General features: G+C 73.5%; 50 protein-coding genes, 3 tRNA genes and 2 pseudogenes (1 of these 55 only partly in view). 27 read left to right on the plus strand and 28 right to left on the minus strand.

From position 1 onward, the window contains the following. Positions 1–100 precede the first annotated feature (100 nt). The 4 genes from AB0O11_RS03310 to AB0O11_RS03325 are packed head-to-tail and all read right to left on the minus strand — an operon-like array spanning position 101 to position 3,250. Positions 101–511, minus strand: a complete 411-nt coding sequence (locus tag AB0O11_RS03310) for a Fur family transcriptional regulator (RefSeq protein ID WP_189918013.1) — start codon at positions 509–511, stop codon at positions 101–103. A 35-nt stretch (positions 512–546) separates the two neighbouring features. Then, entirely contained in the window at positions 547–1,476 is a 930-nt protein-coding gene (locus AB0O11_RS03315; RefSeq protein WP_363381275.1) for a metal ABC transporter permease, read from the minus strand. Continuing rightward, the gene (locus AB0O11_RS03320) at positions 1,473–2,237 is read right to left on the minus strand and encodes a metal ABC transporter ATP-binding protein (protein ID WP_363381277.1); all 765 of its coding nucleotides are present in this window, start codon (positions 2,235–2,237) and stop codon (positions 1,473–1,475) included. Before AB0O11_RS03320 ends, AB0O11_RS03315 begins: the two co-directional genes overlap by 4 nt. Before the next feature lie 14 nt (positions 2,238–2,251). Further along, positions 2,252–3,250, minus strand: coding sequence for a metal ABC transporter substrate-binding protein (locus tag AB0O11_RS03325; protein ID WP_363381977.1), 999 nt, complete (start codon positions 3,248–3,250; stop codon positions 2,252–2,254). Positions 3,251–3,467: 217 nt separating this feature from the next. Here AB0O11_RS03325 and AB0O11_RS03330 point away from each other — a divergent pair, with 217 nt between their 5' ends. Further along, positions 3,468–4,850 (plus strand): glycine--tRNA ligase, encoded by a 1,383-nt coding sequence (locus AB0O11_RS03330; protein WP_224279482.1) that lies wholly within the window; start codon positions 3,468–3,470, stop codon positions 4,848–4,850. A 104-nt stretch (positions 4,851–4,954) separates the two neighbouring features. On the opposite strand, the gene AB0O11_RS03335 is transcribed toward AB0O11_RS03330, so the two are convergent. The 7 genes from AB0O11_RS03335 to AB0O11_RS03365 all read right to left on the minus strand — a co-directional run bounded on the left by AB0O11_RS03335 (position 4,955) and on the right by AB0O11_RS03365 (position 11,260). Next, entirely contained in the window at positions 4,955–6,094 is a 1,140-nt protein-coding gene (locus tag AB0O11_RS03335; RefSeq protein ID WP_363381279.1) for a hypothetical protein, read from the minus strand. 68 nt (positions 6,095–6,162) lie between these two features. Next, positions 6,163–7,278 carry a hypothetical protein gene (locus tag AB0O11_RS03340; protein ID WP_363381281.1) on the minus strand — a complete coding sequence of 372 codons (1,116 nt, stop codon included), beginning with the start codon at positions 7,276–7,278 and terminating at the stop codon, positions 6,163–6,165. Beyond that, positions 7,275–7,844 carry an NADAR family protein gene (locus tag AB0O11_RS03345; protein WP_363381980.1) on the minus strand — a complete coding sequence of 190 codons (570 nt, stop codon included), beginning with the start codon at positions 7,842–7,844 and terminating at the stop codon, positions 7,275–7,277. The genes AB0O11_RS03340 and AB0O11_RS03345 overlap by 4 nt, the downstream gene beginning before the upstream one ends. Before the next feature lie 208 nt (positions 7,845–8,052). After that, complete coding sequence (locus AB0O11_RS03350) at positions 8,053–9,159, minus strand: beta-eliminating lyase-related protein (RefSeq protein ID WP_363381283.1); 1,107 nt, start codon at positions 9,157–9,159, stop codon at positions 8,053–8,055. A gap of 135 nt (positions 9,160–9,294) precedes the next feature. Further along, complete coding sequence (locus AB0O11_RS03355; RefSeq protein ID WP_363381284.1) at positions 9,295–9,624, minus strand: RICIN domain-containing protein; 330 nt, start codon at positions 9,622–9,624, stop codon at positions 9,295–9,297. A 383-nt stretch (positions 9,625–10,007) separates the two neighbouring features. Then, on the minus strand, positions 10,008–10,445 hold the full coding sequence (locus AB0O11_RS03360; RefSeq protein ID WP_363381286.1) for a nucleoside deaminase: 438 nt from the start codon (positions 10,443–10,445) through the stop codon (positions 10,008–10,010). Next, positions 10,442–11,260: an LLM class flavin-dependent oxidoreductase gene (locus tag AB0O11_RS03365; RefSeq protein WP_363381288.1), complete on the minus strand. Its 819-nt coding sequence runs from the start codon at positions 11,258–11,260 to the stop codon at positions 10,442–10,444. Before AB0O11_RS03365 ends, AB0O11_RS03360 begins: the two co-directional genes overlap by 4 nt. Before the next feature lie 93 nt (positions 11,261–11,353). On the opposite strand from AB0O11_RS03365, the gene AB0O11_RS03370 reads away from it, so the two are divergent. From AB0O11_RS03370 to AB0O11_RS03385, 4 genes and pseudogenes are all read left to right on the plus strand, one after another. Further along, positions 11,354–11,800, plus strand: a complete 447-nt coding sequence (locus tag AB0O11_RS03370; RefSeq protein ID WP_363381290.1) for an Lrp/AsnC family transcriptional regulator — start codon at positions 11,354–11,356, stop codon at positions 11,798–11,800. Between the two features lie 140 nt (positions 11,801–11,940). After that, positions 11,941–13,043, plus strand: a pseudogene (locus AB0O11_RS03375) (serine hydrolase domain-containing protein). 324 nt (positions 13,044–13,367) lie between these two features. After that, positions 13,368–14,867, plus strand: a complete 1,500-nt coding sequence (locus tag AB0O11_RS03380; RefSeq protein ID WP_363381292.1) for a histidine kinase — start codon at positions 13,368–13,370, stop codon at positions 14,865–14,867. 61 nt (positions 14,868–14,928) lie between these two features. Continuing rightward, entirely contained in the window at positions 14,929–15,633 is a 705-nt protein-coding gene (locus tag AB0O11_RS03385) for a response regulator transcription factor (protein ID WP_363381293.1), read from the plus strand. A 150-nt stretch (positions 15,634–15,783) separates the two neighbouring features. On the opposite strand, the pseudogene AB0O11_RS03390 reads toward AB0O11_RS03385, so the two are convergent. From AB0O11_RS03390 to AB0O11_RS03405, 4 genes and pseudogenes are all read right to left on the minus strand, one after another. Then, a pseudogene (locus AB0O11_RS03390) lies at positions 15,784–16,428 on the minus strand (phosphatase PAP2 family protein); the annotation flags it as partial. A 407-nt stretch (positions 16,429–16,835) separates the two neighbouring features. Further along, on the minus strand, positions 16,836–17,252 hold the full coding sequence (locus AB0O11_RS03395; RefSeq protein WP_363381295.1) for a type II toxin-antitoxin system VapC family toxin: 417 nt from the start codon (positions 17,250–17,252) through the stop codon (positions 16,836–16,838). Further along, positions 17,249–17,542, minus strand: coding sequence for a type II toxin-antitoxin system prevent-host-death family antitoxin (locus tag AB0O11_RS03400; protein ID WP_363381297.1), 294 nt, complete (start codon positions 17,540–17,542; stop codon positions 17,249–17,251). Before AB0O11_RS03400 ends, AB0O11_RS03395 begins: the two co-directional genes overlap by 4 nt. A gap of 69 nt (positions 17,543–17,611) precedes the next feature. Continuing rightward, the gene (locus AB0O11_RS03405; RefSeq protein ID WP_363381299.1) at positions 17,612–18,817 is read right to left on the minus strand and encodes an MFS transporter; all 1,206 of its coding nucleotides are present in this window, start codon (positions 18,815–18,817) and stop codon (positions 17,612–17,614) included. 78 nt (positions 18,818–18,895) lie between these two features. On the opposite strand from AB0O11_RS03405, the gene AB0O11_RS03410 reads away from it, so the two are divergent. After that, positions 18,896–19,258: a MerR family transcriptional regulator gene (locus tag AB0O11_RS03410; RefSeq protein ID WP_363381300.1), complete on the plus strand. Its 363-nt coding sequence runs from the start codon at positions 18,896–18,898 to the stop codon at positions 19,256–19,258. 61 nt (positions 19,259–19,319) lie between these two features. Then, positions 19,320–20,114 (plus strand): alpha/beta hydrolase, encoded by a 795-nt coding sequence (locus tag AB0O11_RS03415; RefSeq protein WP_363381302.1) that lies wholly within the window; start codon positions 19,320–19,322, stop codon positions 20,112–20,114. 103 nt (positions 20,115–20,217) lie between these two features. Here the strand turns inward: AB0O11_RS03415 and AB0O11_RS03420 are convergent, their stop codons facing one another. Continuing rightward, positions 20,218–21,576: an MFS transporter gene (locus AB0O11_RS03420; protein ID WP_363381982.1), complete on the minus strand. Its 1,359-nt coding sequence runs from the start codon at positions 21,574–21,576 to the stop codon at positions 20,218–20,220. 234 nt (positions 21,577–21,810) lie between these two features. Between AB0O11_RS03420 and AB0O11_RS03425 the strand changes: the two genes are divergently transcribed. Continuing rightward, entirely contained in the window at positions 21,811–22,698 is an 888-nt protein-coding gene (locus AB0O11_RS03425; RefSeq protein WP_363381304.1) for a helix-turn-helix transcriptional regulator, read from the plus strand. 1 nt (position 22,699) lies between these two features. On the opposite strand, the gene AB0O11_RS03430 is transcribed toward AB0O11_RS03425, so the two are convergent. Next, a complete protein-coding gene (locus AB0O11_RS03430) occupies positions 22,700–23,086 on the minus strand; it encodes a hypothetical protein (RefSeq protein WP_363381305.1) in 387 nt (128 codons plus the stop codon). Between the two features lie 100 nt (positions 23,087–23,186). Continuing rightward, positions 23,187–23,690 (minus strand): hypothetical protein, encoded by a 504-nt coding sequence (locus tag AB0O11_RS03435; protein ID WP_363381307.1) that lies wholly within the window; start codon positions 23,688–23,690, stop codon positions 23,187–23,189. Positions 23,691–23,825: 135 nt separating this feature from the next. Here AB0O11_RS03435 and AB0O11_RS03440 point away from each other — a divergent pair, with 135 nt between their 5' ends. The 6 genes from AB0O11_RS03440 (at position 23,826) to AB0O11_RS03465 (ending at position 31,763) form a co-directional block, all read left to right on the plus strand. Continuing rightward, positions 23,826–25,040: a sensor histidine kinase gene (locus AB0O11_RS03440; RefSeq protein WP_363381309.1), complete on the plus strand. Its 1,215-nt coding sequence runs from the start codon at positions 23,826–23,828 to the stop codon at positions 25,038–25,040. Beyond that, complete coding sequence (locus AB0O11_RS03445; protein WP_224282917.1) at positions 25,028–25,672, plus strand: response regulator transcription factor; 645 nt, start codon at positions 25,028–25,030, stop codon at positions 25,670–25,672. Before AB0O11_RS03440 ends, AB0O11_RS03445 begins: the two co-directional genes overlap by 13 nt. Before the next feature lie 2 nt (positions 25,673–25,674). Continuing rightward, positions 25,675–26,505 (plus strand): DUF4097 family beta strand repeat-containing protein, encoded by an 831-nt coding sequence (locus AB0O11_RS03450; RefSeq protein WP_363381311.1) that lies wholly within the window; start codon positions 25,675–25,677, stop codon positions 26,503–26,505. A gap of 87 nt (positions 26,506–26,592) precedes the next feature. Next, complete coding sequence (dusB, locus tag AB0O11_RS03455; RefSeq protein WP_363381313.1) at positions 26,593–27,762, plus strand: tRNA dihydrouridine synthase DusB; 1,170 nt, start codon at positions 26,593–26,595, stop codon at positions 27,760–27,762. Between the two features lie 564 nt (positions 27,763–28,326). Continuing rightward, entirely contained in the window at positions 28,327–31,035 is a 2,709-nt protein-coding gene (ppdK, locus tag AB0O11_RS03460) for a pyruvate, phosphate dikinase (RefSeq protein ID WP_363381315.1), read from the plus strand. Between the two features lie 221 nt (positions 31,036–31,256). After that, positions 31,257–31,763 (plus strand): ribonuclease, encoded by a 507-nt coding sequence (locus AB0O11_RS03465; protein WP_363381317.1) that lies wholly within the window; start codon positions 31,257–31,259, stop codon positions 31,761–31,763. A 46-nt stretch (positions 31,764–31,809) separates the two neighbouring features. Here AB0O11_RS03465 and AB0O11_RS03470 read toward each other — a convergent pair whose 3' ends face one another. Beyond that, positions 31,810–32,805: a hypothetical protein gene (locus tag AB0O11_RS03470; RefSeq protein ID WP_363381318.1), complete on the minus strand. Its 996-nt coding sequence runs from the start codon at positions 32,803–32,805 to the stop codon at positions 31,810–31,812. A gap of 110 nt (positions 32,806–32,915) precedes the next feature. On the opposite strand from AB0O11_RS03470, the gene AB0O11_RS03475 reads away from it, so the two are divergent. Then, positions 32,916–34,187, plus strand: coding sequence for an ADP-ribosylglycohydrolase family protein (locus tag AB0O11_RS03475; protein ID WP_363381320.1), 1,272 nt, complete (start codon positions 32,916–32,918; stop codon positions 34,185–34,187). On the opposite strand, the gene AB0O11_RS03480 is transcribed toward AB0O11_RS03475, so the two are convergent. After that, complete coding sequence (locus AB0O11_RS03480) at positions 34,177–34,911, minus strand: GNAT family protein (protein ID WP_224282135.1); 735 nt, start codon at positions 34,909–34,911, stop codon at positions 34,177–34,179. The two genes, AB0O11_RS03475 and AB0O11_RS03480, sit on opposite strands and share 11 nt — an antisense overlap. A gap of 708 nt (positions 34,912–35,619) precedes the next feature. Between AB0O11_RS03480 and AB0O11_RS03485 the strand changes: the two genes are divergently transcribed. The 5 genes from AB0O11_RS03485 (at position 35,620) to AB0O11_RS03505 (ending at position 42,654) form a co-directional block, all read left to right on the plus strand. Next, positions 35,620–36,564 (plus strand): PAC2 family protein, encoded by a 945-nt coding sequence (locus AB0O11_RS03485; protein WP_363381321.1) that lies wholly within the window; start codon positions 35,620–35,622, stop codon positions 36,562–36,564. 189 nt (positions 36,565–36,753) lie between these two features. Beyond that, on the plus strand, positions 36,754–37,761 hold the full coding sequence (locus AB0O11_RS03490) for an SGNH/GDSL hydrolase family protein (RefSeq protein WP_363381322.1): 1,008 nt from the start codon (positions 36,754–36,756) through the stop codon (positions 37,759–37,761). A gap of 273 nt (positions 37,762–38,034) precedes the next feature. Continuing rightward, a complete protein-coding gene (locus AB0O11_RS03495; RefSeq protein WP_363381324.1) occupies positions 38,035–39,345 on the plus strand; it encodes a deoxyguanosinetriphosphate triphosphohydrolase in 1,311 nt (436 codons plus the stop codon). Positions 39,346–39,446: 101 nt separating this feature from the next. Continuing rightward, positions 39,447–41,354: a DNA primase gene (dnaG, locus tag AB0O11_RS03500; RefSeq protein ID WP_363381326.1), complete on the plus strand. Its 1,908-nt coding sequence runs from the start codon at positions 39,447–39,449 to the stop codon at positions 41,352–41,354. A gap of 151 nt (positions 41,355–41,505) precedes the next feature. Further along, a complete protein-coding gene (locus AB0O11_RS03505) occupies positions 41,506–42,654 on the plus strand; it encodes a sigma-70 family RNA polymerase sigma factor (protein ID WP_363381328.1) in 1,149 nt (382 codons plus the stop codon). A gap of 10 nt (positions 42,655–42,664) precedes the next feature. Here AB0O11_RS03505 and AB0O11_RS03510 read toward each other — a convergent pair whose 3' ends face one another. The 4 genes from AB0O11_RS03510 to AB0O11_RS03525 form a co-directional block, all read right to left on the minus strand. Next, positions 42,665–43,795 (minus strand): DUF2690 domain-containing protein, encoded by a 1,131-nt coding sequence (locus AB0O11_RS03510; RefSeq protein WP_363381330.1) that lies wholly within the window; start codon positions 43,793–43,795, stop codon positions 42,665–42,667. A 400-nt stretch (positions 43,796–44,195) separates the two neighbouring features. After that, positions 44,196–45,599: a glutamate decarboxylase gene (locus tag AB0O11_RS03515; RefSeq protein WP_363381332.1), complete on the minus strand. Its 1,404-nt coding sequence runs from the start codon at positions 45,597–45,599 to the stop codon at positions 44,196–44,198. 85 nt (positions 45,600–45,684) lie between these two features. Next, entirely contained in the window at positions 45,685–47,130 is a 1,446-nt protein-coding gene (locus AB0O11_RS03520) for an FGGY family carbohydrate kinase (RefSeq protein WP_363381334.1), read from the minus strand. A gap of 167 nt (positions 47,131–47,297) precedes the next feature. Further along, positions 47,298–47,603, minus strand: coding sequence for a hypothetical protein (locus tag AB0O11_RS03525; protein ID WP_363381336.1), 306 nt, complete (start codon positions 47,601–47,603; stop codon positions 47,298–47,300). 240 nt (positions 47,604–47,843) lie between these two features. On the opposite strand from AB0O11_RS03525, the gene AB0O11_RS03530 reads away from it, so the two are divergent. Then, a tRNA-Asn gene (locus tag AB0O11_RS03530) sits at positions 47,844–47,916 on the plus strand. A 61-nt stretch (positions 47,917–47,977) separates the two neighbouring features. Next, positions 47,978–48,050: transfer RNA gene (locus AB0O11_RS03535), tRNA-Asn, on the plus strand. Positions 48,051–48,195: 145 nt separating this feature from the next. On the opposite strand, the gene AB0O11_RS03540 is transcribed toward AB0O11_RS03535, so the two are convergent. Together AB0O11_RS03540 and AB0O11_RS03545 are read right to left on the minus strand one after the other, a co-directional pair. Continuing rightward, positions 48,196–48,942, minus strand: a complete 747-nt coding sequence (locus AB0O11_RS03540; protein ID WP_363381338.1) for a trypsin-like peptidase domain-containing protein — start codon at positions 48,940–48,942, stop codon at positions 48,196–48,198. Between the two features lie 118 nt (positions 48,943–49,060). Then, on the minus strand, positions 49,061–49,912 hold the full coding sequence (locus AB0O11_RS03545) for a hypothetical protein (protein WP_363381340.1): 852 nt from the start codon (positions 49,910–49,912) through the stop codon (positions 49,061–49,063). A gap of 189 nt (positions 49,913–50,101) precedes the next feature. On the opposite strand from AB0O11_RS03545, the gene AB0O11_RS03550 reads away from it, so the two are divergent. Continuing rightward, positions 50,102–50,175: transfer RNA gene (locus AB0O11_RS03550), tRNA-Ile, on the plus strand. Between the two features lie 180 nt (positions 50,176–50,355). Here AB0O11_RS03550 and AB0O11_RS03555 read toward each other — a convergent pair. Continuing rightward, on the minus strand, positions 50,356–52,446 hold the full coding sequence (locus AB0O11_RS03555; protein WP_363381341.1) for a hypothetical protein: 2,091 nt from the start codon (positions 52,444–52,446) through the stop codon (positions 50,356–50,358). Positions 52,447–52,639: 193 nt separating this feature from the next. Here AB0O11_RS03555 and AB0O11_RS03560 point away from each other — a divergent pair, with 193 nt between their 5' ends. The 4 genes from AB0O11_RS03560 (at position 52,640) to AB0O11_RS03575 (ending at position 55,584) form a co-directional block, all read left to right on the plus strand. Next, positions 52,640–53,587, plus strand: coding sequence for an SPFH domain-containing protein (locus tag AB0O11_RS03560; RefSeq protein ID WP_363381342.1), 948 nt, complete (start codon positions 52,640–52,642; stop codon positions 53,585–53,587). Positions 53,588–53,597: 10 nt separating this feature from the next. Then, positions 53,598–53,870 carry a hypothetical protein gene (locus AB0O11_RS03565; RefSeq protein WP_363381344.1) on the plus strand — a complete coding sequence of 91 codons (273 nt, stop codon included), beginning with the start codon at positions 53,598–53,600 and terminating at the stop codon, positions 53,868–53,870. 38 nt (positions 53,871–53,908) lie between these two features. Further along, positions 53,909–54,577 carry a GPP34 family phosphoprotein gene (locus AB0O11_RS03570; RefSeq protein WP_363381345.1) on the plus strand — a complete coding sequence of 223 codons (669 nt, stop codon included), beginning with the start codon at positions 53,909–53,911 and terminating at the stop codon, positions 54,575–54,577. Positions 54,578–54,672: 95 nt separating this feature from the next. Then, positions 54,673–55,584, plus strand: coding sequence for a pyridoxal-phosphate dependent enzyme (locus AB0O11_RS03575; protein WP_363381347.1), 912 nt, complete (start codon positions 54,673–54,675; stop codon positions 55,582–55,584). A gap of 45 nt (positions 55,585–55,629) precedes the next feature. Here AB0O11_RS03575 and AB0O11_RS03580 read toward each other — a convergent pair whose 3' ends face one another. After that, positions 55,630–56,112, minus strand: partial view of an LCP family protein gene (locus tag AB0O11_RS03580; protein ID WP_363381349.1) — the final stretch only. Its footprint extends 1,068 nt past the window's final position; only the last 483 of its 1,551 coding nucleotides appear in the window; its start codon lies off the right edge, out of view; its stop codon occupies positions 55,630–55,632.

Consider the following 56,112-nt stretch of genomic DNA (forward strand, 5'->3'; position numbering starts at 1 on the left):
CCGGTCCGCGTGGGCCGCGGGGGCGGCGGCCCCGCTGTTCGGGCCCCTGGCCCCGGCGGCCCTCGGCCCCGTCCCCCCCCCCCCCCCCCCCGCGCCGGACTCAGGCCTTCTTGGCGCACTCCGCGCAGGTCCCGAAGATCTCCAGGGTGTGCGCGATGTCGCTGAAGCCGTGCTCGGCGGCGACCGAGTTGGCCCAGCGCTCCACCGCGGGGCCCTCCACCTCGACGGTCGCGCCGCAGTGCCGGCAGACCAGGTGGTGGTGGTGCCCGCTGCTGCACCGGCGGTAGACCGCCTCGCCGTCGGCCGTGCGCAGCACGTCCACCTCACCGGCGTCCGCGAGCGACTGGAGCGTGCGGTAGACCGTGGTCAGACCGACGGAGTCCCCGCGGTGCTTGAGCAGGTCGTGGAGCTCCTGTGCGCTGCGGAAGTCCGCGATCTCGTCCAGGGCCGCCGAGACGGCGGCACGCTGCCGGGTCGATCGGGCGCGCGGCGACGGGCCTGCGGTGGTCACCGTGGGTCCTCCTGGGGTCGTGGGCGTCTCGCACATCATTGTGCCAGCCCCGCACCTCGCTCAGGGGTGGTCGTGCCGGACGGCTCGGAGGCGGCCTGTTCCGGCAGTTCGACGTCGCACACCTTCGGGCCGTGCTCGCCCGCGCCGCGGTGGCGCCGCCGGGCGAGCGGCGCGGCGAGCAGGCTGAACACCGCGAAGACCGCGATGGCGAGCAGCACGATGGCCGGGCCGGAGGGCACGTCGAGCTGGTAGGAGCCGGTGACGCCGGCCAGCGAGACGACCACGCCGAGCGCGATCGAGGCGGCCTGGGTGGCGGCGAAGGACCGGGTGAGCTGCTGGGCGGCGACCACCGGGACCACCATCAGCGCGCTGACCAGCAACAGCCCGACCACCCGCATGGCGACCGTGACGGTGACCGCGGCCATCACCGCGAGCAGCAGGTTGAGGGTGCGCACCGGCACACCGGTGACCCGGGCGAAGTCCTCGTCCTGGCAGATCGCGAAGAGCTGGCGGCGCAGGCCGACGGTGACCGCGATGACCACCGCGCCGAGCACCGCGATGGTGGCCAGGTCGGCGGGGGCGACGGTGAGGATCGAGCCCCACAGGTAGCTCTCCAGCGAGCCGGCCCCGGCCTGGGCGGACATCGAGACGAGCAGCTTGCCGCACGCCATGCCGCCGTAGAAGAGCATCGCGAGGGCGATGTCGCCGCGCTGGTTGCCGCGCGAGCGGACCAGTTCCATGGTGACGGCGCCGAGCACGCAGACCAGCACGGCCATCCAGACCGGGCTGGTCTGGAAGATGAAGCCGAGGCCGACGCCGGTCATCGCGACGTGGCCCATGCCGTCGCCCATCAGGGCCTGGCGGCGCTGCACCAGGTAGATGCCGACGGCCGGGGCGGTGATCCCGACCAGGACGGCGGCGAGCAGGGCTCGCTGCATGAAGTCGTAGGAGAGCATCTCGGTCATGCGAGCAGCCTCGGCGGGGTGAGGTCGGCGTGCGGGTGGACGTGGTCGTGGCCGGGCAGCGCGTGCAGGCCGGTGTTGGGCACGGGTGGGCCGTCGTGGGCGACGCAGCCGTCCCGCAGCACCACGGCGCGGTCGATCAGCGGCTCCAGCGGCCCGAGTTCGTGCAGCACGAGGAGGACGGAGGCGCCTCGGCCGACCTCGGCGCGCAGGGTGTCGGCGAGCACCTGCTGACTGGCGGCGTCCACGCCGGCCATCGGCTCGTCCATGATCAGCAGGTCGGGGGTGCCGACCAGGGCGCGGGCGATCAGCACCCGCTGCTGCTGGCCGCCGGACAGGTCGGCCACGCCGTCCCCGGCCCGCTCCAGCATGCCGACGGCGGCCAGCGCGCGGTCCACCGCCTCGCGGTCCTTGCGGCGGAAGGGCAGCAGCCGGTGCTGCGGCAGCCGTCCGGTGGAGACCACCTCGCGGACGGTGGCGGGGACGCCGGAGGCGGCGGTGGTGCGCTGCGGGACGTACCCGATCCGGTGCCAGGCACGGAAGGAGCCGTACGGGGTGCCGAACAGCTCCAGGGTGCCCTGCTCCAGCGGGACGGAGCCGATCACGGCCTTGACGGTGGTCGATTTGCCGGAGCCGTTGGCGCCCAGCAGGGCGACGACCTCGCCGGGCCGGACGGTGAGGTCGACGCCGCGCAGCACCGGCCGGCCGCCGCGCGAGGCGACGGCGTCACGGAGGCGGACGGCCGGAGGTATCGGGTCGGTCATGGTGCTCGGTCCCGTCAGCTGGTGGCGGCAGGGGTGGTGGCGTCGGTTCCGGCGGGGGTGGCCGGGGCACCGAGGGCGGCCTGGAGGTTGGCCAGGTTCTGCTTCATGACGGTCAGGTAGTCGTCCTTGGACGGGTCCTTGACGCCCTCCAGCGGGTCCAGGACGGCGGTCTTGAGGCCGAGGTCCTTGGCGACGGTGTCGGCGAGCTTGGGGCTGGCCAGGGTCTCGAAGAAGACCGTGGTGACGCCGTTGTCCTTGGCGGCCTTCTGCACCGCGGCGAGGCGGGCCGGGGTGGGCTCGGACTCCGGGTCGACGCCGTTGATGGCGACCTGGGTGAGGCCGTAGTGGTCGGCGAGGTAGCCGAAGGCGGCGTGGCTGGTGACGAAGGTCCTGGTCGTGGCGTCCTTCAGCCCGGCCCGGAACTCCTGGTCGAGCGCGGTGAGCTTGGTGACCAGCTCGTCGGTGTTCTTCCGGTAGTCCTCGGCGTGGGTCGGGTCGGCCTTGGCGAACTCGTCGCCGACGCTCTTGGCGATCGCCGCGTAGCGGGTCGGGTCGAGCCAGATGTGCGGGTCGCCGGCCGGGTCCTCGTGCTCGTGGCCCTCGGCCCCGTGGCCGTCGCCCTCGGTACCCTCGTCGAGATGGTGGTCGACCAGCGGGCTGGCGGCGGTGGCGTCGATCTTGTGCTTGCTGGACGACTGCGCGACGGCCTGGTCGACGGTGGGCTGGAGGCCCTTGAGGTAGATGATCGCGTCGGCCTTCTGGACGGTTCCGACCTGCTTGGCGGTGAGCTCCAGGTCGTGCGGCTCGACCCCGGCCGCGGTGAGGTCGGTGACCGCGACGTGCTCCTTGCCGATCTGCTGGGCCAGGAACTCCATCGGGTAGAAGGACGCGACGACCTTCAGCCTGCCGTTGCCGCTGTCGGCGCTGCTGCTGCCTCCGCAGGCGGTGAGGGCGAGGGAGGCGGCGAGGGCGGTGGTGCCGAGGGCTATGGAGGTGCGGGTCCGGCGGGACATTCCGAGTCGAGGCAGTCCGATCATCATGACAATCATTCTCATCTCAGATGGAAATGATTGTCAACTCACTTGGATGGGTGAACGGCGGGTGGCGGCGGCTGGGGCAGCCGGACGATACCGATTTGAATCACGTACCCGTATGGCCGGTAACCTGAGGTATTCGGGTACGCGCAACCAGCCGTGCCCTGACCGTGCCGTACGTACTGAAGAGAGCACTGTGGCCGCCGACAAGATCGACACGATCGTCAGCCTGAGCAAGCGCCGTGGCTTCGTCTACCCCTGCAGCGAGATCTACGGTGGCACGCGAGCCGCCTGGGACTACGGGCCGCTGGGTGTCGAGCTCAAGGAGAACATCAAGCGCCAGTGGTGGCGCGCGATGGTCCAGGCCCGTGAGGACGTCGTCGGACTCGACTCGTCGGTGATCCTCGCCCGCGAGGTGTGGGAGGCCTCCGGCCACGTCGCCACCTTCAACGACCCGCTGACCGAGTGCCTCTCCTGCCACAAGCGCCACCGGGCCGACCACCTGGAGGAGAAGTACGAGGCCAAGCACGGCTTCCCGCCGCCGAACGGCCTCAAGGACGTCAACTGCCCCGACTGCGGCACCAAGGGCCAGTTCACCGAGCCCAAGGACTTCTCGGGCATGCTGAAGACCCACCTCGGCGTCACCGAGGAGGCGAGCGGCCTGGCGTTCCTGCGCCCGGAGACCGCCCAGGGCATCTTCACCAACTTCAAGGCCGTCCAGACCACTTCGCGCAAGAAGCCGCCGTTCGGCATCGCCCAGACCGGCAAGAGCTTCCGCAACGAGATCACCCCCGGCAACTTCATCTTCCGCACCCGCGAGTTCGAGCAGATGGAGATGGAGTTCTTCGTCAAGCCGGGCGAGGACGAGCAGTGGCACGAGTACTGGCTCCAGCAGCGCTGGGACTGGTACGTCGGCCTCGGCCTGCGCACCGAGAACATGCGCTTCTTCGAGCACCCGAAGGAGAAGCTCTCCCACTACGCCAAGCGCACCGTGGACATCGAGTACCGCTTCAACTTCGGTGGCAGCGAGTTCTCCGAGCTGGAGGGCGTCGCCAACCGCACCGACTACGACCTGCGGGTGCACAGCGAGGCGTCCGGCCAGGACCTGAAGTACTTCGACCAGGAGTCCGGCGAGCGGTACTTCCCGTACGTCATCGAGCCGGCGGCGGGCCTCAACCGCGCCATGCTGGCCTTCCTGATCGACGCCTACTTCGAGGACGAGGCGCCGAACGCCAAGGGCGTCATGGAGAAGCGCGTCGGCATGCGGCTCGACCCGCGCCTGGCCCCGGTCAAGGTCGCCGTCCTGCCGCTGTCGCGCAACGCCGAGCTGTCCCCGAAGGCCCGCGGCCTGGCCGCCGACCTGCGCACCGCGTGGAACGTCGAGTTCGACGACGCCGGCGCGATCGGCAAGCGCTACCGCCGCCAGGACGAGATCGGCACGCCGTTCTGCGTCACGGTCGACTTCGACACCCTCGAGGACAACGCGGTGACCGTCCGCGACCGCGACACCATGTCGCAGGAGCGCGTCTCGCTGGACCAGGTCAAGGCGTACCTGGGCGCGCGGCTGATCGGCTGCTAGCAGGTTCCCCCGGGAGCCCTCGTCCGCCCTGGTGGGGCGGGCGGGGGCTCCCTGCCGTTCGGGGGCCTCGGGCGGCTCCCCCCGTGCTCCCCGGCGGGAGGCCGCTACCGCCGTCCCCAGCGCGAGCGCGGGGCCGCGGGCGGGCGGGTCGGGAGGCCGGCGGTGCGCAGGGCGGCGAGGGTGGTGCGGTGACGGGCCTCGTCGGCGAGCATCGCGGCCAGCAGCTGGGCGTACAGCCCGGAATTGCCGGCGCCGTCCAGGGCGGTGGCCAGCCGGACCACCTCGACGGGCGGGCGCAGGACGGCCAGTTCGCCCAGCAGGAGGGTGGCGAGCGCGGGCGGCAGGTCGGCCGCGAGAGCGGCGAGGTCGGCGGTGGAGCGACCGGCGGCCTGGCGCAGCAGGGTCCGGACGTCGCCGGCCCGGCCGTGCTGCTGGAGGCAGGCGGCCAGGGAGGTCAGCTCGGGTATCGGCGCCGACCCCCACTCCCAGAGCAGTGTCGCGCTGTCGGCGGTCAGTCCGGCCCGCTCCAGTGCGGAGAGCAGGCCGGGGACGGAGGCGGCCGGGTAGCCCCAGAAGGCGTGGAACACCTCGGCCGCCGCCTCGGCCAGGCCCAGCTCGCGCAACTCGGTGAGCACGGCGACGGAGTGGTCGGGTGCGGACCGGGAGACGCTGCGGGCGAGGTGGAGCGAGGCGCCGGCCGGGCCGTACCTGGCCAGCATGCCGACCAGTAGTGCGGCGTCGGCGGGGGCGAGGCCGGCGGTGGCCGCGTCGATCACCTCGGTGGCCTCGACGAGGGATCCGGCCCGGTGGAGGGCGGTGATCCGCTCGGTGAGGGCACCGAGATCGGGGCGGACGGGCGGCGGCGGGGCCTGCTGCTGCGGGGCCTGCTGCTGCGGTGGCTGCTGGTGGTACTGCTGCTGGTGCTGCGGATTCTGCTGGGGTGGCGGTGGCTGCTGCTGTTGTCTGATTCGACTCTCCAACGCCTCCAGTTGGTCGCTGAGTTGGAGGCAGCGGGCGCCCAGGCCCTCACGGAGGGTGCGCGCCTGGGCGAGCTGTCGCAGCAGCTCACCGTCCGGTCGTTGACGGCCCGGGGTGGCGCGGATCGCCTCGTTCAGGCGTCGTTCGCGTTGACTCGCGTAGCGGTTCGCGCGGAGTAACTCGTCCAGTTCCGCGCGGAGTTCGTCGGCCTGCTGCTCGCCCTCCGGTTGCTGGCCTGCGGATTGTGCCGTCGGCCGCATGCGCATGATCGCCCCACCCTGTCCATCCAGACCCTGACTGTGTGACATCCTGGCGTCAGTATGTGGCGTGGGAGTTAAGAGCGCACGACCAGTCGTGTCCGAGTGGTGTCAAGGAGCGCGCAGACGGCGGTCGTTGCGAGAAGTGCGCCGGTTGCGCTCCGTAGCAGGGTCGCCTCGTAGTACGGACCGGGGGCGAAGGCCGCGACGGCGTACCCGACCGCCGCACCCGGGAGGGCGGGGAGCAGGAGCAGCAGTGCGTCCCGGCGGGCCGCCGCGCCGATCACCAGGATCCCGGCCAGGGCAGCGAGTTCGGGCGTGCCGAAGGTCTCCGCGTAGCGGATCGCCAGGGCGGGGACGAGGAACAGCGCGAGTGCCCGGCCGATCGTCCCGGCGAGTGCGGCGGTGTGCGGGCCGGGCGGGTGCGGTGTGCGGGACGGGACGGCGCGGGTGGCGACGAGCACCGCCAGCGCGGCCGCGGCGGAGGGGAGATGATCGCCGAGCCGGGCGAGGTTGTAGAGCAGTGCGGTGTCGTACATCACCAGCATCAGCTGGCCGTACGCCCACAGGTCGAGCGCGAAGCGGAACGGGTTGCGGGCGGGTTCGGCCTCCGGTGGGGGCTCGTGGCGGGCCAGCCGGGCGATCAGCGGGGGCGTGAGGAGGGCTGCGATCGCGCGCAGGACGAGGTCGTCCACCGTGTACGGGTTCCGCAGGTCCCACTCCACCGCACAGAACGCCACGGTGTACGAGGCGGCGGCGAGCGGGATCAGCGGCGAGCGGGCCAGCCGGACGTACAGCGCACCGTCCAGCCGGCGGACGACAGCGACGAACGCCAGCAGCACCAGCGGCAGTTCGAGGAACGCCTGCACCCGGAGCACCGAGGGGGCCAGCAGCTCCGGGGCCGGGAAGTGTGCGGCGAGGGAGTCCAGGCGCGGGACGTCGAACCAGCCGGGCGGCAGGTAGCGGGTGATGAAGGAGACGTCCCCGTGGTGCACCCGGTTCACGTGGACCGCGACGAGCACCTGGTTGAGGTAGACGAGCGCGACGACGGCCGCCAGCACCGGCTCCGGCCCGAACGAGGCGCCCTTGCGCCCGGCCGGGGCGTTGCGCCGCAGCACCCTCGGCGCCAGGAACAGGGCGGCAGCGGCCGAGGCCACCACCGTCCCGTCCAGCAGCGGGGCGATCCCGCTCATGCGCCCAGCCTCGCCCGCGCCTCCATCAGCGCGAAGCCGAGCAGGTTCAACCCGCGCCACTCGGCGGGCTGTTGGGCCCGGATGTCGTCGGCGGCGAGCCCGATGCCCCAGATCCGGTCCAGCGGGCTGGCCTCGACCAGCACCCGCTCGCCCGTGTCCAGCAGGTAGCTGCGCAGCGCCTCGTCCTGGCTGAACTTCGCGACGTTGCCCGCCACCACCAGCTCGAACCGGCCGGCCACCCACGTCTCGTCGTCGAAGCCCTTCACCAGCCGGCCCAGCTTCTTCGCCTCGGCGGGCGTCCGGGCCGCCAGCACCCGCTGCGCGATCTCCTCGTCACCGAACATCCGGGCCTTGCCGGCCATCATCCAGTGCTCGGCGGAGGCGTACGTGACTCCGTCGACGGTGAACTCGCCGGGCCACCACTGGCTCAGGCACTGCTGCCGAGTCCCGCCGCCCTTGCGCTCGGTGTGCCCCCAGAACATCACCCACTTCGGCCGCACCCCGTCGGCCATCAGCGCGGCCAGCTCCTCGCGGCTGCGGACGGCGGCCAGGCCCCCCACGTGCATCTCGCTCATATCGTCATTCTGACACGAAGGGGTGCGTGCCTGCTAACCGTTTGATTGCGGCGTACTGCGTTCGTGGCGGTGGCCGGGCCTCCGGGATTTCCCGCACGCGGGCGGGACTTCGGGGCAGGCGAACGTGGTCCTGAAATCCCCGAAGCCGCCGACATCATCCGCGCAGCCCTGGCCGAGGTGCCTCGCGGGATCCCCTCGGTCAGCCCGCAGCCGCCAGCTCCAGGAAGCGCAGGCCGACCTCCGCCACCTCGTCCGCCGTCCAGCTCTGCGCCGGCTCGCCGAGGCTGACCTCGGCCATGGCGAGGCCGGGGGCGGCGTCCTCCCAGTGGGAGACGAACCAGATCCCCTCCTGCTCGGCCAGCGCCAGGTGGGCGGCGTTCAGGGCCTTGGCGGAGAACGGCAGCCAGAGCTGGAACTCGTGGGTGGGCGGTATCTCCGGGTGGAGGCGCGCACCGGGGAGTGCGGCCAACGCCGGGGTGAGGGTGGCCGCGTGGTGGACGTAGCCGGGGATGCGGGGCAGGGCCGTGTCCAGGCCGTGGAGGGCGGCGATGGCGGCCGGCCACTGCTGGGCGAGCTGGCCGCCGTAGCGGTGGCGCCAGGTGCGGGCGTAGGCGATGAGAGCCTTGTCGCCGGCGAGGGCGGCCCCGCTGATCCCGCCGAGGTCCTTGTAGTAGGACACGTAGACGCTGTCGGCGAGGGCGGCGATCTCGTCGAGCCGCCTGTCGAAGTGGACCGTGGTGTTCCAGAGCCGGGCGCCGTCGAAGTGCACCCGGGCGCCGGCCTCGCGGGCGGCGGCGACCAGGGCGGCCAGCTCGTCCCAGTCGGGGAGGAGGTAGCCGGGGTCGCGCAGCGGGAGTTCGACCGTCAGGGTGCCGAACGGCTCACCGAGTGCAGCGAGTTCCTCGGGCGTGGGCTGGCGCTGCTCGGTGGTGGGCCAGAGGCCGCGCAGGCCGGTGAGCTGGGTGTACGCGTGGCGCTCGTGCCGCTCGATGTGACTGAGCGGGTGCAGGGCCACAGCCGGGTTGCCGGTGCGCTCGGCGTGGTGGCGCAGGGCGACCTGCTGGGCCATCGTGCCGGTGGGGAAGAAGACCGCGTCTTCCTTTCCGAGCAGCGCGGCGGTCCGTTCCTCCAGCTGCCGCACCGGCCCGTCGCTGCCGTAGAAGTCGTGGGGGATGTCCAGGCCGTCCAGGGTGGCGAGCTGGACGAGGCGCTCGCGGATGCTGAGGACGCGGTCGCCGGAGAGAAAGTGCTTGCAGGTCATGCGGGCCGCACGGCGGCGGTGGACCTCGCTCTGGTCATCGATCATCCGGCGATTGTCGAACTCGTGGCGAGGTCGGACCAACTGCTTTTTCCCGTACGGGGCGTGGCGCTGCGGAAGGCGATCCGAGTCGACGGCACCGCCCGGGCCGGGCGGTGCCGTCGGTGAGCCGGCGCGGTGGTGTCAGACGGCGGTCCAGATCTGGTTGCTCCGGCCGGTGCACTGCCACAGCTCCAGCCGCGTGCCGTTGGGGGCGGGCACCGCGCCGCCGGTGACGTCCAGGCACGGGCCCGACTGGCCGCCGACGAAGGAGCCGTCGGACTGGTGCTCCCACTGCTGGTTGGCCCCGCCGTTGCAGGTGTAGAGGATGACGGGCGTGCCGGGGTAGAGCCACTGCTGGGCCTTGACCCGGGGCACCTTGGCGGCGGCCGTCGCACCGGCGTCGGCCGGTCCGGCGGCGCCGGCCGAGACGGCGAGGACGGACCCGGCCACCAGGGCGATCGCCGTGGCCACGACCGGGACCCTACGGCGGGCGATCGCCGCCAGGATCCCTGGCCCTCCGTGCCTCGCGTGGCCGGCGCGCTTGCTCATCACATCGACTCCGTTCCGAGGGAACGCGGCCGACCGCCGACGCGGCGCCGCACCCGGAACACGGCCCGTGGGCCCCGAGGGTTCAGCCGGTGCGAACGATCCGAGGACGACGAGCCGCACCGGCCACGGACGAGCACAGACGTCCGGCGTAGGAAGCGCGCAGAGACGTCCCGGCCCCGGAACCGGGCGCAGGCCGATCGATGTCCACGCTGGTGGACCGCGACACGGGATGAAGCCCCGGCCCCTGCTGATCCTCGTCCAGGCCCGGGCCGCGTGGGCCGCGTGGGCCGCCCGGGCCGCCCGGGTCAACTGGGCCGGTAGTAGGCCGCGATCGGGGCCCGGGCCTCCTCGGGCAGGGCTGGGCCGTCCGTCGGTACGGTCGGCCAGGCGGCCGAGTCGGGGTCGAGCTCGACGAGTTGTTCCGTGGAGAGTGCGTAGACGACCCGGCCGATGCCGGAGCGGAGGATGCCACCCTCGCACATGCCGCAGGGCTGGCAGCTGGTGTACATCGTGGTGCGCGCGGCCGTGTCCGGGGAGAGCCCACGGGCGGCCCAGCGGGCGAGCTTCAGTTCGGGGTGGGCCGTGATGTCGTCGTCGCGACGCACGGTGTTGTGGGCCTCGGCAAGGATCTCGCCGTCCGGGCCGGACAGCAGGGAGCCGTACGGGGCGTCTCCCAGGGCGGCGGCGTGGGCGGCGATGGCGATGGCCCGGCGCAGCAGGGCTTCGTCGGCTTCGGTGATCATGCGGCTCTCCAGTGGGTGGCCACGGTGGTGAGGGTCTGCCAGGCCTCCTGCGGCCGACGGGTCTCCTCCGGGTCCCCTCGGTAGGGGTCGAACACGACGGTCTCGGCGCCGAGATCGCGCAGCTGGCGGAGGTCGTCGAGGATCTGGTCGAGGGTGCCGACGCCGGCGGGCCGCTCGGGGTCGTCGACCGGCGTGGTGGTCAGCCGCAGGGCGATGCGGGGTGCGAACCCCGGCATCGGATGCTCGGCCAGTACCGACCGCATCCGGGCCAGGGGGAGCCGCAGCGGGTGCCAGGCGTCGCCGAACCGGACCGCCCGCCGGAGCGCCGCTTCGCTGTGGCCGCCGACCCAGACCGGTACCGTTCGGCGGTCGGATTCACCGGCTTCACCCGCCCAGGCGTCCCGCAGCGTGCTCAGGTGGTCGTCGGTCAGTCTGCCGCGCGCGCCGAACGGCACACCGAGGGCGTCGAACTCCTGGCGCGCCCAGCCGACCCCCACTCCGAGGACGAACCGGCCGCCGCTGAGCCGGCCGAGGGTGCCGGCCATCCGTGCCACCAGCAGCGGGTTCCGGTAGGGCAGGACGAGCACGGTCGTGCCCAGCCGCAGTCCGGTGGTGATCCCGGCGAGCCAGGACAGCGTGGTGAACGGCTCGTAGAACGGCTCCGGGTACCGCTCGGCCACGTCCGGGGTCACCGCCACGTGGTCCGACACCATGAGGAGGCCGAAGCCGAGGCCCTCCACGGTCCGGGCCCACTCGCGCAGCATGCCGGGGTCGGTGCCCGGCCCGAAGTTCGGTACGTTGACGCCAAGTTGCATGCTTCGAGGCTATTCCCGTGATCATGGCGGAAGGAACGGCGTCTTCCCGGTCCTGGCCGTTGTCCGCCGTGGTTCTCCCGGTGGATTCGTGGAATGGCCGTGAATCTCGACGACACCGACTGGGCGATCATCGGGCAGCTGCAACGGGAGGCCCGTATCTCCCTCAGCGAGCTGGGGCGGCGGGTGTCCCTCAGCCCGTCGGCGACCACGGAACGGGTGCGGAACCTGGAGTCGCTGGGCGTCATCACCGGCTACCACGCCACGGTGGACCTGGCGAAGGTCGGCTATCCGGTGCTCGCCGTCGTCCGGCTGAAGTACCCGGGCAACCGGCACGAGCCGCTGCGCCGACTGCTCGTCGAACGGCGGGAGATCCTGGAGTGCCTGCGCACCACCGGCGACGACTGCTACACCCTGAAGGTGGCGGCGACGTCCATGGAGCACCTGGAAACCCTCGTGGACGAGCTGGCCGGCTTCGGCAGCACCACCACGAGCGTCGTCTACAGCCGGACGCTGCCGCTTCGCGGGCCCGGCCGGCCCTGACGCCGAGGACGAAGGTGCTCCCTCGATCGGGGGAGGCCGGCCGTCCGCCGCGCGACGAGACTGGCGATCGTGACCAGGGGGTTCCCCGCTCCCCACGATTCCACAGGAGTTGACTCGTGCGCCGTTCGCGGATCCGCCACATGGCACTCGCCCTCTCGCTCTCGGCCCCCGTGGCCGCCGGGGTGCTGGCACCGTCCGGCATGTCCGCCGCGGCCTCGCCCGACGTCCTGTAGCAGGGACTGAACGCGCTGGTGGGGACGGACGGGGTGCCCGCCGCGCTCGCGACCGTCCGGGACGGGCGGGGCCGGACCCGTGACCACACGGCAGGGGTGGGGGACCTGGCCACCGGCGCCGCGGTCCCCGCCGAGGGCAGGTGCGGATCGGCAGCAACACCAAGACCTTCACCGCCGTCGTCGTGCTCCAGCTGGTGGGGGAGGGGAAGATCGACCTCGACGCCTCCGTCGACGCCTACCTCCCCGGCCTGGTCCGCGGCGAGGGCGTCGACGGACGGGGCGTCACCGTCCGGCAACTCCTCCAGCACACCAGCGGTCTGGCCGACTACGAGGGGCCGCCGGACGAAGCCTCCCTCCGGTACCGCTACTTCGAGCCCCGGGAACTGCTGGACATGGCCCTCCGGCAGGAGCCCGTCCTCGCGCCCGGGGCGAGGTTCGGCTACAGCAGCACCAACTACGTGCTGGCCGGCCTGATCGTCCAGCGGGTGACCGGCCGGCCGCTCGCCGAGGAGATCGACCGGCGGATCGTCCGGCGCATCGGGCTACGGCACACCTACTTCCCGGCCGCGGGCGACCGGACCATCCGGGAAGCCCACCCCAAGGGCTACCGCAGGGACTCCGCGGGCGGGCCGCTGACCGACTTCACGGAGCTGGACCCGTCGGCCGGCTGGGCGGCCGGTCAGATGATCTCCACCAACGCCGACCTCGACCGCTTCTTCACCGAGCTGCTGATCCCGGACCGCCTGCTGCCTGCCGCCCAGCTCGCCCAGATGCGGACCACCGTCCCGGTCGGGGACACCGGCGTCGGCTCCGGACTGGGCATCTTCAGCCGGCCGCTCTCCTGCGGCGGGGTCTACTGGGGGCACGGCGGCGACATCCCGGGCTACGAGACCCGGGGCGGCGCCACCGACGACGGCCGCGCCGTGAACATCGCGGTGACCACCGTTCCGGCCGACGACGCCGTCACCCGACACCTCGAAGCCGTCGTGGACACCGCCCTGTGCCACTGAGGCGGTCGTCGGGATGCCGGCGTACGGACGGGCGGTGAGCTCGGCGGTCTCGGTGGTGGTGCGCTCGCGCAGGGCGCGGCCGGCCGCCGTGAGGTGCAGCCGGGACGCCTTCGCCCCGTCCTGCTCCGACAGCTCGGCGGCCGTCAGTTCCTCGGTCACGCCCTGGACGACCGACTCGTCGGTGGCGCGGTGGCGCGGTGGCGCGGTGGCGCGGTGGCGCGGTGGCGCGGTGGTGTGGTGCCGCGGTGGTGCGGTGCCGGGGTGCGCCTCGGGCATGACTTTCGACAGATCCGGTGCGGAGGCGGCCCTCGTAAGGTCGTGGGCATGCGGATGAGTGGGGTGGCGCTGCCCGCGGTGGCGTCGGTGTGTATCGGGTTCGGTGTCACGAGCCTCTGGTGGGCGCTGCCGGCGATCGGATTCTCCTTCCTGGCCGGACTGCGAATGGAGCGGGTGCGGCCGGCGGCGGTGGTGTTCGCGGTCCTGGTCGCGGCCGGGGTGCTGGTGATCGGGTCGGTGCCCTCCTGGATCGTTCTGGGCCTGCGGTTCGTCGCGCTCGCCGTGAGCACCGGGATGGGCCCGTGGCTGCTGGGCCGGTTCTGGCGGCAGTCGCAGGAGCTCGTGCGCGCCGGGTGGGAGCGGGCCGAGCGGCTGGAGCGGGAAAAGCAGCTGGTCGCCGAGCAGGCCCGACTGCGCGAACGGGCCCGGATCGCCCAGGACATGCATGACGCCCTCGGGCACGACCTCAGCCTGATCGCCCTGCGTGCCGGTGCCCTCAAGCTCGCCCCCGACCTGGCCCGGCCCCACCGGGAGGCCGTCCAGGAGATCCGGGCGGGCGCGGCCACCGCCATCGACAGGCTCGGCGAGGTGATCGGCATCCTGCGCGACGGGGACGAGGGCGACGGCGGCACCCCCGCGGCCCACGGACCGGCCGACTCGGACGTTCCGTACCTGGTAGCCGAGGCGGTCGCCGCGGGCCTGGACGTCCGCTCGGAGATCACCGGCGAACCGGACGGGCTCCCGCGTGCCTCCGAGCACGCCGCGTACCGGGTGGTGCAGGAGGCGCTGACCAACGCCGCCAAGCACGCGCCGGGGGCGCCCGTCGCCATGGAGGTGGCGTACTCGGCCGACGGTGCCCGGGTCCGGGTGGCCAACGGCCCTGCGCCCGCACCTGTGTGCGCACCCGCGTCCGCCTCTGCGCCGGTGCCCGCCTCCGCGTCCGCCGTTCCCGGGAGGGGGCCCTTGGTATCCGCGTCAACCCCGCGCAGCGCAACGCCCACCGGCGGTCGCGGCCTGGCCGGGCTGACCGAACGCGTCCGGCTCGCGGGCGGCGCCTTCGCCCACGGGGCCCGTCCGGACGGCGGGTTCGAGGTTGTGGCCCACCTGCCGCGCCGTGCCGCCGGGCCCGTCCCGGCGGTGCCCGCCGCCCCGCCGTCGCCGGTGCGCGAACTGCGCCGGGCCAGGCGTACGGTGGGTCGGACGCTGGCCGCCGTGGTGCTCGTCCCGCTGGCGACAGCCGTGCTGCTGACCGTCGCGCTGCGCGCATGGACGTTCTACGTGGTCAGCCTGTCGGTGCTGGGCCCGGAGGTCTACGCCTCCCTCCAGGTCGGGCAGGACCAGGCCACGGTCGAGCGGCTGCTGCCGGGCCACCGGCTGCCGTACCGTCCGCCGAGCGGGCCGTCGACGCCCGCGCCGCCGTCGGGGGAAGGGGTCTCGTGCGCGTACTACGCCATCACCGCCCAGCTGTTCGTGGACCGGGCCGGCGACGCCTATCGGCTCTGCTTCCGGGACTCCCGGCTGGTCTCGCGCGACGTGCTTGTCTCCTGACCTGCTGACGCACTTCCCTTTCCTCACCACCTCCGTACCGAGCGACCGACAGGAGCCGCCGATGACCACCGCACCGATCCGGGTGCTGCTCGCCGACGACGAGCCGATGATCCGCGCCGGGCTGCGCGCGGTGCTCGCCACCGACCCGGGCATCGAGATCGTCGCCGAGGCCGGGGACGGCCGGGAGGCCGTCGAACTGGTCCGGCGCCACCGGCCGGACGTCGCCGTGCTGGACATCCGGATGCCCGGGGCGGACGGCATCACGGCCGCCGCCGAGATCCGCCGGAGCGGCCTGGCCACCGGAGTGCTCATGCTGACCACCTTCGGTGAGGACGACTACATCCTGCGCGCGCTCAGCGGCGGCGCGAACGGCTTCCTGATCAAGTCCGGTGAGCCCGAGGAGCTGATCGCCGGGGTGCATGCGGTAGCGGGAGGGGCTGCCTACCTCTCACCCAAGGTGGCCGCCCGGGTGGTCGCCCACCTGGCTGCCACCGGGGCCGGCGGCCCCGCCGACCGGCGTGCCGGCGCCCGGGAGCAGGTGGCCGCCCTGACCACCCGGGAACGGGACGTGCTGACGCTGATCGCCGCCGGGCTGTCCAACGGCCAGATCGCCCGTCGGCTGGGGGTGGTGGAAGGCACCGTGAAGGCCCATGTGAGCTCCATCCTGGCGCGGCTGGGCGTGACCAACCGGGCGGCCGCCGCCGTCCTCGCGCACGAGGCCGGGCTGACCCTCGGTGCGACCTGCGCCGGCGGACCCCGGGACTGAGGCCGCCGCGCCGGGTGCCAGGAGCAGCCGCCCGAGGACGGGCACCCCGGCCAGGGCGGCGACGGCGGTGGTGGCCACCGGCAGCAGGGCGACGACCACGGCCGCCGTGACCGTGCCGCCGAGCGCGGCGCCGGCGAGCACGTCGTGCGGGTAGTGGACCCCGGCCGCCACCCGCAGCGCGGCCGTGGCGCCGCCGACGGGTATGACGAGCAGCGCCCAGCGCGGCCGCAGCAGCGCCAGCCCCGTCGCCAGCGCGACGGCGAGCGTGGCGTGGTTGCTGGGGAACGACCAGTCACCCGGCGGCGGGCACTCGGTGACGGCCGAACCCGGCAACCCGGCCAGCGCCCGGCAGGGCCGCTCCTCGTCGAGGACCACCTTCAGCACCTCGCTCGCCCCGTACGCCAGCACGGTGCCGAGACCGACCAGCGCCACCCCGGCGACCTGCCCGGCGGCCCGGCGGCCACGGGCCGTCCACCAGCAGAGCGCCAGCAGCAGCCCGAGCACCACCAGCCCGGCCTCGGTGGCCGGCGCCGCCGCCGAGGCCACCGCGTGTGGAGCGTCACCGACGGCCTCCGCCACCCGTCGGTAGCCGCCGGCCGACCACCCCGTGAGCACCCGCAGCGGCTCCGCACCGCCATTCCGTTCGGGCGCCAGCCATGCCACCACCCCGGCCCCCGCGCAGAGCAGGGCCACGGCCAGTACGGGCCTGGGCTTGACGGCGGCCCTGTTCGCCCGCGCGGTTCTGCGCGTTCCGGCTGCCCCGGAATTCCTGGATTTCCTGTCCGTGTACGTCATGGTCCGGACGGTAGAAGCCAACGAGCCCTTTCCGCCCGACCCGAAAGTCAGGCAACGACCATGACGATGGTCAGGGTTGACAGCTCTTCACGTCCTGACCGTCGACCAGGCCGCCCGCGTCCTCCACCACACCGAAGCCCGGACCCTCCTCGTCGGCGGTTACGCCGACCGGATGTGGGACCGCCAGACCGCCCGACCGCCCGCCCGCGCGACCGGCTACGAGATCCTCGAACTGCCGGCCGCCGACCACGGCCTCGAACTGCCTGACGGCCCGCCGGCTCGATCGACGCCCTGCGTCAGGTCGTCGTCCGACTGGACGGCTTCGGGCGCGGGAAGGCAGCCCGCATCCGGCGGCGGCCCAGGTGGTGCCGGGCGCCCCGGCCGCCCCGGGGCGCCCGGACATCCGCCTATCGGCAACCAGTCGGCTGACCCGGCGTGATCACCGGTAGGTCGCGCTCCTCCGCCGCGTCGGCCAGACGTTTGTCGTAAGTGACGAAGGCGGTGAGCGCGTGCTCCAGGTGCTCGGCGCTGGCGAGGTGAATGGCGTCGAGGGTACGGAGGTGCCGGGTGGGGAACTGGCAGGCGGCTCGGAGGACGGCATCGGAGAGCCGGATGCGGAGCAGCCGGTCGAGCAGGTCGGTCGACGTGTCCAGCAGATCCTGTGGTGCGCCGATCCGGATCAAGGCGCGTGGCACCTCGACCTGAGCCAGTGCGCTGGTCGCATGACCTTCGGAGCCGTGCGAGGAGAGAAATGTGCGCAGAGCGGTGGATTCGTTCTCAGGGACCAGGAGCTTGAGGATCGCGCATGAGTCGAGGTAGATCAATGGTCCTCCTCCTCCCGCATGGCGTGCAGGGCGTCAGCGGCCGACCCGAGTCCGGCGCCGGACTCGGGCAACGTCCAGTCGGCCAGGCCGCGCGCGGTGGCGGCGTTCTCCGGGTCGATGGTGCCGTCGCGGACGAGGTCCTCCAGTACCCGTTGCTCCGGGTCGGGCGGCGCGAGGACGGCGATCAGCCGGCCGTTGCGGGTGATCTCCACGCGCTCGCCGGCCGCGACCCGGTCGATCAACTCGCTGGCGTGCTGCTGGAGCTGTCGGATGGGGACTCTGGCTGTCATACGACTCACGGTAGAGCGGATCGTGCGGCGATTTCGAGGAGCGTGCGTCGATTTCACACGGAAGAGTGCTCACCCCGCTCCCGGGAACCCGTGCCGCCGTGCGCCCAGGGTGGTGGCCAGTGCGGCGGCCAGGAGGACGAGGGCGGACCAGGGCAGGGCGGACGGTCCGGCGTGGTCGAGGGCCAGGCCGCCCGCCAGGCCGCCGATGGCGATGCCGAGGTTCCAGCAGGTGACGAGCAGGGACTGGGCGAGGTCCCCGGCCGGGCCGGCCGCGTCGGCGACGGCGGTCTGCAGGAGGGTGGCGGCGCCGCCGAAGCCGAGGCCCCAGACCGCGGCGGCGACGTAGGCGGGCCAGCCGGTCGAGCCGAGCAGGGCGGCGGCGAGGAGCAGGGCCGCGACGGCGAGGAGGGCGGAGGCGGCGACGGTCAGGGGGCGCAGGTACCGGTCGATCAGGGCGCCGGTGACGAGGATGCTCGCCAGCGAGGACAGCCCGATGACGAGCAGGACGGTGTCCGTCCGGCCGTCGAGCCCCAACGGTGCGAGCAGTGCCGCGACGTACGTGTAGAGGACGTTGTGGGCGAGTACGAAGGTCGCCGTGACGGCCAGGACGGCGGCCACGCCCGGCATCCGCAGCGCCCGCCGGACGGGGGTGCGGGCCTGGCCGTCACGGCCGGGCGGGTCCGGGAGCACGAGCAGCATCCAGCCGACCAGTGCCACGGCGACCACGCTCATCAGCCCGAAGGTGAACCGCCAGCCCACCAGTCCGGCCAGCAGGGTGCCTGCGGGCACGCCCACCGACAGGGCGACCGTCGAGCCGGTCATGGCGACGGCCATCGCCCGTCCGCGCTGCTCCGGTGCGACGATGCCCCGGGCGTACCCGGCCAGCAGCGCCCAGAGCAGCCCCGCGACCAGGCCGGCCGCGAACCGGGCGGCCATGGTGAGCGGGTAGCTCGGCGACACGGCGGTGACGGCGTTGGCCACGGCGAAGCCGCCGACGGAGACGAGCAGCAGGCGCTTGCGCGGCAGGCGTCCGGTGACGGCGGTCAGCGGGATGGCGGCCGCGATGGAGCCGACCGCGTAGAGCGTCACGGACTGCCCGGCGGCGGACTGGCCGACGCCGAGGTCGGCGCTCATCGCGGGCAGCACTCCGGCGGGCAGGGCCTCGGTCATGATCGTGACGAATCCGCCGGTGCTCATGGCCAGCAGCGCCGGCCAGGGCAGCCTCGGCAAGGGGGCCACCGGCCGGTCGGGGGTGCGGAGTTCAGAAGTGGACATGGGCCCGATCGTCTATCGTTGACATCCATGTCAAGGTCCAGCCGGGACGGCACCGGCCCGGGGTGAGGGTGGTCACACATGCGCATCGGCGAACTCGCCCGGCGGACGGAGACCGCTCCGCGCCTGCTGCGCTACTACGAGCAGCAGGGGCTGATCACGCCGAGCCGCGAGGCGAACGGCTACCGCTCGTACGACGAGTACCTCGTGGACCGGGTGCTGCAGATCCGCGGGCTGCTGGACGCGGGGCTGCCGACCCGGATCATCAAGCAGATCCTGCCCTGCCTGGACACCCCGCGGACGATCCACTTCGCCGACGCCACACCGGAGATGCTCGCCACTCTGGAGTCCGAGACGGACCGGATGACCCGCCGGATCCTGTGCCTGACGCGCAACCGGGACGCCATCCGGGAGTACCTGGACGTGGTCAAGAGCCTCTCCTGAACCCCGGCGCCGGGACCGCCGCTTGACCTTGCCGCCGGTGTCATGGTCGCACGCTGCCGTCATGACCGATTCCGCGATCCACCACACCGCCTTCGGCGACGGCACCCCGATCGTCCTGATCCACGGCTGCACCGTCGACCACCGCGTCCTGCTCCCGCTCGAACCCGCCTTCGCCGACCGCCCCGGCTGGCAGCGCCTCTACCTCGACCTGCCCGGCCACGGCACCAGCCCCCGGCTGCCGGGCCCGGTCTCCGCGAGCGCCCTGGCCGAGGCCGTCTCCGGATGGATCGGGGACCGGGTCGGTCGGCGGCCCTTCGCCGTGGTCGGGCAGTCCTTCGGCGGCCAGCTGGCCCGGGCGGTGACCGCGCGGTTCGGCGAGCAGGTGCTGGGCTCGGCGCTGCTGGTGCCGGTGGTGCGCTGGGGTGCCGACCGTGCCCTGCCGGAGGAGTCCGTGGTCGAACGCGACGACGACCTCCTCGCCCGCCTCCCGGCCGCCGACCGCGAGCTGTTCCGGTACGTCATGGCCCGTCACACCGAGGTGAGTCGGGAGCTCTTCGAGCGGTACGTCCGGCCGGGCTGGCAGGCGCACGACCGGGCGGCCGCCGCCGAGCTCGAAGCCGACTTCCTGCTGCCGCACTGGCCCGAGCTCCGGGCACCGCAGCACCGCGGCCACCACCTGCTGGTCACCACCCGGCAGGACGCCCTGGTCGGCTGGCGCGACCAGCTCGCCCTGCTCGACCACTACCCCCGGATGGCCGCCGCCGTCCTCGACGGCGTCGGCCACAACCCCCAGGTCGAGGCCGCCGAAGCCGTCCGCACCCTGTTCGGCCGGTGGCTCGACGCACTCGAACGCTGAGGGCCGGTGCCGGGAACGCCGACGGCCCCGCGACCGGTCGTACCGGTCGCGGGGCCGCTGCGATGACCGTGACCCGGCCGCCGCCGGGGCCCGGAGGCCCGGGTCAGCCGATGGAGCGGGGCAGACGGGTGGTCAGGTAGAGGATGGTGAAGGAGCCGAGGAGCTGGATGCCCAGGCAGAGGGCGAGGGCGCGGTCCATGCCGAGGACGGGGGAGAGGGAGAGGTAGAGGGTGCCGAGGGTGGCGACGCCGAGGGCGAGGCTGGACTGCTGGCCGGTGGCGAGGACGCCGCTGCCGACGCCGGCCCGGGCGGCGGGCACCTTGGAGAGGACGACCCGGAACAGCGGGGTGCCGATCAGACCCTGCCCGATGCCGGCGAGGGCGACGCCCGGCGCCATCCGCAGCGGGGAGAGGTGCGCCCAGTCGGCCAGCACGGTCAGGGCGAGGGCGGCGAGGCCGGTGGCCTGGACGACGGCGCCGGCGCTGAGCACCCGGCTGCCCCAGCGGCCGATCAGCCGCGGGCCGGCGAGCGAGGCGGAGAAGTAGCCGACCGCCATCGGGACGAGCGCCCAGCCGGCCGCGACCGGGCCGAGCCTGAGGCCCTGCTGGAGGGCGACCGCGATGACGAACATGAAGCCGCCGAAGCCCGCGAAGTAGGGGAGCGCGATGCCGAGGCCGCGCCGCATCTCCGGGATGCGCAGCAGGGACGGCGGCACCAGCGGGGTGTCCCCGCGCTGCTCGGCGCGGCGCTCGACGGCACCGAAGGCGACGGCGAGGACGGGGAACAGCGCCAGCAGCACCCAGGACCAGAGCGGCCAGCCGGCGGCGCGCCCCTCCATCAGCGGGATCAGCAGGGAGAGCAGCGTGGCGGTGAGCAGGACGGTGCCGGGGACGTCGACCCGGGCGGCCGTGGTGGCCCTGCTCTCCGGGACGTAGCGGACCGCGAGCACCATGGCGAGCAGCGCGAACGGCACGTTCAGCAGGAACACCGAGCGCCAGCCGGTGCCGAACAGGTCGGCGGCGACCAGCATCCCGCCGAGCACCTGCCCGATCACCACCGAGATCCCGCCGACCGCGCCGTAGACGCTGAGCGCGCGGCCGCGCCGGGCGCCCTCGGTGGCGGCGGTGATGGTGCCGAGCACCTGCGGGATCAGCAGCGCGGCCGAGGCGCCCTGGGCGGCCCGGGCGGCGACCAGGGACCACGCGCCGGGGGCGAGGCCGCAGGCCAGCGAGGTGAGGGCGAAGGCGGCGGCGCCGACGACGAAGAGCCGGCGGCGGCCGTAGCTGTCGCCGAGCCGCCCGCCGAGGACGAGCAGCACGGCGAAGGCGATGCCGTAGCCGGCGGCGACCAGTTCGAGGACGGCGGGCCCGGCGGCCAGGTCGTGGTCGATCGTGGGCAGGGCGACGTTGACGATGAAGAAGTCGAGCATCGGCAGGAAGGCGCCGAGCAGGACGGTGACCAGCCCGGCGGTGCCGAGGCCGGCGGCGGGACCGGCAGGGCCGGCGGGTCCGGGGGCGGAGGTACGGGTGGCCGCGGCGCCGGGGGTGGTGGCGGTGCGGCCCGGGGCGGGGGCGACAGCGAGTCGTTGGGTCACGGGTCATACGATCCGCCGCTCCGCACCCTGGTACCAGAGTGTGGTTATCCAGGTATAAGAAGTACCTGGCAACAGGCTGACGACTGCCGCATGCTGGGGAGCATGAGCCTGACGACCCCCGCCGCGCAAGCCCGTACCACCCCGGTCGGCCCGCACCCGGCCACCCCCGGCGAAGCCCGCCGGCACGAGCTGGCCGCGTTCCTGCGCAGCCGCCGCGAGCGCCTGGCGCCCGAGCAGGTGGGCCTGCCGATGACCGGCCGCCGCCGGACGCCGGGGCTGCGCCGGGAGGAGGTCGCGCAGCTCGCCGCGGTCGGGGTGACCTGGTACACGTGGCTGGAGCAGGGGCGGGACATCCAGGTGTCCACCCAGGTGCTGGACTCGGTGGCCCGGGCGCTGCTGCTGGACCCGAGCGAGCGCGCCCACCTGTTCACCCTGGCCGGCGCGGACGACCCGGTGCCGGTGAAGGAGTGCCCCTCGGTGACCCCGAGCGTGCGGCTGCTGCTGGAGCAGCTGGCGCCGTACCCGGCCATGGTGCTCAACTCCCGCTACGACGTGCTGGCGTGCAACGCCCAGTACACCGGGTTCGTCGGCGACCTCGACCGCATGGCCCCCGAGGACCGGAACCTGATGTGGATGGCGTTCACGCCCTCGTACTTCCGCGAGGTGCTGGTGGACTACCGCACCGAGCGCCTCGGCATCGTGGCCCGGTTCCGCTCGGCGATGGCCGACCACAGCTCGGAGCCGGCCTGGAAGGCGCTGCTGGCCCGGGTGCTCAAGGCCTCGCCGGACTTCGCGGAGCTCTGGCAGCGGCACGACGTGATGCGGCCGGGCAACGGCATCAAGCGCTTCCAGGTGCCCGGCGTCGGGCTGTTGCGCTGTGAGTACACCAACTTCTGGCTCAGCCCGCAGCTGGGGACGCGGATGATCACGTACACCCCGCTGGACGACGAGACCCGCGCGCTGATGGACGAACTGCCCACGGGGAGCTGACTCAGCCCCGCACCGCCGCGTCCCGCCCGAGCCGCAGGCACACCACGGCGAGCGGCAGTTCGATGCAGGAGGCCATGACCAGCGCGGCGAGCACCGCGTGGCCCGGCCCGGCGCAGGCGATGTCGGCCAGCGCGTCCCCGGTGAGCAGCAGGGCCACCGCCGCACCCGCCCACAGCGCGGCGGGGCTGCGCCGGCGCAGCAGCGCGTCCAGCGAGAGCAGGGCGGCGAACTCGGTGAGGTCGAGAACGACCCACGCGGTCTCGTGGCAGACGGCGAGGACCGCCAGCCAGGGCAGCAGCGCGACCGCGGCCATGGCCGGGACCTTGGCGAAGCGTGCGGGCAGGACGTACGAGGAGGCGGGGCGGACGGTGAGGACGGCGGTGCTCATGCGCCCGCCTCGCTACGCTCGGCAGGGGCATTCGCCCATGCGCGCCTTTCGATGAATCTCCCCCAGCCTCCGGCCGGGGGGACCCCCATGCTTCGCTCGCTCATGCCGTACCCCGCACCCGCTCCAGCGGCAGCCGCTCGGCCGTCCCGCCCGCCGGGTGTTCGACCCGCACCGCGTCGAACGGCCCCTGCGCCCAGGCGACCCAGAACCGCCCGGCCACCGTGACCACCTCGGCCGTCGACCGCACCCGGCGCAACGGCCGCCGCCCGGTGAACACCACCGCGGGCGCCGCGCCGTCGGCGGTCAGCCGGCCCCAGGCCAGTACGTGCCGGCTCCGCCCGGCGGACGGGCAGTGCCGGGCCCCGCGCAGCAGGTGCGGGGTGAGCCGGGCGGCGACCACGACGTCGGTCAGCTCCCCGTGCTGGTACAGCTCCATCGCGGCCCGTCCGCGGCCGGACCCGACGCTGCGGACCGACCAGGGCCCGGCCCCGGCCGGCAGCGCCCCCTCCGGCAGCGCCCCCTCCGGCGCCGGCGCTCCGGAAGCGCCCCCGGGGCCGGGCCGTCCGTGCGGCGGAGTGGCGGAGTGCGGTGCAGTGCTCGTCATGCCCTCAAGCCTTCCGCCCGGACCCCCTTCCTGTCGGTGGTGCCCCACACCGAATCGGGGGTGTAGCTAGCTACACCCCCACCGGGAACCCCCCTTCATGGCGGTCCTTGATCACCGGGCCCTACGCTGTCCGGCATGCCTCCCACCACGTTGCGCCGAGCGCTCGTCAGGAGCCTCCGGTGCCCGCCGTGGTCGCCCGAGGTCTGGCGGGACGTCCGCTTCACCGCCGCCGGAATACCCGTGGCGCTGCCGGTCTGGCTGGCCGTCACCGAGTCGAAGCTGCTCTTCCCGGTGCTCGCCGCCGTCCTGCTCTGCGTCCGCCCGCTGACCGCCGTCCAGCGCAGCCGGCTGCGCGCCCTGCGCGGGGTGGAGGTGCCGCCGCCGCGGCCGCCGGAGGGGCTCCGGGTCTGGCTGCTGGGGATGACCTGGCGTCAGGTCCTCTACCACCTGGTGGCCGGCCCGCTGCTGGCGGCGGGCGCGCTGGTGCTGCTGTACGCCTGGGCGGCCGCCGCGGTGCTGGCCACCGTGTACGGCTGGGTCTGGCTGCTGCCCGTCGGCGCCGCGCTGCGCACGGGCCTGGCCGGGGAGGACGTCCTGCTCACCGTCGGCGGGGTGCTGCTGCTGGCGGTGCTGCCGTTGCCGGGGACGCAGCTGGCCTGGCTGGAGGTGTGGGCGGCCCGGCGGCTGCTCGGTCCGGACCGGGCGGAGGCACTGGAGCGGCGGGTCGAGGAGATCGCCGAGAGCCGGGCCGGGCTGGTCGACGCGGTGGACGCCGAGCGCCGCCGGATCGAGCGCGACCTGCACGACGGCGCCCAGCAGCGGCTCACCTCCCTCGCGATGAACCTGGGCCTGGCCCGGCGCACCCTCAAGGACGTGCCGCCGGAGGTGATGCAGGTGATCGTCGACGCGCACGAGGAGGCCCAGGCGGCCATCGACGAGCTGCGCGACCTGGTCCGCGGCCTGCACCCGGCCGTCCTGGAGGACCGCGGCCTGGACGCGGCGCTGTCCGGCGTCGCCGCCCGGGCCCCGCTGCCGGTGCGCCTGGAGGTCGACCTCTCCGAGCAGGTCGCCCCGACCGTCGAGGCGGTCGCCTACTTCACCGTCTCCGAGGCGCTCACCAACGTGGCCAAGCACGCCAAGGCCAACCGGGTCGACCTCTCGGTGCGGACGGCCGGAGGGCGGCTGCGCCTGGTCATCAGCGACGACGGCGTGGGCGGCGCGGACCCCTCGCGCGGGACCGGGCTCACCGGCCTGCGCAAGCGCGCCGCCTCGGTCGACGGCACGCTGTCCGTTCTCAGCCCCCTCGGGGGCCCCACCACCATCACCGTGGAGTTGCCGTGCGCGCTGTGATCGCCGAGGACTCGGTCCTGCTGAGGGTCGGCCTGGTCAAGGTCCTGGAGGCGGTGGGCTTCGAGGTCGTGGCCGCCGTCGGGGACGCCACCGAACTGCTGGCCGCCGTCGAGGAGCACCGTCCGAAGGTGGTGGTGGCCGATGTCCGGATGCCCCCGGGGTACCACGACGAGGGGGTGAAGGCGGCGATGGTGATCCGCCGGCAGTGGCCGGACACCGCCGTCCTGCTGCTCTCCCAGTTCGTGGAGGAGCGCTACGCCGCGGACCTGTTGGCGACCAACACCAGCGGCGTCGGCTACCTGCTCAAGCAGCGGGTGGCCAACGTCGACGACTTCGTGGACGCGCTCCAGCGGGTCGCCGAAGGCGGCACGGCGCTGGACCCGGAGGTGGTCGCCCAGCTGCTGGTGCGCCGCCACCGGGACCCGCTGGAGAAGCTGACCCCGCGCGAGCGCGACGTGCTCGCCCTGATGGCGGAGGGCCGTTCCAACGCCGCGATCGCCGGTTCCCTGGTGGTCAGCGACAGCGCGGTGGCCAAGCACATCAACTCGATCTTCACCAAGCTCGACCTGCCGCAGGCCGAGGACAGCCACCGCCGGGTGATGGCGGTTCTGCGCTTCCTGGAGGTCGGGTAGCGGTGCGGGGGGTGAAGGCCTGGCGGGTCACCGGGACGGTCGTGATCGTCCTGGTCATGATCGTTGCCGGACTGCAGACCTGGTCGATGGCGGTGGAGCAGCGCACCAGCACCACCCAGCCGTACGACGTGGCGATCCACCGGGTCCGACTGGAGACCGGCAACGCCTCGGTCAAGGTGCGGGCCGGGCGGGAGGGCCACGTGGTGGTCCAGCAGCGTCTGGACTGGCTGGTGCGCAAGCCGGTGGTGTCCGCCGTCGTCGTCGACGGGGTGCTCACCGTCGGGATGAGCTGCCGGCTGGTCCTGCCGTTCGTGGACCTCGGCTGCGGCGCCGAGATCGAGCTGGAGGTACCGGCCGCGACCGAGGTGACCGGGTCGGTGGGCTCCGGCTCCGTCCAGGTGGAGGGTCTGAGCGGGGACGTCGGGCTGGAGCTGACCTCCGGCCAGCTGCTGCTGTCCGACACCTCCGGGGACGTGACCGTGCACTCCACCTCCTCCGGGCAGGTGCAGGGCGGCAACCTGAGTTCTCGGCGGGTGACGGCACGGATGGGCTCGGGCACGGTGGTGCTGGACTTCGCGAAGGCCCCGCGCGAGGTGGACGCCACGGCCACCTCCGGCTCGGTGGAGATGACCCTGCCGAAGGACAGCCGGTACTCCTTCTCCAGCGAGGTCGGCAGCGGCCACGGCCAGATCGACCCGCTGCTGTCGGACCCCGCCAGCCCGAACCGGGTGCACACCGCGGTCACGTCGGGGTCGATCTCGGTCCTCTCGTCGTCCTCGCGCTCGGAGCCGTCGGAGCCGTCGGAGCCGTCGCTTTCGTCGTCGGCTCCGTAGCGGGGGTGCCTCGGAGCGGGCGGAGGCCGCTCACCCGGGTGGGGGACAATGGAGAGTCCCGTCCCCGTCACCCGAGGTCAGCCGCGCATGACAGCCACGCCCGCACCCACCGCGTCCGACACCGAGTTCGCGCCGCTCGACATCGGCCCGATCCAGGTGTGGCCGCCCGTCGTGCTGGCGCCGATGGCCGGCATCACCAACGCGCCGTTCCGCACCCTGTGCCGGGAGCAGAGCGGTGGCCGCGGCCTGTACGTCTCGGAGATGATCACCACCCGGGCACTGGTCGAGCGCAACGCCAAGACCATGCAGCTGATCAAGTTCGACCCGAGCGAGAAGCCGCGCTCGATCCAGTTGTACGGGGTGGACCCGGTGACCGTCGGCAAGGCCGCCCGGATGATCTCCGAGGAGGGCCTGGCCGACCACATCGACCTCAACTTCGGCTGTCCCGTGCCCAAGGTCACCCGCAAGGGCGGCGGCTCGGCGCTGCCGTACAAGCGCAACCTGCTGCGCGAGATCCTGCGCGAGGCCGTCGCCAACGCCGGCGACCTGCCGGTGACCATGAAGATGCGCAAGGGCATCGACGACGACCACCTCACCTACCTGGACGCCGGCCGGATCGGCGCCGAAGAGGGCGTGGCCGCGATCGCCCTGCACGGGCGCACCGCCGCCCAGCACTACGGCGGGACGGCCGACTGGTCGGCGATCGCCCGGCTGCGCGAGTCCGTCCCGGCGCACATCCCGGTGCTGGGCAACGGGGACATCTGGTCGGCCGACGACGCGGTGCGGATGATGCGTGAGACCGGCTGCGACGGCGTGGTGGTGGGGCGCGGCTGCCTGGGCCGGCCGTGGCTGTTCAAGGACCTGGTCGCGATCTTCGAGGGCGACGTGGACTACGCCCGCCCCGACTTCGGCCACGTGGCCGCGGCGATGGTGCGGCACGCGCAGCTGCTCGGCGAGTGGCTGGGCGACGAGGCGCGCGGCGTGATCGACTTCCGCAAGCACGTCGCCTGGTACACCAAGGGCTTCTCGGTGGGCTCCGAGCTGCGGGTGAAGCTCGCCGGCTCCTCCTCGTTGGCCGAACTGGCCGAAACCCTCTCCCAGGTGGAGCAGTCCCAGGGCTGGCCGGCCGGTGCGGACGGCCCGCGCGGGCGGACCAGCGGCAACAACCGGGTGGTCCTGCCGGAGGGCTGGTTGGACGATCCGTACGACTGCGCCCGACCGGGTGCCGACGCCGAATCGGACACCTCTGGCGGATGATCTATACGGACTGGCAAAAGCGGCCCTTCGGGGTCGGCTGCCACTAGGTCCCAGCCCTCTTGTCCATCCTGGACAAGAGGGCTCCTTTTCGGCGCCGAGGCATCACGGAGAGGATGCACGTCCGGACACAGTGCGACGAACGGCGGAGGCGGCCTACGTTCGTCCCGTGAGATGCGCTGGTGACGCTTGCCACATACGGTGGGAACCGACGCTCTGTCGGTGGACGAAATGGACAGGTCGGCTGTGAATCGCTTCCCGAAGCCGGCCGGCCGGTGATCGGGCGATCCGGATGCAGGAAATCAAGCCGGGGCAACGCCATGGACCCGTGGCCGCTACCGTGCGTCCGGATCGTACGATCTCCGGGTTTGCATGCATTCAAGAGTTGAACGCTTGCTCGCGTCAGGCGGACGATTTCACCAACAGAGGTGAACGCCTTTATGTGCATTCGATCTAGCGGGTTACCTCTGGGTACCGACCTCGGGTGGCCTATTCAGGGCAGAGAAGTGCCTTCGAAATGGGTATGTTCTCCGGCGTCAGGGCAACCGCGTACGAGGAGACCGACCCGTGCCGTCCCAGCAGAAGTTTGTTTACTCCTTCACCGAAGGAAACAAGGACCTCAAGGATCTTCTTGGCGGCAAGGGCGCGAACCTGGCCGAGATGACCAACCTGGGTCTCCCCGTCCCTCCGGGGTTCACCATCACCACCGAGGCCTGCAAGGTCTTCCTGGAGACCGGCAGCGAGCCCACCTCCCTCCACGAGGAGATCAGCGCCCACCTGGACGCCCTTGAGCAGGAGATGGGCAAGAAGCTCGGCCAGGCCGACAACCCCCTCCTGGTCTCGGTGCGCTCCGGCGCGAAGTTCTCCATGCCCGGCATGATGGACACGGTCCTCAACATCGGCCTCTCCGACGCCTCGGTGACCGGCCTCGCCGCCCAGTCGGGCAACGAGCGCTTCGCCTGGGACTCCTACCGCCGCCTGGTCCAGATGTTCGGCAAGACCGTCCTGGACGTCGACGGCGAGCTGTTCGAGGAGGCCCTGGACGAGGCCAAGCACGCCAAGGGCACCACCAACGACCTGGACCTGGACGCCTCCGACCTCCGGGAACTGGTCGAGGTGTTCAAGGGCATCGTCGAGCGTGAGACCGGCCGGGCCTTCCCGCAGGAGCCGCGCGAGCAGATGGACCTCGCCATCCACGCCGTCTTCCACTCCTGGAACGGCGACCGCGCCCGGCTGTACCGCCGCCAGGAGCGCATCCCGAACGACCTGGGCACCGCGGTCAACGTCTGCACCATGGTCTTCGGCAACCTCGGTGAGGACTCCGGCACCGGTGTCGCCTTCACCCGCGACCCCTCCACCGGTGCCCAGGGCGTCTACGGCGACTACCTGTCCAACGCCCAGGGCGAGGACGTCGTCGCCGGCATCCGCAACACCCTGCAGCTGTCCGAGCTGGAGAAGCTCGACAAGAAGTCGTACGACGAGCTGATGGCGATCATGCAGAAGCTCGAGAACCACTACCGCGACCTCTGCGACATCGAGTTCACCATCGAGCGCGGCAAGCTCTGGATGCTCCAGACCCGTGTCGGCAAGCGCACCGCCGCGGCTGCCTTCCGGATCGCCGTCCAGCTGGTCGACCAGGGTCTGATCGACCTGGACGAGGCCCTGATGCGGGTCACCGGCGGCCAGCTCTCGCAGCTGATGTTCCCCCGCTTCGCCCCGAACGCCGAGTCGCAGCAGATCGCCTGGGGCCTGGCCGCCTCGCCGGGCGCCGCGATCGGCAGGGTCGTCTTCGACTCGTACACCGCCGTCAAGTGGTCCCGCTCCGGCGAGAAGGTCATCCTGGTCCGCCGCGAGACCAACCCGGACGACCTGGACGGCATGATCGCCGCGGAGGGCATCCTGACCTCGCGCGGTGGCAAGACCTCGCACGCGGCCGTGGTCGCCCGCGGCATGGGCAAGACCTGTGTCTGCGGCGCCGAGGAGCTGGAGGTCGACACCAAGGCCCGCCGCTTCACCACCGCCGACGGCCGGGTGGTCCAGGAGGGCGACGTCGTCTCGATCGACGGCGCCACCGGCAAGGTCTACCTCGGCGAGGTACCCGTCCTGCCGTCCCCCGTGGTCGAGTACTTCGAGGGCACCCTGCACGCCGGCGCCGACGTCCAGGGCGGACTGGTCCAGGCCGTGCACCGGTTGATGTCGCACGCCGACGGCCGCCGCCGGCTGGCCGTGCGCGCCAACGCAGACAACGCCGAGGACGGCTCGCGCGCCCGCCGCTACGGCGCCCAGGGCATCGGCCTGTGCCGCACCGAGCACATGTTCCTCGGCGAGGAGCGCCGCAAGGAGGTCGAGCACCTGATCCTGGCGGACAACGACAAGGACCGCGAGCTCGCCCTCTCCACCCTGCTGCCGCTCCAGAAGGGCGACTTCCTGGAGCTCTTCCAGGCGATGGACGGTCTGCCGGTCACGGTCCGTCTGCTCGACCCTCCGCTGCACGAGTTCCTGCCGGACATCACCGAGCTGTCGGTGCGCGTCGCCCTCGCCGAGGCCCGCAAGGACCCGAACGAGAACGACCTGCGCCTGCTCCAGGCGGTGCACAAGCTGCACGAGCAGAACCCGATGCTCGGCCTGCGCGGCGTCCGCCTCGGCCTGGTCATCCCCGGCCTGTTCGGCATGCAGGTCCGGGCCATCGCCGAGGCCGCGGCCGAGCGCAAGCTGGCCGGCGGGGACCCGCGCCCCGAGGTGATGATCCCGCTGGTCGGCACCGTCCAGGAGCTGGAGCTGGTCCGCGACGAGTGCGAGCGGGTGCTCGCCGAGGTCGCCCAGTCCACCGGCGTGACGCTGGAGATCAAGCTCGGCACCATGATCGAGCTGCCGCGTGCTGCGGTGACCGCCGGGCAGATCGCCGAGGCCGCCGAGTTCTTCTCCTTCGGCACCAACGACCTGACCCAGACCGTCTGGGGCTTCTCCCGGGACGACGTGGAGGCCTCGTTCTTCACCGCCTACCTGGAGAAGGGCATCTTCGGGGTCTCCCCGTTCGAGACCATCGACCGCGACGGCGTCGGCTCGCTGGTCAAGCACGCCGTCGAGGCCGGCCGGGCCACCCGCCCCGACCTCAAGCTCGGCGTCTGCGGCGAGCACGGCGGCGACCCGGACTCGGTCCACTTCTTCCACGAGGTGGGGCTGGACTACGTCTCCTGCTCCCCCTTCCGGATCCCGGTGGCGCGCCTGGAGGCCGGCCGCGCCGCCATCGAGTCGGCGGGCAGCGACTCGCGCTGAGGAGGGTAGGCATCCCCTCCGCACGCGCGGGTACGACTGACCGCTCCCCCTCCCGTCGGGAGGGCGTACACCGGAGCTCGGCGCAGGAGAACCGGCGTACGTGACACGGCCGGGCGGGAACGGACAACGGCGTCCGTTCCCGCCCGGCCGTACGTTCGTGTGGCCTCTGCCACGCGTGTACCTGGTCGGGCGCGGGGCCCGCGCCTGCCAAGCTGGAACGCATGACCAGACGCAAGAGCCCGCTCGTCGTCGTGGCCGTCCTGATCCTGGCGGTCCTGGCCGGAGTCGGCTACCTCCTCGCCGGCAAGGACGGCGGCAGCCACCCCAAGGCCGCCGCGACCTCCACCGCCACCGCCGCGGGTACCTCGGCCCCCAAGCCCTCCGCGCCCAAGCCCACCCCGCCGCCCGGTGGCGGCGGCAGCACCTGGGTGCCCGCCGACCCCGCGCTGGCCGACGTCTGCCGCACCAAGCTCCCCAGCCAGGCGCAGGACACCCTCGGCCTGATCGCCAAGAACGGGCCGTACCCGTACAGCCGGGACGGCATCGTCTTCGAGAACCGCGAGAGCCGGCTGCCGAAGAAGGCGGACGGCTACTACCACGAGTTCACCGTGGTCACCCCGGGCTCCAACGACCGCGGCACCCGACGGGTCGTCACCGGCGGCTCGGGCGAGCAGTACTGGTCCGCGGACCACTACGCCACCTTCCAGGAGATCGACCCCCGCTGCTGAGCGGAGCCGCACCGGGGGGCGTACCGGGCCCGGTATGCCGCACCCCTCACCGCGCCCGCCGCCAGGTGATCCGGGGGTGCGGCGCGTGCGGGCCGGTGGTGACCAGGGCGGTCAGCTCGTGGAGCACCGGGGCCGGGTCGCGGCGGAGTTGGGCCGGGGTGGCGCGGACCACCGGGAGGCCGGCGGCGGTGAGGCGGTTGGCGCGGGCCAGGCCCCGTTCGTGCTCGGCCGGGCGCAGGTGCCAGGCGCGGGAGTCGATCTCCAGGGCCACACAGGCGTGCGGCCAGTAGGCGTCCGGGACGGCGAGGAAGCGGCCGTCCAGGAAGAGCACCGGGTTCCACAGCGGCTCCGGCAGCCCCGCGTGCGCCAGCAGTTCGCGGGCCTCGCCCTCCACTACCGACCGCACCCCGACCGTCAGGTCCTCCACCACCCTGGCCACCTGGGGCAGCCCGAGCGCACCCGGGCGGGACAGCAACTGGTCGAGCAGTTCGCCGAGTTCGCAGTGCCGCCGCTGAACGGCCTCCGCGCACAGCGCCCGGAACCGGCGCTGCCCCGTCTCCTGCGGCGCGAGGTCCGCCAGCGCCCGGGCGACCGTGGTGCTCCACAGCCCGTCGTCCCGTTCGAAGCCGCCCGGCATCGCCCCCGATGACCGGTGGATTCTGACGAACTCCCGGTCACAGACGCGACGTTGACTCGGAATCAGAATGTCGACCGAGTTCAGGTCGGACGGGTGTCCGGCGCTCGGCAGTCCGGCCGAGGACAGCACCGAGAAGCCGGTCAGCAGCACCTCCCCGGCCCGCGGCTCGCGTCCCTTCGGTGTGGCGTACGCCAGGGCGGCCCGCAGTTTCTGATGAATCGTCAGCCGCCCGCTCTGGAGGCAGATCACCCGGGGCAGCACCTGCTGCCAGGGCCCGCCCGGCCGCAGCCGGTGGGCGATGGTGCCGGAGGGCACCCCGAGCCGGCGCAGCTGCGCCCGGGTGGCGATGTGCTGCTGGTCGGCGCCGAGCAGGGCGACCGGGTCGAGGGGATTCGTGCGGGTCATGCCCCGGTGCTGCCCGCCGGGATCGGAGGTATGCGAAACATCCCCCGTCGGTGGGGGTGGCGCTCGCAGGTGTTGACGGACCGGCGGTCCAGCCGCTGAGCTGGGGCCATATGACCACACCACCTCCGCACGCCGGCCCCGCGCTGGACGCGCTCAACGGACTCTCCGTGGGCGACGCCCTCGGTGCACAGTTCTTCGTCCCGGACACCGCCAGGGCCCACCTCGCCGCCCGCACCGAACCGCCCGGCCCCTGGCCCTGGACCGACGACACCGAGATGGCCTGCTCGGTCTACGCCGCCCACACCGAGCGCGGCGCGATCGACACCTTCGACCTCACCCACGCCTTCGCCCGCCGCCACGACTTCGACCGCGGCTACGGTCCGGCCGCCAACCGGCTGCTCCGACTCGTCCGGGAGGGCGGCGACGCCAAGCGGCTGGCCGCCGAAGTCTTCGACGGCCAGGGCTCGTACGGCAACGGCGCCGCGATGCGGGTCGCCCCGCTGGGGGCGGCGTACGCCGAGGACCCGGCCGCCGTGGTCCGCCCGGCCGCCGACACCGCGGTGGTCACCCACACCCATCCGCAGGCGGTGGACGGAGCGATCGCGGTCGCGGTGGCGGCCGCCTACGCGGTCCGGGCGCGGACCGAGGCCACGACGCCGCACACCTTCCTGGCGGCGGTGGCCGCCCTCACTCCGCGCGGGGCCGTCCACGACGGGCTGTCCGAGGCGATCGCCCTGCTCGCCGAGCCGGACCCGCTGGTCGCTGCCAAGGCGCTCGGCAACGGCAGCCGGACCTCTGCCGCCGACACCGTCCCGTACGCCCTGTGGTGCGCCGCCCGACGGCTGACCGACTACCGGGCCGCGGTCTGGGAGGCGATCGCGCCCGGCGGCGACATGGACACCGTCGCCGCGATCACCGGGGGAGTGGTCGCCGCCTGCACCGGTACCGTCGGCATCCCCTCAGCCTGGATGGCTGCCCGTGAACCGCTCCCGGCCTGGGCGTTCCCGGAACCGGGCGGCATCACCGGTGGCCGGGGCCGTGCGGACATGCTGGTTCCGCGCCGGCATCCCGTCCCCGACGTGGAGTGGACCGACGAGCAGTGGCAGCGCATCCGGGCCGGGAGGCACACGGACACGCTGGACCACCGCTGGGCGGTGCACACCCACGACGGTTCGGTCAGGATCTGCTGCCCGAAGGACGGCCATCCGGTCTGGGAGGTTGCGGTCACCCGGGTCCGCGGCGGCTGGCGGCCGGTCTCGGCGGTTGCCGAGACGAGCTACAACCGATGGCCGGTACTGCCTGAGGACCCCCACGGCGCGGCGGTCCTCACCTGGATCCTGAAGACCGCCGCCACCGGCGAACGGTGGCCGATCACGCCGTGATCATCAGCTGCCCGGCGCCGCTGCCGCCCTGTCTAAGGCACTCCTGGTTGATCGCCGGATCCGGGGCGCTCGGCGAGGTGGCGGCGGCGATCCGCAGCTCGATGATGTCCCGGACGGCCGGCCACTCGTCGTCGAGGATCGAGTAGAACGCGGTGGAGCGCACCACCCCGTCCAGCCCGCGCGAGTGCGCCCGGCGGACGCCCTCGGAGGTCGCGCCGAGCCGCTCGATGGCGGTGCGCGAGCGCAGGTTGCGGGCGTCCGCGCGCAGCGAGATCCGCTGCACGCCCCAGGTCTCGAAGGCGTGGCGCAGCATCAGCAGCTTGGCCTCGGTGTTGATGCCGGTGCCCTGGGCGCGCGGCGAGAGCCAGGTGTTGCCGATCTCGGCCGCGTCCGGGACGGCCGTGGCCGGATCGCCGAACGGGACCCCGGGCACGGGCGGCCACACCAGCGGGCCCTGCCAGTAGTCGAGTTCCAGGAACCGGGTGGAGCCGACCACCCGGCCGTCGGCGAGGTTCACCGTCGCGAACGGCAGCGACCGGCCCGCGGCCTGGTCGGCGAGCGCCCGCGCGACGTAGTCGCGGGCGGCTTCCAGGCCGTGCGGGACGGGGGTGAAGGCGTAGGTCGTACGGTCCTCGGCACCGGCCTCGGCAATGGCCTCGGCATGGTGCGCGGCGAGGGGCTCCAGCCGCACGGTGCGGCCGGTGAGGATGACAGGTACGGGCACGGAACCTTCGGTCCTTCATCGGTCGGAGGGTGCCTCCCGGGCCGGGGTACGGCACGGGGTGCGCGGGACTGGGTACGCCTGGGCCCCGGGTCCGTCCGCCGGGTACCCGCGCACGCCGGAGGTCCGGTCGAACGGGGTGGGGGCGACGGCCCGGAACGGGCGGCGCGGGGTGCCGGAACGGGCACGGGTCCTCGGACCGGTCCGGCGGGAAGAGCGAGGGGACAGTGTGCGTCCGCGAAATGGCCGAAGAGGGAACGAGAGCGCGAAGGGAAGCAGGCGGCCAGGTGAAGGCAAGATGCGTCGTGGGTGGCTGGCCGAGCACCGGACCGGGACGTGGCCGACGGCGTTACGGACGACGTGACGACGACGCGACGATGCGAGGCAGCGAGAGGACGATACCCGCCAGAAGGCGGTGCGTCACTTCGCGGCACGCGAATGGCCGCACGGGCCGTTCCCGGGTCCTCCGGACGGGCCCCTCCCAGGGCCGTGACCAGGGGCTCTTCCTTCGGGTGCGATCATGGTCCGGAGCGGTGAGCCGAGGCCGTCGGGCGCGCCCCCCGGAGAGCCGTGGGACGGGCCCCGGGGCGGCCCGCGGACGGGTCGTCCGCAGGACGGGGGCCGGGACGGGAATTCCGGCGGCGCCCGGCACGCTGGACAGGGCGAGGAGCCGGTCGACCGGGACGAGCAGAGAACGGGGTTGGGTGCGCGGTGCGTGACTTCCAGGCGCTGTACGAGCTGGATCAGCAGGGCGTGGCCGCGGTGGCCGCGGCCAACGAGCAGTTGCGCGACACCGGTGCCGGCCTCGTGCTGCTCCAGCACTTCGAGGGCTTCATGGACGCCGGCGAGGCCGGCGGCCAGGTGGTGGCCCACCTGCTGGAGACGGGATCGCCGCAGGTGGTGGCCCGCTTCGACCACGACCGTCTGGTGGACTACCGGGCCCGCCGCCCGGCGATGGTCTTCGACCACGACCGCTGGACGTCCTACGACCCGCCGGAGATCCTGCTCCAGCTCGTCCACGACGCCGCCGGCGCGCCGTTCCTGCTGCTCACCGGCCCCGAACCGGACGTCGAGTGGGAGCGCTTCGCGCGCGCCGTCCGCGAGCTGGTGGAGCGCTTCGAGGTCCGGCTCTCGATCGACTTCCACGGCATCCCGATGGGCGTGCCGCACACCCGCCCGGTCGGCCTGACGCCGCACGGCAACCGGCTGGACCTCGCCCCGGGCTACCCGCAGTGGTTCGAGCAGGCGCAGGTCCCGGGCAGCGCCCAGGCGCTGGTGGAGTACCGCCTGGCCGAGGCCGGTCACGACGTCCTGGGCTTCGCCGTGCACGTCCCGCACTACGTGGCCCGCTCCGCCTACCCGGCGGCGGCCGTGCAGATCCTGGAGGCGGCGCAGTCCGCCACCGGGCTGGTGCTGCCCGGCACCCGGCTGCGCGAGCAGGTCTCCGAGGTCTACGCCGACATCGAGGAGCAGCTGGCCCAGGGGGACGGCGAGTTGCGCTCGGCGATCCGCGGCATGGAGGGCCAGTACGACGCCGTGGCGGGCGCGGAGGGCCGGGAGAGCCTGCTGGCCGAGCCGGTGGACCTGCCCTCGGCGGACGAACTGGGGCGGCGTTTCGAGCAGTTCCTGGCCGAGCACGAGCGCGGCGCGGAGTAGCCGGTACCGGGCGGGCGGAAGCGGCCGACCGGACGGGCCGGGGGCGGATTCCGGCCGGTCCGGGCCCGCCGGGAGGGCATTCGGGCCGGGCCGGGAGTCATCGGCCACGGTCGTTCGTTGGCCCTGCGGTGCCCGGGGGACGGGCCGCCGTGAGGAGCCGACCATGACCCGTATCCCCGGGGGGAGCCCATGCCGAGGACCGCACGCCCGACCATCGCCCTGACCGTCGCACTGGCCGCAGTGCTGCTGGCCGGCTGCACCGACGACGCCGGTTCGGACGGCCGGGGGAACGGCGCCGCGGGCGCGACGCCCGCCCGCGCGCAGGCCGGTGCGACCTCGTCACCGACCCCCGCCCCGCCGCCCACCGGCCCGTACGTCGCGCTCGGCGACTCGTACACCGCCGGGATGAAGATCCCCCCGCAGGCCGGCGAGCCGGGCGGCTGCTACCGCTCCGGGGCCAACTACCCGGCCCTGGTGGCGAAGGGGCTCTCGCTCGCCGCCGGGCAGTTCAAGGACGTCAGTTGCAGCGGCGCCCGCACCCCGGACCTGACCGGCCCGCAGAAGGTCTCCGACGGCACCAACCCGGCCCAGCTGGACGCGCTGACCGCGGACACCCGGCTGGTCACCCTGGGCATCGGCGGCAACGACGCGGGCTTCATGGAGGTCGTGACCGAGTGCGCCAAGGCCAACCTGGTGGACATCCTCAAGGGCGTGATCGCCGACAGCGCGGACCGGATCAGCAACTCGCCCTGCCGGGACCACTACGCCGGCGGCAACGGCACCGACGAGGTCCAGCACAAGGTGGACGCGGCCGGGGACCGGCTCGGCCAGGTGCTCCAGGACATCAAGAAGCGCTCCCCGAAGGCCAAGGTGTACGTGATCGGATACCCGGGGCTGCTCCCGGCCGACCCGGCGGTCTGCCTGCCGGTGCTCGGCGACGCCGTGGCCGCCTCCGACCTGAGCTTCCTGGTGGAGAAGGAGCAGCAGCTCAACGGCATGCTCAAGAAGCGCGCGGAGGCGGCGGGCGCGGTCTTCGTGGACCTCGCCGGGCCCTCGGCCGGGCACGACATGTGTGCGGGGGAGGACAAGCGCTGGGTGGAACCGCCGTTCCCGGCGCAGGGGCTGGCGCCGATCCACCCCAACGCCAAGGGGCAGGAGGCGGCGTCCGGCGTGGTCCTGAAGGCGATCAAGGGCTGAGGTCGGCGCTGACCGTGCCGCCGACCTGGTGTGGTCGGCGGCACACGGTTGTGGATCCACGGATCCGCACCCCGCCCCTCGTGCGCGGCACGCCCTCCGAGTCAGAGGGGCGGCGTACCGTGAGGGGCAAGTGACTCCGCCTCTCCGCGAATGCGGAGCGGCTTCCCACTCGGCTTCGAGAGCCTCATGGCGGTCAAGCCCTGACCGCTGTCCGAGGACAGGCCACCAAGCATGTGTCACTCCACGCGCCTGGCCGACTACACAAGGAAGTGGATGGACGACACCACGCACAGCTTCGCCGCCCCGATCCCGTACGACCACGCCGCCGAGGCCCGCTGGGTACCCGAACCCGACAAACGACCGGGCCGCACGGCCTTCCAGCGTGACCGCGCCCGGGTGCTGCACTCGGCCGCGCTGCGCCGGCTGGCCGGCACCACCCAGGTCGTCGCCCCGATGCGCAGCGACTTCCCGCGCACCCGGCTCACCCACTCCCTCGAATGCGCCCAGGTCGGGCGGGAGTTGGGTGCCGCTCTGGGCTGCGACCCGGACCTCGTGGAGACCGGCTGCCTGGCCCACGACATCGGCCACCCGCCGTTCGGCCACACCGGTGAGGAGGCCCTCGACCAGGCAGCCGAGGCCTGCGGCGGCTTCGAGGGCAACGCCCAGTCGCTGCGCATCCTGACCCGGCTCGAACCCAAGCGCTTCGCGCCCCAGGAGGAGCAGCCCGCCGCCCGGCTCGCCCCCTGGCCGGGCCGCAGCGTCGGTCTCAACCTGAGCCGGGCCGCCCTCGACGCCGCCACCAAGTACCCGTGGACCAAGGGCGCCCACCCCGCCGACCCGGCCTCGCCCAAGTACGGCGTCTACGCCGACGACCTGCCGGTCTTCCGCTGGCTGCGAGCCGGCTCCCCGGCCGGGCGCAAGTGCTTCGAGGCCACCGTGATGGACTGGTCCGACGACGTGGCCTACTCCACCCACGACGTCGAGGACGGCCTCCAGGCCGGCCACATCGACCCGGCCGCCCTGCGCGCCCCCGGAGAACGCACCGAGCTCTTCAAGGTCGCCGAGCGCTACGCCCCGGACGCCGGGCCGGAGGAGCTGGCCGCCGCCCTGGACCGGCTGCTCGCCCAGGAGTGGTGGCCCCGCTCCTACGACGGCACCGCCCGGGCCCGGGCCGGGCTCAAGGACCTCACCAGCCAGCTGATCGGCCGCTTCTGCCTGGCCGCCGAGCAGGCCACCCGCGCCCGCTACGGCCCCGGCCGGCTCACCCGCTACGCCGCCGAGCTGGTGGTGCCCAGGGACGTCCGGCTGGAGTGCGCGGTGCTCAAGGCGGTGGCCGTCCGGTACGTGATGCAGCGCGAGGAGCAGGCCCAGCTGCGGGCCCGCCAGCGGATCGTGATCGCCGAGCTGGCGTACGTCCTCACCCAGCGTGCCCCCGAGGGGCTGGACCCGGTGTTCGCCGCCATGTACCGCGAGGCCGAGGACGACCGCGCCGCCCTGCGCACGGTCGTCGACCAGATCGCCACCCTGACGGACGCCTCGGCCCTGGCCCTGCACGCCAGACTCGTCGGCGCCGCCTGGGCGTGAGCGGGGGAAGGGAGGGCAGCGGCCGACGCGGCGCCCCTCGGCCCGCCGGGGCCGTCCCCCTGCGCCGCCGGAAAGCCCGGCCGCCCCAGTAGACTTCCGGGGTGGCCGGGCGGATCAGGGACGAAGACGTACAGGCGGTGCGCAGCGCACTGCCGATCGACGCGGTGGTCGGCGACTACGTACAGCTGACCAACGGTGGCGGCGGCGAGTACAAGGGCGTCTGCCCCTTCCACGACGAGAAGTCCGCCTCCTTCTACGTGAACCCCGCCAAGGGCGTCTTCCACTGCTTCGGCTGCCAGGAGAACGGCGACACCATCGCCTTCCTGATGAAGATCGAGCACTTCACCTTCGCCGAAGCCGTCGAGCGGATGGCCGCCCAGGCCGGCATCACCCTGCGCTACGAGGAGGGCGGCTACAGCCCCCGCCACCAGCAGGGCGAGCGCACCCGGCTGGTCGAGGCGCACAAGGTGGCCGCCGTCTACTACCGGGAGCAGCTGGCCTCGCCGGAGGCGGAGATCGGCCGCCGCTTCCTGGCCGAGCGCGGCTTCGACGAGGAGGCCGCCAAGGCCTTCGGCGTCGGCTACGCCCCGGCCGGGTGGGAGCACCTGGTCCGCTACCTGCGCGGCAAGGGCTTCACCGACAAGGAGATCCTCCAGGGCGGTCTCGCCTCGCAGGGCCAGCGCGGCGGCCTGATCGACCGCTTCCGGGGCCGGCTGGTCTGGCCGATCCGGGACATCGCCGGCGAGGTGGTCGGCTTCGGCGCCCGCCGTCTGCGCGAGGACGACAACGGCCCGAAGTACCTCAACACCCCCGAGACGCCGATCTACAAGAAGTCGCACGTGCTGTACGGCATCGACCTGGCGAAGAAGGAGATCGCCAAGTCGGGCCGCGCGGTGGTGGTCGAGGGCTACACCGACGTGATGGCCTGCCACCTGGCCGGGGTCACCTCGGCGGTGGCCACCTGCGGCACCGCCTTCGCCGAGGACCACATCAAGATCATCCGCCGGCTGCTGATGGACACCTCGCAGTACCGGGGCGAGACCGTCTTCACCTTCGACGGCGACGCGGCCGGCCAGAAGGCCGCCCTGCGCGCCTTCGAGGACGACCAGAAGTTCGCCGCCAAGACCTCCATCGCGGTCAGCCCGGGCGGCATGGACCCGTGCGAGCTGCGCCTGGCCCAGGGCGACGAGGCCGTCAAGCACCTGATCGACAACCCGGTCCCGCTGTTCGAGTTCGCGCTGAACTCGGTGGTGGCCCGGCACCGGGTGGACACCCCGGAGGGGCGGTCGGCGGCGCTGGAGGAGGCGGCCCCGATCGTCGCCAAGATCAAGGACCGCTCGATCCAGCACGAGTACGCCGTCCGCCTGGCCGGCATGCTCGGCATCCTGGACGAGCAGTTCGTCGTCCGCCGGATCTCGCAGCTGGCCCGCTGGGACCGCGAGCGCCAGCAGAACCCGCGCGGCGCGGCCGCCCAGCGCCGCCCCGAGCCGGTCCAGCCGCAGCGCCCCGCGCAGCCCGCCTTCCGGCTCAACCCGCGCGACCCGGCCCAGTTCGTCGAGAGGGAGCTGCTCAAGCTGGCGCTCCAGCATCCGGACCTGGTGAGCCCGGCCTTCGACCACTACGGCGAGGACGAGTTCCCGACCCCGCCGTACGCCGCCGTCCGGCAGGCCATCGCCAAGGCCGGCGGCGCCGCGTACGGGGCGGGACTGCCCGACTTCACCAGTGCGGTGCGCGAGGCGGCCCCGGACGACCAGGTGCGCTCGCTGGTCACCGAGCTGACCGTCGAGCCGGTGCGCTCGCGCCGCAAGGCGGACGCGATCTACGCGGGGGAGTTCCTGGTCAAGCTGCGCCTGCTCGCGGTGGACCGGCGGATCACCGAGGTCCGCGGCTACCTCCAGCGGCTCGGTCCCCGGGCCGAGGCCGAGCAGCTGCACGCGGTGCAGACCGAGCTGTGGCAGCTCCAGCAGTACGGGCAGCAGCTGCGCAGCCGGGGCGCGGCGGCGCTGTAACGCCCCGCCGGGTACCCGCCGACAGGACCTGGGCGCAGAAAGTCGGCGCACGAGTCTCGGCCACGGAGCGTGGCGTACCGCACACTGGAGGACGTCCCACCTCCGTACAGCGCGGGTCCGCCAGAGTCGCGCCCGCCCCGAGGGGATGCCCGTGGAGCAAGGCCTCGCCGCAGCGACCACCACCAGTACGAGAGCGAACCCCGCCGAACCGGCCGGGGAACAGGAGACCCACCACGGCCGGGCCGGGACGGCGCTCCCGGACGGTGCCCGGGTCCCCGCCCAGGGCCTGCCGGAGGGCCACCCGGACAGTCCGGACCCCGAGCCCGGGCCCGAAGCACAGGCCGGGGCCGAGGACCCGGACGAGCGCCGTGGGCCGCCCGACGACACCGGGCCGGCCGCCGACCTGCTGCGCCAGTACCTGCGCGAGATCGGCCGGATCCGCCTGCTCACCGCCGAGGAGGAGGTCGAGCTGGCCCGCCGGGTGGAGGCCGGCATCTTCGCCGAGGAGCGGCTCGACGGCGACCCGCCGCCGCCCGACCCGCTGGCCGGCGAGCTGGACACCCTGGTGGTACGGGGCCGGATCGCCAAGCGCCGGCTGATCGAGGCGAACCTGCGGCTGGTGGTCTCCGTCGCCAAGCGCTACGTCGGCCGCGGGCTGACCCTGCTGGACCTGGTCCAGGAGGGCAACCTGGGCCTGATCCGGGCGGTGGAGAAGTTCGACTACGCCCGGGGTTTCAAGTTCTCCACGTACGCGACCTGGTGGATCCGGCAGTCGATGAGCCGGGCGCTGGCCGACCAGGCCCGGACGATCCGGGTGCCGGTGCACGTGGTCGAGCTGATCAACCGGGTGGTCCGGGCGAAGCGCGCCCTGCTCCAGGAGCGCGGCGTGGAACCGACGGCGGCCGAGATCGCGGCGGCCCTGGAGCTGACCGAGGAGCGGGTGCGCGAGCTGCTCCGGCTGGCCCAGGAGCCGATCTCGCTGCACACTCCGGTCGGTGAGGAGGACGACGTCGCGCTCGGGGACCTGATCGAGGACGCCGATGCCGCCTCGCCCGCCGAGTCCGCGACCTTCCTGCTGCTGCGCCAGCACCTGGAGGCCGTCCTGGCCACCCTGGGGGAGCGGGAGCGCCAGGTCGTCCAGCTCCGCTACGGACTGGACGACGGCCGCCCGCGCACGCTGGAGGAGATCGGCGCGGTGTTCGGTGTGACGCGGGAGCGGATCCGCCAGATCGAGTCGAAGACCCTGGTCAAGCTCCGCGACCACGCCTACGCCGAGCAGCTGCGCGGCTACCTCGACTAGCGGTCGGGGGCTACTGGGACGGACCCGCCGACCCGGCCGGCGTGGGCTGGTCGGCGGGAGCCGCCGGGTCGGTCGGTGCCGGGGCGGCCGGAGTGGCCGGAGTGGCCGGCGTGGCCGGGGCCGGGGTCGTCGGTGCCCCCGCGCCGGTGCCGGGCGGGGGCGAGGCGGGTCCGATCGGGATCGGGGTGGAGGCCACCACCATGGCCAGGTCGGAGACCGCCGCGGTGCAGTCGTGGCCGGCCGGCTGGTAGCCGCAGACCTGGAAGGTGACGGTCGGGTCCGCCGCGTTCAGCATCGGCGAGTAGTTGTCGTAGCCCCAGTGGATGAGCGCCGTCTCGCTGTCACCGGTGCTGTCGGTGATCGTCGCGGAGTCCTTCGGCTGGCCCTCGGTGATGGCCGCCCAGGCAGCCTGGCAGGTCTGGCTGTACCGGAGGTAGACGACCACCTTGCCGATCACCTGGGTCTGCAGGGTCCGGGCGTCCTTGCCGCAGCCGGTGGTCTTCGGGTCCTTGTGCGCGCAGCCGACGGCCTGGCAGGCCGGGGAGGTCGGGCCGGGCTTGGCACCGGCGGAGACGCCGGCCGTGGCGGCGGGTTCGGCAGCCGCCGAGGCCTGCCCGTCGTGCCGGCCGATCCGCAGGCCCACCAGGACGATCAGCAGCGCCAGCACGGCCGCAGCGGAGACCAGCGCCGCGGGGCGCCGCCACCAGGCGACGGGAGCGGGACCGGGCTCCTGCCCGGTCACCAGCGCCTTGCCGGAGGCCGGCTCCTGGACGGTCTCGGCCCGGACGGCAGGTTGCCCGGCGGCAGGCTCCTCGGTGACGGCCGGTCCCTTCACGGCCTCGCCCGTGTCCGTGTCCGTGTCCGTGCCCACGGCCTCCGGCCCCGCCACCGCGCGCCGCCACAGCGCCCGCAGCGCGGCCCCGTCGCACACGACCGCACCGATCAGGGCTTCCACCGCCTGCTCGGTGACGACCCGTTTGCCGTTGAGCCAGCGCTCCCAGGAGGCCCGGCTGTAGTGCGTCCGGGCGGCCAGCTCGGACAGCGACAGTCCGGCGGTGTCCTTGATGTCCCGGAGTTCCTGCGCCAGGCGCCTGGCGGGCTCGGGCAACTCCTCGGGCAGCTGCTTCCAGGCGGAACCCAATGCGGCGCTCCAAACTCGAGAAACGGGGAGGGGGAACGGGTGAGCGGCAGGGTCCCGGCCCGGGCCGTTCGGCGTCTGCGCTTCTCCAACCTGATCGGTCTGGCGTCCCAAACCCCAGGTCACGGCGCTGAGACGGACGGAAGTGTCTCACAACCTCCGGAGCCGCTCGAACATTCACGTGGTCATCGTGCAGAGTTCTCTGGCCGGTGCGGTGCACCCGCCGGGGAACCGTTCGGGCACCGATCGACCAACCGTCGTCGGTCCGCACCCGCTCCCGGTTCCCCCACCGGACCGGGGCAGCCTCGCGGGGGGAGGCTGCCCCGGTCCGCCCGGGACGCTCCGGCGGGGAGGGCGCTTCGCTGCGCCCTCCCCGCCGTGACGTTCCCGGGTGTGCGAACGGTCAGTGGTGGAAGCCCGACCGGGCCGGCACCCCGAGATCCTGGAGCGGGACGGGCTGGCGCCGCAGCTCCGGCAGCAGCCGGCCGAGGTCGGCCAGCAGCAGGTCGGCGAGGTCCCGGGAGAAGCCGTTGCGGCAGACCACGCGGAGCACCGACAGGTCCTCCCGGTCGGCCGGGAAGGTGTACGCGGGCACCTGCCAGCCGCGCTCGCGCAGCCGCCGCGAGACGTCGAACACGTCGAAGGGCACGTCCTCGGTGGTGGTGAAGGCGAACACCGGGACCTGGTCGCCGTGGGTCAGCAGCCGGAAGCAGTCAAGCTTCCCGATCTCCCCGGCCAGGTAGGTCGCGACGTCCCGGCAGGCGCCCTGGACCGCCCGGAAGCCGTCCCGGCCGAGCCGCAGGAAGACGTAGTACTGCGCCGCGACCTGGGCGCCGGGCCGGGAGAAGTTGAGGGCGAAGGTCGGCATCTCGCCGCCCAGGTAGTTGACCCGGAAGACCAGTTCCTCCGGCAGCGCCTCCTTGTCCCGCCACAGCGCCCAGCCGACGCCCGGGTAGACCAGCCCGTACTTGTGCCCGGAGGTGTTGATCGAGGCCACCCGGGGCAGCCGGAAGTCCCAGACCAGCTCGGGGTCGAGGAAGGGCGCCACCATGCCACCGGAGGCGCCGTCCACGTGCACCGGGATGTCCAGGCCGGTGCGCTCCTGGAGCTCGTCCAGGGCCGCGCAGATCTCCGCGATCGGCTCGTACGACCCGTCGAAGGTCGAGCCGAGGACGCCGACCACGCCGATGGTGTTCTCGTCGCACAGCGCGACCGCCTGTTCGGGGCCGAGGTGGAAGCGCTCGCCCTCCATGGGTGCGGTGCGGGCCTCGATCTCCCAGAAGGTGCAGAACTTCTCCCAGCACACCTGGACGTTGACGCCCATCACTAGGTTGGGCCGGGCCCCGGCGGCGTAGCGCTCGGCGTTGCGGCGCATCCAGCGGCGCTTGAGCGCCATGCCGGCCAGCATGCAGGCCTCGCTGGAGCCGGTGGTGGAGCAGCCGACCGTGGAGTCCGGGTCGGGGGCGTTCCAGAGGTCGGCGAGGATGGCCACGCAGCGCCGCTCCAGCTCGGCGGTCTGCGGGTACTCGTCCTTGTCGATCATGTTCTTGTCCAGGCACTCGGTCATCAGCCGGGTGGCCTGCACCTCCATCGAGGTGGTGACGAAGGTCGCCAGGTTGAGCTTGGCGTTGCCGTCCAGCATCAGCTCGTCGTGGATCAGCTGGTACGCGGTGTCGGCCGCGACCGGGCCCTTGCCGAGCCGGTGCACCGGCGGGGCGAGCTCCATCGAGCCCAGCGGATCGGCGGCGCCCAGGAACGGGCTGACGCTCAGTCGGTGGCCGTTGGCGGCGCCTTTGTGCAAGGCCATGGGATCCTGCTGCCCTTCACCTCGGTGGCTGTGTCCCGACCCACGCTGCCACCGGGCGCCGGGTGACGCATCTTCACCGTCGGTTTCAGGCCGACGGGGCCGACGCCACCTCCGGGTGGATCTGGTCGCGGGCGGCCCGGAACTGCCGGCGCACCGCCGAGCCGATCGCCAGGTCCTGCTCCCCGTCGGGCTCGACGGTCTCGGCGTCCGGCAGCTCCCACTCCGGCGGCTCCGGGGTGCCCGCCAGCGCCCAGGCGGCCTGCCGGGCGGCCCCGCGGGCGGCGTGCGCGCCCGGCGGCGGCACCACGACCGGGACGCCGAACAGCATCGGGGCGATGCGCCGGACGGCGGGCAGCCGTCCGGCCGTGCCGAGCAGGAACACCCGCTTCACCGCGACGCCCTGGGTGCGCAGCACGTCGAGGGCGTCGGCGATGTTGCAGAGCATGCCCTCGACGGCGGCGCGGGCCAGGTGCTGAGGGGTCATCGCCTCGGCCCGCAGGCCGGTCAGGGTGCCGGCCGCGTGCGGCAGCGCGGGAGTGCGCTCGCCGTCCAGGTACGGCAGCAGCACCAGGCCGTAGGCGCCGGGGGAGGAGTGCAGGGCGAGGTCGCTCAGGCCCTCCAGGTCCCGGCCGAGCAGGGCGGCGGTGGAGCGCAGCACCTGGGCGGCGTTGAGGGTGGCGACCATCGGCAGGTGCCGGCCGCTCGCGTCGGCGAAGGAGGAGACCAGGCCGGAGGCGTCCACCACGGCCTCCTCGTGCACCGCGAAGATCGTCCCGGCGCTGCCGAGCGAGACCACCGCGTCGCCCGGGCCGAGGCCCAGGCCCAGCGCGGCGGCCATGTTGTCCCCGGTGCCGGCCGAGATCAGCAGACCCTCGGGGGTGTGCCCGGCGGGCTCGGCCGGGGGCAGGACGTCGGGCAGCCTGAGCTCGTGGCCGAGCGCCAGCTCCACCAGGTCCTGCCGGTACTCGCCGGTGATCGGCGACCAGTAGCCGGTGCCGGAGGCGTCGCCGCGGTCGGTGGTGCGGCGCTTGGGGTGGCCGAGCAGCTGCCAGACCAGCCAGTCGTGCGGCAGCAGCACCTCGGCGACCCGGCGGGCGTTGGCCGGCTCGAACTCGGCCAGCCAGCGCAGCTTGGCGATGGTGTAGGTGGGGGCGGGCACGGCGCCGATCGCGGCGGTCCAGGCGGCCGCGCCGCCGAAGGCGTCCAGCAGCTTGGCGGCGGCGCCGCTGGAGCGCGGGTCGTTCCACAGGATCGCCGGGCGGACCAGCACCCCGCCCGCGTCCAGGCCGATCATCCCGTGCTGCTGGGCGCTGACCCCGATCGCCCGGACGCCCTCCAGCAGGCCGCCGGTCGCGGCGTCGCCGAGCGAGTGCAGCCAGACCTGGGGGTCGGCCTCTCCCGGGCACAGGTCCTGGTCCTCGGGGACGGGGTGGGGCGCCTTGCCGGAGCGCAGGACGGCGCCGGTGTCGGCGTCGCACGCGACGATCCGGGTGCGGTTGGTCGAGCTGTCTATCCCCGCGACGATGGCCATGCCGAGATCATGCCTCAGCCCGGCCCCGGACGCGTCCGGGCCGGGTGGTCCGTTGCCGGTTCGCGACCGCGGGTTGGGGTTCGCTTGGCCCCGGTGTCACCGTCCCGTCACGGACGGGCGGTAGGCCGCCGGGTCGCGCGTCACGTGACGCGCGACCCGGCACCCCGTCACGGGCGGAAGGTGCCCCAGCCGTCGTCCCCCGCCCGGGAGCGGTTGAAGTACGGCACCCGGTCGGTGACGGCGTTCGGCAGCCGGTCGCCGACCCGGTCCGCGACCGCGCCGGCCGCTTTCCCGGCCACCGCCCCGGCCTGCTGCCGGGCCCGGTCGGTCGCACCCTGCACCGTGGGGTTCCGGGCGATCTGCCGGGTGACCTTGGCGATCTGCTCGTAGCGCTGGCGCCCGGCCCGCGAGCCCAGGACGTAGCCGGCCGCGAAACCCGCGGCCAACGACAGCTTCCACATGGTCGGATCCACCCTCTCCTGGCGGCTTCTGCCGCATTGCCCTACCCGTCCGTCGGGACGGCGAACCGTCTGCGCCCCAGCATCCCCGGCCTCGTCGCCGGGCGCGCGCCGGGCGCGCGTGGGGCACGCCGGGCGGCAGCCCGGCGGCAGTCCGGGAAAGCGATTGGCGGACCACCCCCCCGAGTGCGCTAATGTATGTCCCGCAGCGAGCGCCGAGGAGCCCGGGAAACCGGGGGCCGAGGCGGGAGCCGATCCCCCATAGCTCAATTGGCAGAGCAGCCGACTGTTAATCGGCAGGTTATTGGTTCGAGTCCAATTGGGGGAGCTCGGGAGAAGGCCCTTCGGGGCTCTGCTCCCGTCCGTGGTGCGGAAGTTGAGTACCGCGATCCCGCATAGCTCAATTGGCAGAGCAGCCGACTGTTAATCGGCAGGTTATTGGTTCGAGTCCAATTGCGGGAGCTGCACCGGGTCCGCCCGGTGACTGCTCAGAGCGAAGGCCCCTCGGTCGACCGGGGGGCCTTCGTGTTGTCGCCGTCCGGCTTCGCGGCGTGACGTACGCGACACCGTTCCGCGGGCCCGGCGGCGCTCCGGGCCGGCTCCCGGTTCAGACGGTCGCCCTCTGGTAGAGCTCGGAGACCCGCTCGTCGAAGGTGATGCTGTACGACGTGCCGGGGGAGTCCCCGCCCTCCTGGTAGCCGCCGATCACGCCGACCACCGTGCCGCTCGCGGTGACCCACGGGCTGCCGCTGGTGCCGTCGGTGTAGCCGCCGCAGTCGAAGCGCTCCTGGGTGGCGCTCTGCGAGCTGGTCCGGGCCGCGCAGGTGATCGGCTCGTCGCTCTCGTTCGGGTAGCCGGTGACCGAGACGGACAGCCCGAAGCCCTGGCCGGTGCCGATCGGGTTGCCGCCGACCGCGTCCTCGACCTGCTGTCCGTCGACCGGGCCCACCGTGACGAACGCCACGTCGTACTCGGGATCGTCGTCGGCCGCCCAGCGCGGGTCCACGGTGACCGCCTGCACCGGCCAAGTCCCGTACGGGGTGGACCCGTTGCGGTAGCCGGGGGTGAACACCAGGCCGTCCAGCAGGCCGATCCGGCGGTTCTGCACGCAGTGCGCCGCGGTGACCAGCAGGTTGCGCCGGGGGCTGTGCACCACGCTCGCGGTGCAGGCCCGCGGGCCCTGCGCGGTGCGGATGGAGAGGGTGCCGATCCGGTCCCGGGCGGGGCTCTGCTGCGCGACCTCGGCCGCGGGCGCCCCGTCCTGCCCGCCGCAGGCGGTGCCGGCGGCCAGCAGCAGGGCGGCCAGCGCGGCCGTTCGTGCCGTACGCGCGGGCAGTGCCGGGCGGGAGGCCATCGGGGCTCCGTCTCGTTCCTCGGGGCGGGCACCGGGGCCGTGCGTTCCGCCGTTCGTGAGGAAGATCTACCAGGCCGGCGCCCGGCGGCGCCACTGCCGGGGCCCGCCCGCTGCCCGGTCAGCCGGTGGCGCGGTCGTACAGTGCCTGGACGCGGTCGCCGAAGTAGCTGCTGTACGAGGTGCCGGGGGTGCTCCCGCCCTCCTGGTAGCCGCCGATCACACCGACCACGGTGCCGGTCCTGGTGGCCGGGTCGAAGTCGGTGACCCAGGGGCTGCCGCTGGTGCCACCGGTGTAGTCGGGGCAGTCGATCCGCACCTGGGTGGGGCTCTGCTGGGTGGTGGTGTTGGCGCAGGTGATCGGGACCTCGCTGCTGCTCGGGTAACCGGTGACCTTCACCGGGAGCCGGTAGCCGCGGTTGACGCCCAGCCGGTTGGCACCGAGCACCTGCTGGACCTGCCGTCCGTTCTGCGCCTGGACGACCGCGAAGGCGACGTCCATGTCCGGGTCGGCGTGTTCGCTCCAGCCGTCGTCCACGGTGACGGCCAGCAGCGGCCAGACGCCGCTGGGGGTGTCGCCGTTGCGGTAGCCGGGGACGAACACCAGGTCGCTGCGGCGGCCGAGCTTCGGGTCCCAGACGCAGTGGGCTGCCGTGACGATGAGGTTGAGCCCGGCGCTGTCGACCACACTGGCGGTGCAGAAGTGGTCGCCGTCGGCGTTGCGGGTGAACACCGCGCCGACCAGGCCGTTGAGCACGGTGGGCTTGGCGGTGCGGGTGACTCCGGTGTGCCGGCCGACCGCGCCCTTGAGCCGCTGCCGGTTCCAGCCGTGGCTGTCGGCGGAGACGCCGGTGGGCGGTGCCGAGGTGACGCTGGGGGCGCCCCCGCCCGGCCCCGCCGCGGTGGTGCAGCCCGCCGCGGCCAGCACCAGTGTGAGCGCCGCGGCCGCCGTCCCCGTCCCACGTTTCGTCATCCGCCCAGGCTGCCCCGAACGGGTGCCCCGCCGCCACCCGGGCTGCGCCGCCCGGGAGGAGCGCACCGTCGCGCACCCAGGTCTGCCCCCCGGCGCGCACCACGGGTGATCGACCGGCTATGCTGCCCGGGACGGCCTCGCTGGGCCGTCTGCTGCTGCCGTGCCGACGACCGGCGCGCGCGGCGAACCGGGGCGGTAGCTCAGCCGGTTAGAGCAGGGGACTCATAATCCCTTGGTCGTGGGTTCGAGTCCCACCCGCCCCACTTCTTCTTGCCCCCGGCGGCTGTCGGCCCCTTTCAAAGGAGGCCTCTGACCAGCCCGGACGCCGGGTTCCGTCGAGTGGAACTGTAGGACAGGATCCCGCCCGCCGGGGTTTGCCACGCCGCAAAGACTGTGGGGCCGTCACCGTTCGCCGGTGACGGCCCCACAGTCTTGGGTGCGGCTCAGCGGAGCTTGACCGGCTCGACGGTCAGGTCGCCGCCCTGGTGGTGCAGCACGGAGACGGCCAGGTCCGGGAGCTTGCCCTTGGCGGCCATCGCCTTCAGGTCGGTGAGCAGCGGCGAGCCTTCGTCGAGGTAGAACCGCAGCGGGGTCGACGGCTTGGAGGCGGCGAGGTCCACGATGTCCTGGGCGCTGCGGCGGGTGATCGCCCATGCCCACAGTTGCGCGGTGCTGCCCTGGTTGCGGTTGAGCAGGGTCAGCCAGAGGTTGTCCTCGATCCCGGCCCAGTCCGGGGTGGTCTCGCCGTAGAGGCGGGCGCCGGCGAGGGAGACCTGCAGCCGGCCGTCCTGTTGGTGGTCGGAGTGAATGGCGGCGACCCGCTGGGCCAGTGCGAAGTGCGCGCCGTCGCCCCGCAGCAGGGTCCGCCCGGGGCTGCCCTGCCAGCCGGTCGGGCCGGAGTCCGGCCCGGCGTTGCTGAGGACGGTGAAGGCCAGGCAGCCCGCGACGGCGACCACGGGCACGCCCGAGCGGAACCGGGACCAGACGGTCCGCCGGGCGCCGGGGGCCGGTGCGGTGCTCGGCCCGGCGAGCGCGCGGCGGCCGAACGCGGGCAGCAGGGCGGCGGCGAAGCAGATCACCCCGACGACCATCAGCTGGTGGATCATCTTCTCGTAGAAGTACGAGGTGGTGCCCGTCGTGAGGAGCTGGTACTCCATCACGCCGAAGCAGAGCAGCGAGACCGCGGCGAGCGAGACCAGCGCGACCTTGCGCGCGCGGTTGGCGCGCGCGCTGCGGGTCAGCAGGCCCAGGAACGCGGCCGCCACGAGGGGGAAGAGCAGGTGGCGTCCGGCCGGGCTGATGGCGCCGGGAAGGGTCAGGACGTCCGCCGAACCGGCCGACCCGGCGTTGGTGTACGGCGGGAACAGCGCGAGGGCGCCGGTCACCGCGGCGGTGGCCAGCACGGCCGGCCAGTGCCGGAGGCAGTCCCGCCGGTGCATGACGGCCCAGGCGAGCACCACGGCTCCGACGGCCGGCAGCAGCAGGTAGTGGCCGAAGGAGATGCCGACGGTCAGGGCGCCGAGCGCGGTGATCTGCTCGTGGAAGCGGCTGAGCGGCCTGATCGCCAGGGCGATCAGCAGGGCGAACAGCCCGAGCGCGAAGATCTCGCTCAGGAAGCCGCGGGCCTGGAGCTGCGGCACCTCGCCGACGACCAGGTAGACGGCGGTGGGCAGTGCGAGGGCCAGGCCGCGCCAGCCGCGCAGCGCGTGGCCGGCGACCCGCTGCACCGCCCACAGGACGGCGACCGACAGACCGGCCGTGGCCAGGGCGAACAGCAGGACGAAGAACGACAGCTGGGCGAGCGCGGGGCCCTGGGTGGCACCGCCGTGCGCGAAGCTGGTGATCACGGCCATCGTCAGGTGACTGCCCTGCGGGTAGGTGGCGAGGCCGTCCGCGACGGTGGCGGCGGCCTCGCTCTTGTGCAGGGTGGTCAGGCCGCCCAGGCGCAGGATGGTGTCGTACAGCGCCGCGTGCCGGGCGAGGTCCTCGTACAGGATGATCAGGCCCAGCCGCTCGGTGGCGTTCCGGCGGACGATGGGGTACAGCGTGAACGCGACGGCCGCGGCCGCCGGCAGCAGCAGGGCGAGGTCCCGGGTGGGAACCAGTCGGCGCAGCCGCGCCCACAGTCGCTCGGCCCGTCCGGCGGGCCGGGGGCCCTGGAGGAGCAGGATCGCGATCAGCGGCACGGCGGTGGCCTCGGTGAGTGCCACCGGGTGCAGGCCCCACGGCCAGTAGCTGGCGAGCAGGCTGAGTGCGCAGGTCCAGCCGATCAGGACGCCGCCGGAGATCATCAGCCGGTCGAAGGCGGTGGCCCGGGAGCGGATGAGGGTCGCGGCGGCGAACCAGACCAGCCCGAAGCTGAGCAGATCGGCCGAGACCAGGTGGAACAGCGGCGGGAGGACCAGGAGGGCCGCGACGAGCCGGAGCTGTGCGGCGTCCGGCCGTTCGAACCGGGCCCATGGGCGCTGCCGCTCAGTCCCCGTGCCCGGGCTCGTTCTGTCCGGTGTGCCGATGGACTCGGCAAGCGCTGTCATGGATGCGATTCCCCACAAGTGATGCTGAGCCTTCAGAAAACAGGCGGTAAGTATCGGGGTGACAAGTCTGCCGTATCGGCGGCGTGCCCGGGGTGTCGGGGGGTCGTCCTCGTGCTGACGGGTGGCGTCGGCTCCAAGAAAAGTGATATCACTTTGCCATCGGATGCGGATGCTCGATGAAGGAGTCGCTCCCATGGCCACACCGCCTTTCGCCGTCGAGGACGGCCCTGTCCTGGACCTCCCGGCCCCCAAGATCACCGAACGGGTCATCGCCGGGGCGGCCGGCCTGCCGGTGCTCGGCGGCGCTCTGCTCGGCCTGCTCGCCGGGGTCGGCTCGTTCATCGTCGGCGCGGCCCAACTGGCCGTCCGCACCAACGCGTTGGGCATCGCCCTGATAGTCGCCGGACCGCTGCTGGTGCTCGGCTCGGTGCTGCTGATGTGCGGCCTGACGGTGGTCTCGCCCGGCCAGGCCCGGGTGGTCCAGCTGCTCGGCCGCTACCGGGGCACCATCCGCGCCGAGGGTCTGACCTGGCTGAACCCCTTCACCAGCCGCCGGCGGATATCCACCCGGATCCGCAACCACGAGACCGAGACCACCAAGGTCAACGACGCGGACGGCAACCCGATCGAGATGGCCGCCGTGGTCGTCTGGCAGGTCGAGGACACCGCGATGGCGGTCTTCGAGGTGGACGACTACGCCGACTTCGTCGCCATCCAGACCGAGACCGCCGTGCGGCACATCGCCACCAGCTACCCGTACGACGCCCACCACGAGGGCCAGTTGTCGCTGCGTGACGGTGCGGACGAGATCGCCCGCAAGCTCTCCGCCGAGATCTCCGCCCGGGTGGCCTTGGCCGGAGTGCGAGTCGTCGAGTCCAGGATCACCAGGCTCGCGTACGCTCCGGAGGTCGCCCAGGTGATGCTCCAGCGTCAGCAGGCCGGGGCCGTGGTCGCGGCGCGCAGGCTGATCGTCGAGGGCGCCGTCGGCATGGTCGAGGAAGCGCTGGACCGGCTCGCCGAACGCGATGTCGTGGACCTGGACGAGGAGCGCAAGGCCGCCATGGTGAGCAACCTCCTGGTGGTGCTCTGCGGCGACCGCGGCACCCAGCCCGTCGTGAACACGGGCTCCCTCTACCAGTAAAGGCGAGGCCTTGGCGACGGAACGGAAGAAGCTCCTGTTGCGACTGGATCCTTCGGTTCACGACGCACTCGCCCGATGGGCCGCGGACGACCTGCGCAGCACCAACGCGCAGATCGAGTTCCTGCTCCGCCGCGCCCTCGCCGACGCGGGCCGGATGCCCGGCGGCGCGGCCCGGCTTCCCCGGCGCGGACGCCCGCCCAAGGAGAGCCCGCCCGAGGACGCCCCGGCCGAGGACGGCCCCGCCGAGAACAGCCCCGAGCGAGGCGGCTCCGACGGGAGCTGACCGGAGGCCGGGCACACGAAGACCCTTCGGAGACCGACATGGACCTGCCCGTCACCCTCCCCGAGAAGCTGTACCTGCTCGCCTACGACCCGCGGCGCGGACGGACCACCCAGCACTCCTCGCTCAACCTGCTGCTGCAGGCGGCGGCGCTGACCGAGCTGTTGCGCCGGGGCCTGCTGTACGAGGAGGGCCGCAAGGCCGTCGCCCGGGTCCGCGCCGGCGACGCCGAGACCGGCCTCGACCCTTACAGCGCCCGCCTGTTGGGCCAGATCCGGAGGAGTCGGCCGCAGAGCTGGAGCTCGTGGGTCGGCCGGGCCAGGAGCGTCGGGCGCGACCAGCCGATCCGCTGCGTCCGGGACGGCCTGGTGGACTCCGGCCGGATCGCCCTCCGGCCGCACCGGGTGGCCGGGTTGTTCCCGGTGGCCCTGGTCACCCTGGACGACCCCGGGGCCCGCGAGGCGCTGGTGGCCTCCGTCACCGGGGCGCTGAAGGGACCGCTCAGCCGGGTCGACCCGGCCGACGCGGCGCTGACCGCCCTGGTCGCGGCGGGGAAACTCCGCTCGGCCCTGAGCACCAGGGAGCGCAGGGAGTACCGCGGCCGGATCGGGAAGCTGGCCCCGGCGGCCGGCCCGGTCCCGCGCGCGCTCGGCAGGGCCCTGGCCTGGCGGATGGCCGGCCACGCGGCGGAGAGCGCGGCCGTGGGCTGACGGGCCGTCCACGGGGGTGCCGGCCCGTCCCCGGTGCGCGGAGCCCGGACGCCGGTCAGGCGTCCCGGCTCCGCGCGTGCGCCTAAGCTGGCCGGGTGCTCGAACCCGCCCTGCTGCCGACCCCGCTGGTGGACTGCACCGACGAGGCCTTCGCCCGGGCCGGGGTGGAGCTGCGGCTGAAGCGGGACGACCTGCTGCACCCGACCGTCCCCGGCAACAAGTGGCGCAAGCTGGCGCCCAACCTGGCCGCCGCCGTGGAGCAGGGCCACACCCGGCTGCTGACCTTCGGCGGCGCGTACTCGACCCACCTGCGGGCCGTCGCGGCCGCCGCCGGGGCGCTCGGGCTGGAGAGCGTCGGGCTGGTCCGCGGCGAGGAGCTGGCCGACCGGCCGCGCAACTGGTCGCTGCGGGCCGCCGAGGCGGCCGGGATGCGGCTGGAGTTCCTGACCCGGGCCGAGTACCGGGAAGCCACCGGCCGGGCCGAGGCGGAGCACGGCACGGACGCCCTGCTCCGCCGCTGGGGCCGCTGCCTGGTGCTCCCGGAGGGCGGCTCCAATGCCCTGGCCGCCGTCGGCGCGGCCGCGATCCCGGCCGAACTGCCCGATCTCGGCGAGCGGGACGTGGTCTGCTGCCCGGTCGGCACCGGCGGCACCCTGGCCGGCATCGCGGCCGGCCTGCCGGCGGGCGCGCGGGCGCTCGGGGTGGCCGTGCTGCGCGGCGGCGAGGGTTACCTGGAGGCCGAGGTCGCCCGGCTGCACCGGGCCGCCTACGGGCGAGGGTTCGGCAACTGGCGGATCGACCACGCGCACCACGGCGGCGGCTACGGCAGGGTCCCGGCCGAACTGGCCGGCTTCGCCGAGCGGTTCGAGCGCCGCCACGGCATCCCGCTGGAGCGCCGCTACGTCGCCAAGCTGCTCGCCGCGCTGGCCGACCTGACGGCGGGGGGCGTCTTCCCGCGCGGCACCCGCCTCACCGCCGTCGTCACCGGGCTGCCGGATCCGCAGTAGCGGCCCGGCCGGCCGTGGGTCAGCCGTCGGCCGCGGGCCGGGCGGTCAGCCGAAGGTCAGGTCGGCGCACGGGTCGGTGTCGGCGTTGCGGGTGTTCTCCGCTATGCCGGTGGGGATGCCGCTCGGGGCGGCGCCGGGGGTGCTGCCCGCCGTGGTGCCGGCCGGGGCACCGGGCGCCGGGCTCGGGGCGGTCACCGAGTCGGGCGCCGGGCTCGGGGCGGTCACCGAGTCGATCCGGGTGCCCGCCGTGCGCTCGTCGGGGCCGATGGTGACGGTGATCGCCTCCGAGCCGGGGGACTCGACGACCTTGGCGCCGGGGAAGAGCGCGGCGACCTGGTCGGCGGCGGCCTTCAGCGCGGGGTCGTAGGCGACCCGGGTGGCCCGCTGCCCGGGGGCGTTGGGGCCGAGCGTGATGTTCTGGAAGCCGCGCGCCTTGAGCGTCTCGGCGCCGGAGCCGGCCACGCCGGGCGTGCCGGTCCCGTTGACCACGGTGATCGGCGTCGCGGCCTGCTCCGGGGTGAGCGGGGC

Origin of the sequence: Kitasatospora sp. NPDC093102, from assembly GCF_040683915.1 — a bacterium.
Lineage (GTDB): Bacteria > Actinomycetota > Actinomycetes > Streptomycetales > Streptomycetaceae > Kitasatospora.

Excerpts from the sequence above, each read along its gene's own strand:
- AB0O11_RS03540 (WP_363381338.1), bottom strand. The coding sequence starts at position 48,942 with ATGGCCTCCCGCCCGGCACTGCCCGCGCGTACGGCACGAACGGCCGCG.
- AB0O11_RS03385 (WP_363381293.1), top strand. The coding sequence starts at position 14,929 with ATGACCACCGCACCGATCCGGGTGCTGCTCGCCGACGACGAGCCGATG.
- AB0O11_RS03490 (WP_363381322.1), top strand. The coding sequence starts at position 36,754 with ATGCCGAGGACCGCACGCCCGACCATCGCCCTGACCGTCGCACTGGCC.
- AB0O11_RS03410 (WP_363381300.1), top strand. The coding sequence starts at position 18,896 with ATGCGCATCGGCGAACTCGCCCGGCGGACGGAGACCGCTCCGCGCCTG.
- AB0O11_RS03415 (WP_363381302.1), top strand. The coding sequence starts at position 19,320 with ATGACCGATTCCGCGATCCACCACACCGCCTTCGGCGACGGCACCCCG.
- AB0O11_RS03320 (WP_363381277.1), bottom strand. The coding sequence starts at position 2,237 with ATGACCGACCCGATACCTCCGGCCGTCCGCCTCCGTGACGCCGTCGCC.
- AB0O11_RS03340 (WP_363381281.1), bottom strand. The coding sequence starts at position 7,278 with ATGAGCGGGATCGCCCCGCTGCTGGACGGGACGGTGGTGGCCTCGGCC.
- AB0O11_RS03495 (WP_363381324.1), top strand. The coding sequence starts at position 38,035 with ATGGACGACACCACGCACAGCTTCGCCGCCCCGATCCCGTACGACCAC.
- AB0O11_RS03545 (WP_363381340.1), bottom strand. The coding sequence starts at position 49,912 with ATGACGAAACGTGGGACGGGGACGGCGGCCGCGGCGCTCACACTGGTG.
- AB0O11_RS03425 (WP_363381304.1), top strand. The coding sequence starts at position 21,811 with ATGAGCCTGACGACCCCCGCCGCGCAAGCCCGTACCACCCCGGTCGGC.
- AB0O11_RS03555 (WP_363381341.1), bottom strand. The coding sequence starts at position 52,446 with ATGACAGCGCTTGCCGAGTCCATCGGCACACCGGACAGAACGAGCCCG.
- AB0O11_RS03380 (WP_363381292.1), top strand. The coding sequence starts at position 13,368 with ATGCGGATGAGTGGGGTGGCGCTGCCCGCGGTGGCGTCGGTGTGTATC.
- dusB (WP_363381313.1), top strand. The coding sequence starts at position 26,593 with ATGACAGCCACGCCCGCACCCACCGCGTCCGACACCGAGTTCGCGCCG.
- AB0O11_RS03520 (WP_363381334.1), bottom strand. The coding sequence starts at position 47,130 with ATGGCCATCGTCGCGGGGATAGACAGCTCGACCAACCGCACCCGGATC.
- AB0O11_RS03400 (WP_363381297.1), bottom strand. The coding sequence starts at position 17,542 with ATGACAGCCAGAGTCCCCATCCGACAGCTCCAGCAGCACGCCAGCGAG.
- AB0O11_RS03405 (WP_363381299.1), bottom strand. The coding sequence starts at position 18,817 with ATGTCCACTTCTGAACTCCGCACCCCCGACCGGCCGGTGGCCCCCTTG.
- AB0O11_RS03440 (WP_363381309.1), top strand. The coding sequence starts at position 23,826 with ATGCCTCCCACCACGTTGCGCCGAGCGCTCGTCAGGAGCCTCCGGTGC.
- AB0O11_RS03365 (WP_363381288.1), bottom strand. The coding sequence starts at position 11,260 with ATGCAACTTGGCGTCAACGTACCGAACTTCGGGCCGGGCACCGACCCC.
- AB0O11_RS03475 (WP_363381320.1), top strand. The coding sequence starts at position 32,916 with ATGACCACACCACCTCCGCACGCCGGCCCCGCGCTGGACGCGCTCAAC.
- AB0O11_RS03560 (WP_363381342.1), top strand. The coding sequence starts at position 52,640 with ATGGCCACACCGCCTTTCGCCGTCGAGGACGGCCCTGTCCTGGACCTC.
- AB0O11_RS03335 (WP_363381279.1), bottom strand. The coding sequence starts at position 6,094 with ATGCGCATGCGGCCGACGGCACAATCCGCAGGCCAGCAACCGGAGGGC.
- AB0O11_RS03570 (WP_363381345.1), top strand. The coding sequence starts at position 53,909 with ATGGACCTGCCCGTCACCCTCCCCGAGAAGCTGTACCTGCTCGCCTAC.
- AB0O11_RS03350 (WP_363381283.1), bottom strand. The coding sequence starts at position 9,159 with ATGATCGATGACCAGAGCGAGGTCCACCGCCGCCGTGCGGCCCGCATG.
- AB0O11_RS03435 (WP_363381307.1), bottom strand. The coding sequence starts at position 23,690 with ATGACGAGCACTGCACCGCACTCCGCCACTCCGCCGCACGGACGGCCC.
- AB0O11_RS03515 (WP_363381332.1), bottom strand. The coding sequence starts at position 45,599 with ATGGCCTTGCACAAAGGCGCCGCCAACGGCCACCGACTGAGCGTCAGC.
- AB0O11_RS03465 (WP_363381317.1), top strand. The coding sequence starts at position 31,257 with ATGACCAGACGCAAGAGCCCGCTCGTCGTCGTGGCCGTCCTGATCCTG.
- AB0O11_RS03345 (WP_363381980.1), bottom strand. The coding sequence starts at position 7,844 with ATGCACGTGGGGGGCCTGGCCGCCGTCCGCAGCCGCGAGGAGCTGGCC.
- AB0O11_RS03315 (WP_363381275.1), bottom strand. The coding sequence starts at position 1,476 with ATGACCGAGATGCTCTCCTACGACTTCATGCAGCGAGCCCTGCTCGCC.
- AB0O11_RS03360 (WP_363381286.1), bottom strand. The coding sequence starts at position 10,445 with ATGATCACCGAAGCCGACGAAGCCCTGCTGCGCCGGGCCATCGCCATC.
- AB0O11_RS03470 (WP_363381318.1), bottom strand. The coding sequence starts at position 32,805 with ATGACCCGCACGAATCCCCTCGACCCGGTCGCCCTGCTCGGCGCCGAC.
- AB0O11_RS03370 (WP_363381290.1), top strand. The coding sequence starts at position 11,354 with ATGGCCGTGAATCTCGACGACACCGACTGGGCGATCATCGGGCAGCTG.
- AB0O11_RS03430 (WP_363381305.1), bottom strand. The coding sequence starts at position 23,086 with ATGAGCACCGCCGTCCTCACCGTCCGCCCCGCCTCCTCGTACGTCCTG.
- AB0O11_RS03325 (WP_363381977.1), bottom strand. The coding sequence starts at position 3,250 with ATGTCCCGCCGGACCCGCACCTCCATAGCCCTCGGCACCACCGCCCTC.